The sequence below is a fragment of the Anaerosalibacter bizertensis genome (assembly GCF_009696605.1).
Lineage (GTDB): Bacteria > Bacillota > Clostridia > Tissierellales > Sporanaerobacteraceae > Anaerosalibacter > Anaerosalibacter bizertensis.
On record NZ_VULR01000004.1, the window covers coordinates 1 to 57,671 of the forward strand.

The 57,671-nt window shown below is 28.0% G+C and carries 71 protein-coding genes (1 of these 71 running past the window's edge); 70 read left to right on the forward strand and 1 reads right to left on the reverse strand.

Annotated elements, in window-relative coordinates; genetic code table 11:
• Positions 1-216: 216 nt before the first annotated feature.
• The 24 genes from FYJ27_RS03690 (at position 217) to sigK (ending at position 21,698) form a co-directional block, all read left to right on the forward strand.
• On the forward strand, positions 217-660 hold the full coding sequence (locus tag FYJ27_RS03690) for an RrF2 family transcriptional regulator (protein ID WP_154483320.1): 444 nt from the start codon (positions 217-219) through the stop codon (positions 658-660).
• Between the two features lie 12 nt (positions 661-672).
• Positions 673-1,851, forward strand: coding sequence for a cysteine desulfurase NifS (nifS, locus tag FYJ27_RS03695; protein ID WP_154483322.1), 1,179 nt, complete (start codon positions 673-675; stop codon positions 1,849-1,851).
• Entirely contained in the window at positions 1,851-2,276 is a 426-nt protein-coding gene (nifU, locus tag FYJ27_RS03700) for a Fe-S cluster assembly scaffold protein NifU (protein WP_154483325.1), read from the forward strand. The genes nifS and nifU overlap by 1 nt, the downstream gene beginning before the upstream one ends.
• 122 nt (positions 2,277-2,398) lie before the next feature.
• Positions 2,399-2,938 (forward strand): PRC-barrel domain-containing protein, encoded by a 540-nt coding sequence (locus tag FYJ27_RS03705; protein WP_195839068.1) that lies wholly within the window; start codon positions 2,399-2,401, stop codon positions 2,936-2,938.
• A gap of 44 nt (positions 2,939-2,982) precedes the next feature.
• A complete protein-coding gene (locus FYJ27_RS03710; RefSeq protein WP_154483331.1) occupies positions 2,983-3,150 on the forward strand; it encodes a hypothetical protein in 168 nt (55 codons plus the stop codon).
• 40 nt (positions 3,151-3,190) lie between these two features.
• A complete protein-coding gene (locus FYJ27_RS03715; RefSeq protein ID WP_195839069.1) occupies positions 3,191-4,357 on the forward strand; it encodes an AI-2E family transporter in 1,167 nt (388 codons plus the stop codon).
• Between the two features lie 161 nt (positions 4,358-4,518).
• Positions 4,519-7,158 carry an alanine--tRNA ligase gene (gene alaS, locus FYJ27_RS03720; RefSeq protein ID WP_154483337.1) on the forward strand — a complete coding sequence of 880 codons (2,640 nt, stop codon included), beginning with the start codon at positions 4,519-4,521 and terminating at the stop codon, positions 7,156-7,158.
• A gap of 115 nt (positions 7,159-7,273) precedes the next feature.
• Positions 7,274-7,519, forward strand: coding sequence for an IreB family regulatory phosphoprotein (locus FYJ27_RS03725; RefSeq protein ID WP_154483676.1), 246 nt, complete (start codon positions 7,274-7,276; stop codon positions 7,517-7,519).
• A gap of 27 nt (positions 7,520-7,546) precedes the next feature.
• The gene (locus FYJ27_RS03730) at positions 7,547-9,703 is read left to right on the forward strand and encodes a hypothetical protein (protein ID WP_154483340.1); all 2,157 of its coding nucleotides are present in this window, start codon (positions 7,547-7,549) and stop codon (positions 9,701-9,703) included.
• Positions 9,704-9,718: 15 nt separating this feature from the next.
• Positions 9,719-10,666 carry an aldo/keto reductase gene (locus tag FYJ27_RS03735; protein WP_154483343.1) on the forward strand — a complete coding sequence of 316 codons (948 nt, stop codon included), beginning with the start codon at positions 9,719-9,721 and terminating at the stop codon, positions 10,664-10,666.
• Between the two features lie 14 nt (positions 10,667-10,680).
• A complete protein-coding gene (ruvX, locus tag FYJ27_RS03740) occupies positions 10,681-11,094 on the forward strand; it encodes a Holliday junction resolvase RuvX (protein WP_154483346.1) in 414 nt (137 codons plus the stop codon).
• A 14-nt stretch (positions 11,095-11,108) separates the two neighbouring features.
• Positions 11,109-11,363, forward strand: a complete 255-nt coding sequence (locus FYJ27_RS03745; protein WP_154483349.1) for a DUF1292 domain-containing protein — start codon at positions 11,109-11,111, stop codon at positions 11,361-11,363.
• Positions 11,364-11,431: 68 nt separating this feature from the next.
• Entirely contained in the window at positions 11,432-11,872 is a 441-nt protein-coding gene (locus FYJ27_RS03750; RefSeq protein WP_154483352.1) for a Fur family transcriptional regulator, read from the forward strand.
• A 119-nt stretch (positions 11,873-11,991) separates the two neighbouring features.
• A complete protein-coding gene (locus tag FYJ27_RS03755; protein ID WP_154483355.1) occupies positions 11,992-13,656 on the forward strand; it encodes a ribonuclease J in 1,665 nt (554 codons plus the stop codon).
• Positions 13,657-13,776: 120 nt separating this feature from the next.
• On the forward strand, positions 13,777-14,079 hold the full coding sequence (locus tag FYJ27_RS03760; protein ID WP_154483358.1) for a LysO family transporter: 303 nt from the start codon (positions 13,777-13,779) through the stop codon (positions 14,077-14,079).
• On the forward strand, positions 14,069-14,662 hold the full coding sequence (locus FYJ27_RS03765; RefSeq protein ID WP_154483361.1) for a LysO family transporter: 594 nt from the start codon (positions 14,069-14,071) through the stop codon (positions 14,660-14,662). The genes FYJ27_RS03760 and FYJ27_RS03765 overlap by 11 nt, the downstream gene beginning before the upstream one ends.
• Before the next feature lie 15 nt (positions 14,663-14,677).
• A complete protein-coding gene (locus FYJ27_RS03770) occupies positions 14,678-15,019 on the forward strand; it encodes a YlbF/YmcA family competence regulator (protein WP_154483364.1) in 342 nt (113 codons plus the stop codon).
• Between the two features lie 16 nt (positions 15,020-15,035).
• Positions 15,036-15,518 (forward strand): QueT transporter family protein, encoded by a 483-nt coding sequence (locus FYJ27_RS03775; RefSeq protein WP_154483367.1) that lies wholly within the window; start codon positions 15,036-15,038, stop codon positions 15,516-15,518.
• Positions 15,519-15,596: 78 nt separating this feature from the next.
• Complete coding sequence (mltG, locus tag FYJ27_RS03780) at positions 15,597-16,649, forward strand: endolytic transglycosylase MltG (RefSeq protein WP_195839070.1); 1,053 nt, start codon at positions 15,597-15,599, stop codon at positions 16,647-16,649.
• Positions 16,650-16,728: 79 nt separating this feature from the next.
• Positions 16,729-17,385: an O-methyltransferase gene (locus FYJ27_RS03785; RefSeq protein WP_154483373.1), complete on the forward strand. Its 657-nt coding sequence runs from the start codon at positions 16,729-16,731 to the stop codon at positions 17,383-17,385.
• A complete protein-coding gene (locus FYJ27_RS03790) occupies positions 17,382-18,611 on the forward strand; it encodes a peptidase U32 family protein (RefSeq protein WP_226807348.1) in 1,230 nt (409 codons plus the stop codon). The genes FYJ27_RS03785 and FYJ27_RS03790 overlap by 4 nt, the downstream gene beginning before the upstream one ends.
• Positions 18,612-18,616: 5 nt before the next feature.
• Complete coding sequence (udk, locus tag FYJ27_RS03795; protein WP_154483376.1) at positions 18,617-19,240, forward strand: uridine kinase; 624 nt, start codon at positions 18,617-18,619, stop codon at positions 19,238-19,240.
• A gap of 59 nt (positions 19,241-19,299) precedes the next feature.
• On the forward strand, positions 19,300-20,943 hold the full coding sequence (locus FYJ27_RS03800) for a peptidoglycan D,D-transpeptidase FtsI family protein (RefSeq protein WP_154483379.1): 1,644 nt from the start codon (positions 19,300-19,302) through the stop codon (positions 20,941-20,943).
• Positions 20,944-21,005: 62 nt separating this feature from the next.
• A complete protein-coding gene (gene sigK, locus FYJ27_RS03805; RefSeq protein WP_154483382.1) occupies positions 21,006-21,698 on the forward strand; it encodes an RNA polymerase sporulation sigma factor SigK in 693 nt (230 codons plus the stop codon).
• A 70-nt stretch (positions 21,699-21,768) separates the two neighbouring features.
• Here the strand turns inward: sigK and FYJ27_RS03810 are convergent, their stop codons facing one another.
• Positions 21,769-22,371 carry a YhcN/YlaJ family sporulation lipoprotein gene (locus FYJ27_RS03810; protein WP_154483385.1) on the reverse strand — a complete coding sequence of 201 codons (603 nt, stop codon included), beginning with the start codon at positions 22,369-22,371 and terminating at the stop codon, positions 21,769-21,771.
• Positions 22,372-22,553: 182 nt separating this feature from the next.
• On the opposite strand from FYJ27_RS03810, the gene aroE reads away from it, so the two are divergent.
• The 46 genes from aroE to spoIIM all read left to right on the forward strand — a co-directional run.
• The gene (gene aroE, locus FYJ27_RS03815; protein WP_154483388.1) at positions 22,554-23,405 is read left to right on the forward strand and encodes a shikimate dehydrogenase; all 852 of its coding nucleotides are present in this window, start codon (positions 22,554-22,556) and stop codon (positions 23,403-23,405) included.
• 31 nt (positions 23,406-23,436) lie between these two features.
• Entirely contained in the window at positions 23,437-24,558 is a 1,122-nt protein-coding gene (locus FYJ27_RS03820) for a type IV pilus twitching motility protein PilT (protein ID WP_154483391.1), read from the forward strand.
• A 15-nt stretch (positions 24,559-24,573) separates the two neighbouring features.
• Positions 24,574-25,782: a type II secretion system F family protein gene (locus tag FYJ27_RS03825; RefSeq protein ID WP_154483394.1), complete on the forward strand. Its 1,209-nt coding sequence runs from the start codon at positions 24,574-24,576 to the stop codon at positions 25,780-25,782.
• A 27-nt stretch (positions 25,783-25,809) separates the two neighbouring features.
• Entirely contained in the window at positions 25,810-26,202 is a 393-nt protein-coding gene (locus FYJ27_RS03830) for a type II secretion system protein (protein WP_154483397.1), read from the forward strand.
• Between the two features lie 12 nt (positions 26,203-26,214).
• Entirely contained in the window at positions 26,215-26,973 is a 759-nt protein-coding gene (locus FYJ27_RS03835) for a prepilin peptidase (protein ID WP_154483400.1), read from the forward strand.
• 29 nt (positions 26,974-27,002) lie between these two features.
• Positions 27,003-27,965, forward strand: coding sequence for a type IV pilus biogenesis protein PilM (gene pilM / locus FYJ27_RS03840; protein ID WP_154483403.1), 963 nt, complete (start codon positions 27,003-27,005; stop codon positions 27,963-27,965).
• A 4-nt stretch (positions 27,966-27,969) separates the two neighbouring features.
• Positions 27,970-28,545 carry a PilN domain-containing protein gene (locus FYJ27_RS03845; RefSeq protein WP_154483406.1) on the forward strand — a complete coding sequence of 192 codons (576 nt, stop codon included), beginning with the start codon at positions 27,970-27,972 and terminating at the stop codon, positions 28,543-28,545.
• Positions 28,520-29,743 carry a hypothetical protein gene (locus tag FYJ27_RS03850; RefSeq protein WP_154483409.1) on the forward strand — a complete coding sequence of 408 codons (1,224 nt, stop codon included), beginning with the start codon at positions 28,520-28,522 and terminating at the stop codon, positions 29,741-29,743. Before FYJ27_RS03845 ends, FYJ27_RS03850 begins: the two co-directional genes overlap by 26 nt.
• 33 nt (positions 29,744-29,776) lie before the next feature.
• On the forward strand, positions 29,777-30,265 hold the full coding sequence (locus FYJ27_RS03855) for a prepilin-type N-terminal cleavage/methylation domain-containing protein (protein ID WP_154483412.1): 489 nt from the start codon (positions 29,777-29,779) through the stop codon (positions 30,263-30,265).
• A 4-nt stretch (positions 30,266-30,269) separates the two neighbouring features.
• Entirely contained in the window at positions 30,270-30,704 is a 435-nt protein-coding gene (locus tag FYJ27_RS03860) for a type II secretion system protein (protein WP_195839071.1), read from the forward strand.
• Positions 30,673-31,260, forward strand: a complete 588-nt coding sequence (locus tag FYJ27_RS03865) for a prepilin-type N-terminal cleavage/methylation domain-containing protein (protein WP_154483418.1) — start codon at positions 30,673-30,675, stop codon at positions 31,258-31,260. The genes FYJ27_RS03860 and FYJ27_RS03865 overlap by 32 nt, the downstream gene beginning before the upstream one ends.
• Before the next feature lie 14 nt (positions 31,261-31,274).
• On the forward strand, positions 31,275-32,333 hold the full coding sequence (locus FYJ27_RS03870) for a hypothetical protein (protein ID WP_154483421.1): 1,059 nt from the start codon (positions 31,275-31,277) through the stop codon (positions 32,331-32,333).
• Positions 32,330-32,605, forward strand: coding sequence for a late competence development ComFB family protein (locus FYJ27_RS03875; protein ID WP_154483424.1), 276 nt, complete (start codon positions 32,330-32,332; stop codon positions 32,603-32,605). The genes FYJ27_RS03870 and FYJ27_RS03875 overlap by 4 nt, the downstream gene beginning before the upstream one ends.
• Before the next feature lie 9 nt (positions 32,606-32,614).
• Positions 32,615-33,136, forward strand: a complete 522-nt coding sequence (locus FYJ27_RS03880) for a shikimate kinase (protein WP_154483427.1) — start codon at positions 32,615-32,617, stop codon at positions 33,134-33,136.
• A 64-nt stretch (positions 33,137-33,200) separates the two neighbouring features.
• The gene (aroQ, locus tag FYJ27_RS03885; protein ID WP_154483430.1) at positions 33,201-33,632 is read left to right on the forward strand and encodes a type II 3-dehydroquinate dehydratase; all 432 of its coding nucleotides are present in this window, start codon (positions 33,201-33,203) and stop codon (positions 33,630-33,632) included.
• Positions 33,633-33,657: 25 nt separating this feature from the next.
• Positions 33,658-34,215: an elongation factor P gene (gene efp, locus FYJ27_RS03890; protein ID WP_154483433.1), complete on the forward strand. Its 558-nt coding sequence runs from the start codon at positions 33,658-33,660 to the stop codon at positions 34,213-34,215.
• Between the two features lie 40 nt (positions 34,216-34,255).
• A complete protein-coding gene (locus FYJ27_RS03895; RefSeq protein ID WP_226807356.1) occupies positions 34,256-34,570 on the forward strand; it encodes a CD1247 N-terminal domain-containing protein in 315 nt (104 codons plus the stop codon).
• A 131-nt stretch (positions 34,571-34,701) separates the two neighbouring features.
• Complete coding sequence (spoIIIAA, locus tag FYJ27_RS03900; protein ID WP_154483436.1) at positions 34,702-35,679, forward strand: stage III sporulation protein AA; 978 nt, start codon at positions 34,702-34,704, stop codon at positions 35,677-35,679.
• A 12-nt stretch (positions 35,680-35,691) separates the two neighbouring features.
• A complete protein-coding gene (gene spoIIIAB, locus FYJ27_RS03905) occupies positions 35,692-36,216 on the forward strand; it encodes a stage III sporulation protein SpoIIIAB (protein WP_154483439.1) in 525 nt (174 codons plus the stop codon).
• 13 nt (positions 36,217-36,229) lie between these two features.
• On the forward strand, positions 36,230-36,427 hold the full coding sequence (gene spoIIIAC / locus FYJ27_RS03910; protein ID WP_154483442.1) for a stage III sporulation protein AC: 198 nt from the start codon (positions 36,230-36,232) through the stop codon (positions 36,425-36,427).
• A gap of 15 nt (positions 36,428-36,442) precedes the next feature.
• Positions 36,443-36,829 carry a stage III sporulation protein AD gene (spoIIIAD, locus tag FYJ27_RS03915; protein WP_216383708.1) on the forward strand — a complete coding sequence of 129 codons (387 nt, stop codon included), beginning with the start codon at positions 36,443-36,445 and terminating at the stop codon, positions 36,827-36,829.
• A 13-nt stretch (positions 36,830-36,842) separates the two neighbouring features.
• A complete protein-coding gene (gene spoIIIAE, locus FYJ27_RS03920) occupies positions 36,843-38,021 on the forward strand; it encodes a stage III sporulation protein AE (RefSeq protein ID WP_154483445.1) in 1,179 nt (392 codons plus the stop codon).
• Between the two features lie 17 nt (positions 38,022-38,038).
• Positions 38,039-38,668: a stage III sporulation protein AF gene (gene spoIIIAF / locus FYJ27_RS03925; protein WP_226807377.1), complete on the forward strand. Its 630-nt coding sequence runs from the start codon at positions 38,039-38,041 to the stop codon at positions 38,666-38,668.
• Positions 38,669-38,679: 11 nt separating this feature from the next.
• Entirely contained in the window at positions 38,680-39,258 is a 579-nt protein-coding gene (gene spoIIIAG, locus FYJ27_RS03930; protein ID WP_154483451.1) for a stage III sporulation protein AG, read from the forward strand.
• Positions 39,259-39,275: 17 nt separating this feature from the next.
• Positions 39,276-39,932 (forward strand): SpoIIIAH-like family protein, encoded by a 657-nt coding sequence (locus FYJ27_RS03935; RefSeq protein ID WP_154483454.1) that lies wholly within the window; start codon positions 39,276-39,278, stop codon positions 39,930-39,932.
• A gap of 72 nt (positions 39,933-40,004) precedes the next feature.
• Positions 40,005-40,400 carry an Asp23/Gls24 family envelope stress response protein gene (locus FYJ27_RS03940; RefSeq protein WP_154483457.1) on the forward strand — a complete coding sequence of 132 codons (396 nt, stop codon included), beginning with the start codon at positions 40,005-40,007 and terminating at the stop codon, positions 40,398-40,400.
• A 62-nt stretch (positions 40,401-40,462) separates the two neighbouring features.
• On the forward strand, positions 40,463-41,011 hold the full coding sequence (gene amaP, locus FYJ27_RS03945; protein WP_154483460.1) for an alkaline shock response membrane anchor protein AmaP: 549 nt from the start codon (positions 40,463-40,465) through the stop codon (positions 41,009-41,011).
• A gap of 18 nt (positions 41,012-41,029) precedes the next feature.
• Positions 41,030-41,266, forward strand: coding sequence for a DUF2273 domain-containing protein (locus FYJ27_RS03950; RefSeq protein WP_226807358.1), 237 nt, complete (start codon positions 41,030-41,032; stop codon positions 41,264-41,266).
• A gap of 46 nt (positions 41,267-41,312) precedes the next feature.
• A complete protein-coding gene (gene nusB / locus FYJ27_RS03955; protein ID WP_154483466.1) occupies positions 41,313-41,717 on the forward strand; it encodes a transcription antitermination factor NusB in 405 nt (134 codons plus the stop codon).
• Between the two features lie 3 nt (positions 41,718-41,720).
• A complete protein-coding gene (locus tag FYJ27_RS03960) occupies positions 41,721-42,677 on the forward strand; it encodes an O-sialoglycoprotein endopeptidase (protein ID WP_154483469.1) in 957 nt (318 codons plus the stop codon).
• 11 nt (positions 42,678-42,688) lie between these two features.
• Entirely contained in the window at positions 42,689-43,915 is a 1,227-nt protein-coding gene (xseA, locus tag FYJ27_RS03965) for an exodeoxyribonuclease VII large subunit (RefSeq protein ID WP_154483472.1), read from the forward strand.
• Complete coding sequence (xseB, locus tag FYJ27_RS03970) at positions 43,902-44,126, forward strand: exodeoxyribonuclease VII small subunit (protein WP_154483475.1); 225 nt, start codon at positions 43,902-43,904, stop codon at positions 44,124-44,126. The genes xseA and xseB overlap by 14 nt, the downstream gene beginning before the upstream one ends.
• A gap of 4 nt (positions 44,127-44,130) precedes the next feature.
• A complete protein-coding gene (locus FYJ27_RS03975; RefSeq protein ID WP_154483478.1) occupies positions 44,131-45,000 on the forward strand; it encodes a polyprenyl synthetase family protein in 870 nt (289 codons plus the stop codon).
• Between the two features lie 705 nt (positions 45,001-45,705).
• Positions 45,706-46,293 carry a CNNM domain-containing protein gene (locus FYJ27_RS03980; protein WP_154483480.1) on the forward strand — a complete coding sequence of 196 codons (588 nt, stop codon included), beginning with the start codon at positions 45,706-45,708 and terminating at the stop codon, positions 46,291-46,293.
• A gap of 16 nt (positions 46,294-46,309) precedes the next feature.
• Positions 46,310-47,113: a TlyA family RNA methyltransferase gene (locus FYJ27_RS03985; protein WP_154483483.1), complete on the forward strand. Its 804-nt coding sequence runs from the start codon at positions 46,310-46,312 to the stop codon at positions 47,111-47,113.
• A gap of 119 nt (positions 47,114-47,232) precedes the next feature.
• Positions 47,233-47,685, forward strand: a complete 453-nt coding sequence (locus tag FYJ27_RS03990; protein ID WP_154483486.1) for an arginine repressor — start codon at positions 47,233-47,235, stop codon at positions 47,683-47,685.
• 14 nt (positions 47,686-47,699) lie between these two features.
• Positions 47,700-49,400 (forward strand): DNA repair protein RecN, encoded by a 1,701-nt coding sequence (gene recN, locus FYJ27_RS03995; protein ID WP_154483489.1) that lies wholly within the window; start codon positions 47,700-47,702, stop codon positions 49,398-49,400.
• 182 nt (positions 49,401-49,582) lie between these two features.
• On the forward strand, positions 49,583-50,902 hold the full coding sequence (spoIVB, locus tag FYJ27_RS04000; protein ID WP_154483492.1) for a SpoIVB peptidase: 1,320 nt from the start codon (positions 49,583-49,585) through the stop codon (positions 50,900-50,902).
• A 135-nt stretch (positions 50,903-51,037) separates the two neighbouring features.
• Entirely contained in the window at positions 51,038-51,850 is an 813-nt protein-coding gene (spo0A, locus tag FYJ27_RS04005; RefSeq protein ID WP_154483495.1) for a sporulation transcription factor Spo0A, read from the forward strand.
• Positions 51,851-52,125: 275 nt separating this feature from the next.
• Positions 52,126-53,247 (forward strand): putative cytokinetic ring protein SteA, encoded by a 1,122-nt coding sequence (gene steA / locus FYJ27_RS04010; RefSeq protein ID WP_154483498.1) that lies wholly within the window; start codon positions 52,126-52,128, stop codon positions 53,245-53,247.
• 11 nt (positions 53,248-53,258) lie between these two features.
• The gene (locus tag FYJ27_RS04015; RefSeq protein ID WP_154483501.1) at positions 53,259-54,146 is read left to right on the forward strand and encodes a copper transporter; all 888 of its coding nucleotides are present in this window, start codon (positions 53,259-53,261) and stop codon (positions 54,144-54,146) included.
• A gap of 9 nt (positions 54,147-54,155) precedes the next feature.
• Complete coding sequence (locus FYJ27_RS04020; protein WP_154483504.1) at positions 54,156-54,833, forward strand: glycosyltransferase family 2 protein; 678 nt, start codon at positions 54,156-54,158, stop codon at positions 54,831-54,833.
• Positions 54,834-54,837: 4 nt separating this feature from the next.
• Positions 54,838-55,659 (forward strand): MraY family glycosyltransferase, encoded by an 822-nt coding sequence (locus FYJ27_RS04025; protein WP_154483506.1) that lies wholly within the window; start codon positions 54,838-54,840, stop codon positions 55,657-55,659.
• Between the two features lie 8 nt (positions 55,660-55,667).
• Positions 55,668-56,762 carry a DUF3866 family protein gene (locus tag FYJ27_RS04030; protein ID WP_229775465.1) on the forward strand — a complete coding sequence of 365 codons (1,095 nt, stop codon included), beginning with the start codon at positions 55,668-55,670 and terminating at the stop codon, positions 56,760-56,762.
• A 1-nt stretch (position 56,763) separates the two neighbouring features.
• On the forward strand, positions 56,764-57,312 hold the full coding sequence (locus tag FYJ27_RS04035) for an NUDIX hydrolase (protein WP_154483509.1): 549 nt from the start codon (positions 56,764-56,766) through the stop codon (positions 57,310-57,312).
• 74 nt (positions 57,313-57,386) lie between these two features.
• A protein-coding gene (gene spoIIM / locus FYJ27_RS04040; protein WP_154483512.1) for a stage II sporulation protein M crosses the window boundary here: on the forward strand, positions 57,387-57,671 show its 5' portion. The gene runs 351 nt beyond the window's last position; 285 of the gene's 636 nt are visible here — the first part of the coding sequence; it begins with the start codon at positions 57,387-57,389; its stop codon lies beyond the right edge, outside the window.

The window sequence follows — 57,671 nt, forward strand, 5'->3', positions numbered from 1 at the left end:
AAACTGGTATTAAAAATTTCATAAAACCTATATTTAGAAATAAGGGATCACAACAGCTATTAATAGCTAATGCGTTTCTATAATTAGCCTACGGCTATTTTATAATTAAATTTTGGGGAAACTCTAATTTAAATGAATGTTGACAAGAATACTAGGTTATAATATACTTATAAATAAATACCAAGTGAACTAGTTGGGATTAAAAGAGGTGGAAAAATGAGATTGTCTACAAAAGGACGATATGGCCTTAAAGCTATGTTTGAGTTATCTCTTCACTATGGAGAAGGTCCTATTCCGCTTAAAAGTGTAGCAGATGAACAAAAAATATCTGAAAATTATTTAGAACAATTGGTATCTGTGCTAAGGAAAGATGGATTTCTTGAAAGTGTAAGAGGGGCACAAGGTGGGTATCTATTAGCTAAACCTCCATCAGAAATTACTGTAGGGAGTATTTTAAGATCATTAGAAGGCAATATGGCACCAGCTGACTGTGTAGTGGATAATGATATAAATAAATGTGATAGAGAAGAGCATTGTGTTACAAAGTTAGTTTGGATGAAGATAAGAGATAGTATTGACGAAGTAATAGATTCTATTACTCTTCAAGATATGATTGATGAGCATATGGATATATTATCCAATGAAAATCCAGAAGTTTAGGAGGAAGAAACTATGAAAAACTATATTTATATGGACAATTCAGCAACTACTCCTGTAAAAAAGGAAGTATTAGACGAAATGTTACCATATTTCTCTGAAAAATATGGTAATCCATCAAGTATCTATTCGTTAGGTGGTAAGTCTAAGAATGCTGTTGAAAATGCTAGAGATAAAGTTGCAAAAGTTCTCGGAGCTAAACCAAATGAAATATTTTTTACTGCAGGTGGCTCTGAATCAGATAATTGGGCTATCAAGGGAATAGCTTATGCAAATAAAGACAAAGGGAATCATATTATTACTACAAAAATTGAGCATCATGGAATTCTTCATACATGCCAATATTTAGAAAGACAAGGATTTAAGGTTACTTATTTAGATGTAGATAAATATGGTATGGTAGATCTCGATGAACTTAGAGAATCAATTACAGATGAAACTATACTTATTACTATAATGTTTGCAAATAATGAAATTGGAACTATTCAACCCATAAAAGAAATTGGCCAAATAGCAAAGGAAAAAAATATATATTTTCACACAGATGCAGTTCAAGCTATAGGGCATGTAAAAATTGATGTAGATGACTTAAATATAGATTTACTTTCATTATCTGCCCATAAATTCTATGGACCTAAAGGTATAGGTGCGTTGTATATTAGACAAGGAGTAAAAATTCATTCTTTAATAGAGGGTGGAGCTCAAGAGAGAAATAGAAGAGCAGGTACTGAAAATGTTCCAGGTATAGTAGGATTGGGAAAAGCAATAGAACTTGCCTATGAAAATATAGATGAGCATAATGAAAAACTTATAAAACTTAGAGAAAGACTTATAAAAAAGGTTTTTGAAAATATTTCTCATGTAAGACTAAATGGGCATCCTGAAAAGAGACTTCCAGGAAATGTTAGTTTCTGTTTTGAATTCATAGAAGGAGAATCATTATTACTTAGCTTAGATATGGAAGGAATAGCAGGTTCTAGTGGTTCTGCTTGTACTTCTGGGTCCTTAGATCCTTCCCATGTCCTTTTAGCTATAGGGCTTCCACATGAAATAGCTCATGGCTCACTAAGACTTTCATTAGGCGATTTTAATACGGAAGAGGAAGTAGACTATGTAGTTGAGAAGTTAGTAGAAATAGTGCAAAGACTTAGAGAAATGTCACCACTATATGAAAAAGTAAAGGGGGAAAAATAATGTACTCAGAAAAAGTAATGGAACATTTTAGGAATCCTAGGAATGTTGGTGAAATACCAGATGCTGATGGTGTTGGTCAAGTTGGAAATCCAAAATGTGGAGATATTATGAAAATGTATTTAAAAATAGAAGATGGAATAATTGTAGATGTTAAATTTAAAACTTTTGGATGTGGTTCTGCTATAGCTTCTTCTAGTATGGCAACAGAAATGGTTAAGGGAAAAAGTATAGATGAAGCTATGAAAGTTACTAACAAGGCTGTAGCTGAATCTCTTGATGGATTGCCACCAGTGAAAATGCATTGTTCTGTATTAGCTGAACAAGCAATAAAAGCTGCACTTTTAGATTATTCACAAAAAAATAATATTCATATTGATGGACTTGAAGACTTTAATCCAGATGAAGATCCACATGATCACCATTAAAAAACCAGCTGCTGAAATATTTCAGCAGCTGGTTTTATTTTTAGTTTTAAACAATTAAATATTTTTTTAAAATATGTGAAATACTAATTATGTCAAACTAAAAGTTGAAAAGAGGAATTCAATTGATTAGATATAGAGATTTAATTGGAGCTAAGGTTGTGGAAAAAAAGAATGGAGAAAGAATAGGGGAAATATCTGATGTGATTTTCAAAGAAGATTTTCAATCTTTTGTAGGTTTTTTAATAAAGGGTGGAAAAATTTTAAAGCAAAAGAAAACAATAGAATTAGAAAGGGTAACATCTTTTGGAAAAGATGCTATAATGATTGATTTAGGAAAAAACTTATCTATTAAAAACTCAAATATAGAAGAAGGTATTACAGAAGAAGAAATTAAGTTTATAGACAAAGAGATACTTACACAAGATGGGGAATGTCTAGGTTATGTCAAAGATTTATTATTTAGCAAAGATGATGGTAAGTTAATTGGATATATCATAACTGAAGGGCTAATAGAGGATATAACTAAGGGCAGAAGCTTTATACCAAATTTTTCTAATGTAAAAACAAATAAGGAACATTTAATAGTAGATAATGAAGTTAAGGACTTAATTAGCAAAAACAAAGAGAAATACAAAAAATTACTAGAATTAGTAGAGAGATAAAGAGGCAAAATAAATGGAGAACAAAAATAAAGGAGATGATATACATGAATGGAAGTTTTAGAAGAGGAGCTTTTGTAGGTAGTCTTTTAGGAGTATCAGCTTTAGGATTTGCAGCTTCTAGGATAAATCCAATACAAAAAAGAAAAATAAAAAGAAGTGCTAGAAAGGCTATTTCAAATATGAAAAGTGGTATGAATTTATTATGGAGATAGGCAGCTTTTGCTGCCTATGAATTATAATAGGGAGATAAAAATGAACTTTAAAAATATATCATTAAATCTACAAATATTAATTGGACTGTTTATATTGATTTCTATTTATTATATAATTAATATAGGAAATAAATATATTGAAGAAAATAAGAAAATTAAAATAGATACTAGAAGATTATCTAAATTATTCATATTTTTATTATTCATATTTTTAGTTTATATACTAACAAAAAAATATAAGTTTTTATCAGAAATAATAAATATTTTAGTATTATCATCAATTTTAGCCTATTTATTGAACCCCATAGTAGATTTCTTTAAAAAGAAGAATATACCTGATTTGTGGAGCGTTATTTTTGTATATATTATTATTTTTCTCATTATATTTATCTTTTCTTTTGTTTTAATTCCTAAAATCATAAGAGAGTTTAGAAACATAGGATCTATATTGCCAGATTATTTAAATAAGATTTACGAATACATAGATAGGGTACAAAATAAGTATTATTCAAATTTTAAAAATTTACCACCACAATTTGATGGTATAAGAGATATCTTTGAAGAAAATATAAACAACCTAGAGAGTATTATCATAAAATGGATTAAAAAATTTGTAGATATAACTACAAATGCGTTTTCAAAAATTTTTACTCTAATATTAGTTCCTATTATTTCATTTTATTTTTTAAAAGACAAAGAATTTTTTAAGAAAAAAATTTATTTAACTATACCTAAAGCTTATAGGGGTGAAATAGTAAAACTTTTTAAAGAAATGGATAAATCTATAAGCCAATTTATTAGAGGAAGAATAATAGTAGGCATATTTGTAGGTATTACTACTACTATAGCATTATTTATTTTAAATATAGATTTTGCTTTCAGTATAGGTATGTTGGCAGGTATAGCAGACATAATTCCCTACTTTGGTCCAGTTATTGGTATAATACCTGCCGTCTTTTTTGCATTATTAGAAGGACCTTTAAAAGCTCTATGGGTCATAATAACCTTTACTACTATTCAACAAATAGAAAACAATATAATTACTCCAAAGGTTGTAGGAGAAAGTGTAGGAATTCATCCTGTAACTGTTATAATATCACTAATACTAGGTGGAGGATTTTTTGGAATATTAGGAATGATATTGGCTATACCTGTAGTAGCGGTAGTTAAGATTCTATATTCTTATATTGTAGAAAAAGTTAACTAGGGTTAATTATTGACAATTTGTAGCTTTTTAATTATAATCCTAGTTATAGAGTAGGGTTTGACTGTCGTCCCTTTTCTGCTTTGGGACGTTTTTTTTATAGAATGAGAAAATTAAAATCCAGTATTATTATACTCTTAAGATAAAAGTGAGGTGTGCACTTAATGAAAAAGATGGGATTAAATGAAATTAGAAAAGAGTTTTTAGAATTTTTTCAAGAAAAAGATCATATGATTTTACCAAGTTTTTCTTTAGTTCCTAAAAATGATAAAAGTTTATTGCTTATAAATGCAGGAATGGCACCTTTGAAGCCGTATTTTACTGGTGATTCTATTCCACCAAGTAAGAGGGTAGCTACTTGTCAAAAATGCGTTAGAACGGGAGATATTGAAAATGTAGGAAAGACAGACAGGCATGCAACCTTTTTTGAAATGTTAGGAAATTTTTCTTTTGGAGAATACTTTAAAGAAGAGGCTATAGAATGGGCTTGGGAATTTATGACCGAAAGATTAGAAGTACCTAAAGAAGATATTTGGGTAACTGTTTATCTTAATGATGATGAAGCTTTTAGAATTTGGAATGAAAATATTAAGATACCAAAAGAGAAAATAGTTAGACTAGGAAAAGAAGATAACTTTTGGGAGCTAGAAGTAGGACCTGGAGGACCATGTTCAGAAATCTATATAGATAGAGGAGAAGAATATGGTTGTGGAGATCCTGATTGCAAGCCAGGTTGTGAATGTGATAGGTATGTGGAGGTTTGGAATTTAGTATTTTCACAGTATGATAAAGATGAAGAAGGAAATTACAATCCACTTCCAAATCCTAATATAGATACAGGTATGGGACTTGAAAGAATAGCAGCTGTTATGGAAGGTGCAGATAATATTTTTGAAATAGAAGTCATTCATGACCTGTTAGAAGAAGTAGAAAAGGTTAGTGGAAGTAAATATGGTGAAGATGAAAAAGTAGATGAATCTATCAGGGTAATAACAGATCATATAAGGGCGATAACATTCTTAGTTTCTGATGGAGTTTTGCCAAGTAATGAAGGAAGAGGGTATGTTTTAAGAAGACTTATAAGAAGAGCAGCAAGACATGGTAAGTTATTAGGAATTCATGAGATCTTTTTATATGATCTTTCTAAAAAAGTTATTGATATTTGGAAAGAAGAATATATAGACTTAGTTGATAATGAAGAGAAAATTAGAAAAGTAATAAAAGTTGAAGAAGAAAAGTTTGAAGAAACTATTGATCAGGGAATAAATATACTAGATAAGTATATTGAAAACATGAGGAATAAAAATGAAAAAGTATTAGATGGAGAGAAAGCTTTTAAGCTTTATGATACTTATGGATTTCCACTAGATTTAACAAGAGAGATACTTGAAGAAAAGGGACTAAAAGTAGATGTGGAAGAATTTAATAAAGAAATGGAAAAGCAAAGGGAAAGAGCAAGAAATGCAAGACATGGTTTAGGAAAAGAAGCTTGGGGTAAAGACGAGATAGCTCATAAATTAAAAGATTTCAAAACTAATTTCAAAGGATACGACACATTGGAATGTAATTCTAGAGTAATAGGATTGTTTAAAGATGAAGAAGAAGTTTCTATTTTAAAAGAAGGAGAAAAGGGTATAGTTATTTTAGATGAAACTTCTTTTTATGGAGAAAGTGGTGGCCAAGTAGGAGATACTGGTATTATAGAAGGAAATAATTTTAAAGCTCAGGTTATAGATACTCAAAAGACTAAAAATGATATTATATATCATTTTGTAGAAGTTGAAAGAGGAGAAATCTACACTAATGAAAGTGTACTTGCTAAAGTTGATGAGGATAGAAGGAATGATATAGCAAGGAACCACTCTGCAACACATCTTCTCCATAAAGCATTAAAAGATGTTTTAGGAGAACATGTAAATCAAGCAGGTTCTTTGGTTTTACCTGATAGATTGAGATTTGATTTTACCCATTATGAAGGAGTAGATGAAAAAGATTTAGATAAAATAGAGGAGCTTGTAAATGAGAATATACTATTAGGACTAGATGTATCAGTGATTGAAACTACTATGGAAGAAGCTAAAAAAAGAGGAGCGGTAGCCCTATTTGATGAAAAATATAAAGACGATGTAAGGGTTATAGAAATGGGTTCTTTTAGTAAGGAACTTTGTGGAGGAACCCATGTCAATAATACTAGCAATATAGGGTTGTTTAAAATCATAGGTGAATCTAGTATTGCTTCTGGAGTCAGAAGAATTGAGGCTATAACTGGTAGAAAAGTTTATAGATATTTGAAAGATGTAGAAAATCAAATGGATAGTATATCTAGTATTTTAAAATCAAATAAAGACAATGTAATAGAAAAAGCAAAGACTATTACTGAAGAAATAAAGGAAAAAGAAAAAGAAATACAATCTTTAAAATCAAAGATGGCTTCTTCTTTAGCTGATGATATATTAAATCAGAAACGTGATATAGAAGGAGTTAACCTTATAACTTATAAGGTTAATAATATGGACATGAATAGTTTAAGAAGCTTAGGAGATGAAATTAAAAACCAAATCCATTCTGGAGTTATAGTTTTAGCTTCTGTTTTGGATAATAAAGTGTCTTTTGTATCTATGGTTACGAAGGATTTGATGGATAAAGGTATTCATGCAGGTAATATTATTAGAGAAGTTGCTAAAGTAGCTGGTGGCGGTGGTGGCGGTCGCCCAGATATGGCACAAGCAGGTGGAAAAGATCCTAGTAAAGTAGATAATGGATTAGAACTAGTTGAAATTTTAATCAAAAAAAGTTTAAAATAAATATTAGCCAAATATTTGGCTAATATTTATTTTAAAAGGTGTATATAATATGATCTTTATGGTATAAATATTATAAGGGGGTGTTTTTGTGAATAATAATAATTTTAATGAAACTATGAAATTTGAACCACCAAAGGAAAATATAAATGAAGCTAAGGAGATTCTTGTAACTGTCTATGAATCATTAAAAGAAAAAGGCTATAATCCTATTAATCAAATGATTGGATATATTTTGTCTGGAGATCCCACATATATAACTAGTCATAATAATGCTAGAAGTTTAATAAGAAAATTAGAAAGAGACGAACTTATTGAAGAGTTATTAAAGTATTATCTAGAAAATGAAGACAAGGAAAAGTAAAAACAATAGGAAGTAGGAGAGGTTTAATTGAATAGATTTAGGTTATTAAGCAGTTTAATTGTTATAATACTTATATTTTCTTTTTTTAGTGAGTGTAGTATAGCTTCATCTTCTCAATCTAATAATAAAACAGTATATTTAATCGTAATTAATAGATATACCTTACAAGATATTGATAATATGCCTAATTTACGAAAGATTATAGATGAAGGTAGTATTGGGCTTATGAATACAAGAGGACTATATAACTATAAAGGCTCAGAAAGCTTCTTAACAATAAATTCTTCGAAGAAAGCTTATTCTACCTATGAAAGTGCTGAAACCTATAATTTAAATAAAGAAAACAGGGAGATATATGAAAGAAGAATCAGTCCAATAACTGGGGATTCTCAAATTGCAAATGTAAACCTTAATAGAATTATTGAGCTAAACAAAGAAAATAGTTATATGCCACATATAGGAGCCTTAGGAGATAGTTTACATAACTCAGGGCTTAAAACTGCTATGTATGGAAATGGGGATACTCTAGAAGATACAATAAGAGCAAGTAGTCTTATTGCTATAGATTCTAAAGGGTTAATTGATTATGGTAATGTGGACAATATATTAATTGAAGATAAAAATTTTCCTTATGGATTTAGAACAGATTATGATAAATTACTTGGTGAAGTAAATAATATTAAAAACAAAGCATCTTTAGTAGTTATAGACACTGGAGATTTAGATAGACTTAATTTTTATAGTGAAGAATTAACAGATGAAATGTTTGAGAAACATAGGATAAATATTTTAAATAAGATAGATGGTTTTATAGGTAATTTAAAAAATAGCATTGATAAAGATAAATCTTTATTTATTATAACTAGTCCTAATAGTGGAGAAGACAGAGTAGATAATAGTAAATTGTCACCTATAATACTTTGGGGAAATAATATTTCTAAAAGTATCTTGTATTCTCCTACTACTAAGAGAGAGGGTCTGGTAACAAATATCGATATAGCACCTTCAGTTGCAAAATTTCTAGGAACGTCTACAGAATATATGTCAGGCAATACAATGATATATAAAGAAAATAATGATAATTTTAATTTAATTTCAACTAATAATTCTAGAATAAATATAATTTCTAAAAGTAGATTTTATATTTTATCTACTTATAGTATATTATCTATAATTGTAATATTATTTGCCATGTTAGTTCTAGCTACTAATATGAAATTAAAAGGAATCTTATATAATATTTTAAGTATTTCACTTATAATTATTGGAGTAATTCCATTATCATTAATTTTAACATCAGTGATAAAATGGACAAATTATACTAGTTATATTATTTCATTGATTACTATATTGTTTCTACTAGTATTAATAATATATAAGATAAAGGGTATAGATAAGGTTTTACTTATATCGAGTTTACTCTATGGAGTTCTAGTTTTAGATGTATTTTTAGGAGGTAAGTTAACTAGATATTCTGTACTAGGTCATGATCCTGCAATTGGTGCTAGATATTTTGGTTTAGGAAATGAAATGATAGGAGTATTTTTAGGAGCTACTTCAGTATTTTTAGGGATTTGTATTAATAAAAATAGAAATAAAGTATTTTCATTTGTTTTGTTGATTTTTTCTGCTATAATAGTAGGACATCCTAAATTAGGAGCTAATGTAGGTGGAAGTATAGCAGTTTTGTTTTTCGTACTTTATTTTCTAGCAGAAACTTTTAATAAAAAGATAAGTTTCAAAAGAATCTTAACTATTGGTTTGGCTACTGTAGTTTTCATATTAGCAATGGCTTTTGTTGATATTAAATTTAATTCTAATCCTACTCATTTAGGAAGAACTATAATGATGACAAATAATGAGGGTAATTTGATGATTATGAGCATTGCTATTAGAAAGCTTTTAATGAATATTAAATTAGTAGGATCTTCCATGTGGACTAAGGTTTTGAATGTTAACCTAATTTCACAAATTGTAATTATTTTTATTTTGAAAGATAAATTAAGAGATCTATTTAATGAAAACAAATATATCTATGTAGGATTTATAAGTGGTATAGTAGGTAGTATAATAGGATTTTTAGCTAATGATTCTGGAATAATTCTTGCTTCAATAGCTGTAACATTGATTAATATATCTTTTATTTCTAAGCTAGTAGAATATATAATTGAAGAACAAAATTAGGAAGTGTATATTATTATGGAAAGAGTTTTTTTAGGAGATACAGGAATTAAAGTATCAAGACTTTGTTTTGGCTCTCTTACTATAACGCCTTTTCAAGCTAATCTACCTATAAAAGAAGGTGCAGAGCTTATTAAATATGCTTATTCAAAGGGAGTCAATTTTTTAGATACGGCAGAACTTTATGATAATTATGATTATATTAGGGAAGCTTTAAAGGATATAAATAGAAATGATTTTGTAATTACAACTAAATGCTATGCATATGATAAAAAAACAGCAGAAGAAAGTTTAAATAAAGCTTTAAAAGAATTGGATACTGACTATATAGATATGTTTTTATTGCATGAACAGGAAAGTATTCATACCTTAAGAGGACATTATGAGGCAATTGAGTATTTTACTCAGGCAAAGAAAGAAGGTAAAATCAGAGCTTTTGGAATGTCTACTCATAGGGTGGAAGGAGTCCTTGGAGCAATTGAGTTTGACGAAATAGATGTGATACATCCTATAATCAACAAACTTGGCATAGGTATTCAAGATGGAAATGTAGAAGATATGTTGAAAGCTATAGAGAAGGCTCATAATGCAGGAAAAGGAATATATGGTATGAAGCCTTTAGGAGGAGGACATCTGATAAAAGATGCAGAGGAGGCTTTTAATTTTGTAAGAAATATTCCTTATATTGATGCTGTGGCTATAGGAATGCAATCAAAAGATGAAGTAGATGCTAATATAAATTTAATGAATGAAGGCTATATTCCAGATGAAGTAAAGCGAAAAATTGATAAAAAGAAAAGAAAGCTAATTATTTCTTATTACTGTATTGGTTGTGGAAATTGTGTTAGGACTTGTAAAAATAATGGTATAAGTATAGTAGATGGTAAAGCTGTTCCTAATGATAATTGTATATTTTGCGGATATTGTGCTCAAAGTTGCCCAGAGTTTTGTATAAAAGTAATTTAAGATGAGGAGATATTATGGAAAGAATTCTAGGATTAGATGTAGGAGATAAAACTATTGGTGTAGCTGTTAGTGATCTTTTAGGCTTAACAGCTCAAGGTATTACTACAATACAAAGAGATGGTATTGAAAATGATTTTAAAGCATTAAAAGATATTATTGATGAATATGAAATAAAAAAGATAGTTATTGGATTTCCTAAAAATATGAATAATACTGTAGGACCTCAAGGTGAGAAAGTTTTAAAGTTTGTGGAAGAAATTAAAGAAAAATTTGGTTTAGAAATAATATTAGAGGATGAACGTTTAACAACAGTGGCTGCTGAGAGGCTATTGATTAATGGGGATGTAAGTAGAAAAAAGAGAAAAAAAGTTATTGATAAAGTAGCTGCAACTTATATCTTGCAGACTTATTTAGATAAAAACTATTAAAGAAGGTGAAGTATATGGATGATAGAATAGTTTTGCTGGATGAAAATGGTAAGGAGGAAGAATTCGAAGTTGCTGCAACTTTTGGTTTAGATGATTTTAATTATGCTGTGCTTTTTCCTATTAACGATGAGAATGAGGCCTATATTCTTAGAATGGAATATGATGACAATAATGAATTAGTTTTAGTGGGAATAGAAGATGATGAAGAATTAAATGATGCTATATTAGCTTATGAAAGTATATTAAAGGAAAATATAGAACAAAAATAATTATAAATATTTGACTTTTATTATATATATCTATATTCTATATATAGAATAAATAAGCAGGTGAAAAAATGGATATTAATGTAGATTCTATAAAAGAGAGATTGAAGGAAGAAGGATATAAACTAACTACTCAAAGAAGGGCAATTTTAGATGCTATTATTGAAAATAGTGGAAGTCATTTAAGTCCTGAAGAGATTTATGAAGTAGTTAAGTTAAAATATCCAGAAATAGGTTTAGCAACAGTTTATAGAACATTACAGCTTTTTGAACAACTGGATATAGTATGTAAATTAAATTTTGATGATGGTTGCAATAGATACGAATTAAATTCAGATTCTAATGATCATCATCACCATCATCTAATATGTTTAAATTGCGGAAAAGTCATAGAAGTTAAACTAGACTTACTAGAGAATTTAGAATATGAGATTGAGAGAGAAGGGAAATTTAAGATAGTGGACCACAATGTAAAATTTTTTGGATATTGTATTGAGTGTCGAGATAAATAAATCCCCTGAAGGGGGTTATTTTTTTGTAATAGACGGTGTGCTAATAAATTTTTATTTTTTAGAATACTAATTATTATAAGATTTGGAGAAATTAATAGAATAGAAGGAGTTGATACAGTTTGTCTAGAAAACCTTATAAATTAAAAATCATACCTTTGGGTGGTTTAGGTGAAGTAGGGAAAAACATTACTGTTATAGAATACAGAAATGACATAATCGTTATAGATTGCGGGCTTATTTTTCCCGAAGATGAAATGTTGGGTATAGATGTAGTTATACCAGATATAAGTTATTTATTGAAAAACAAAGAAAAAGTTAGGGCTATAGTTTTAACTCATGGCCATGAAGATCATATTGGAGCGTTGCCTTATGTTCTCAAGAAAATAAACGCACCTGTCTATGGAACTAAACTAACGTTAGGATTAATTGAAAATAAATTAAGAGAACATAATATGAAGAATGTTAAGTTAAATAAAGTAGAAGCAGGAGATCTTATAGAAATTGGCTGTTTTAAAATAGAATTCATTAAAACTAATCACAGTATTCCAGATTCTGTTGCATTAGCAATACACACACCTGTTGGAATAATAGTTCACACTGGAGACTTTAAAATTGACTACACTCCTATAAACGATGAGGCAATAGATCTTCGTAAATTTGCAGAAATAGGGAAGAAAGGAGTTCTTGCACTTTTAGCCGATAGCACTAATGTAGAAAGACCAGGCTATACAATGTCAGAAAGGACTGTTGGAGATACCTTTAATGATATTTTTTCAAAGGCTGAACACAGAATTATAGTTGCAACTTTTGCATCTAATGTATATAGGATACAGCAAATAATAGATTCCGCAGTTCTTTTCAATAGGAAAGTTGTAGTATCTGGAAGAAGTATGATAAATGTAATAGGGGTAGCTACAGAATTAGGATATTTAAATATACCTGATGGAACTTTAATAGATATAAATGATATGAACAAATATCCATATGATAAAGTTGTAGTTATTACTACAGGTAGTCAAGGTGAACCTATGTCTGCATTAGCTAGAATGGCTTATTCGGAACATAGAAAAATAGAGTTGGTACCAGGAGATTTAGTAGTTATATCTGCTACACCTATACCAGGAAATGAGAAAACTGTTTCAAGGGTTATAAATCAATTGATGGAAAAAGGTGTAAATGTAATATATGAATCTTTGGCAGATGTTCATGTATCAGGTCACGCGTGTCAGGAAGAATTAAAACTTATTCATGCTCTTGTAAAGCCTAAGTATTTTATACCTGTTCATGGAGAATATAGACATTTAAGAAGGCATGCTCAGTTAGCAGAAGATTTGGGAATGCCAAAAGAAAATATTTTTGTAGGTCAAAATGGTTCTATAATAGAATTTACTAGAAACTCATGCTCTTTTGGACCTAAAGTTTCTGCAGGTAATATTTTAGTAGATGGCTTAGGAATAGGGGATGTAGGAAATATTGTTTTAAGAGATAGAAAACATTTATCAGAAGATGGTTTGATTGTAGTGGTTGTTACTATAAGTAAAGAAGATGGAAAAATAATGGCTGGTCCTGATATTATTTCAAGGGGATTTGTATATGTAAGAGAGTCTGAAGATTTAATGGGAGAAGCTAGAGATGTAGTTAGAGAAGTATTGAGAGAATGTGAGAAAAATCATATAACTGATTGGGCTACATTAAAATCTAGTATACGTGATGCTCTAAGAGGATTCTTATATGAAAAAATCAAGAGAAATCCGATGATATTACCTATTATTATGGAAGTTTAAAGCCGTAGATTTCTACGGCTTTTTTCATATTATGTAGCCTATTTTATTATTATGTAGTATAATGTCTATAGTAAAAATATATTTTTAAACAGAAGAATCAATATACGAAGGAGGGGTCATATGAGCTATACAGTACTTATTTATTTCTCATTACTTGTTGTAGGAGCAATTATTTCACAAAAAGGTTTAATAAGTGATAAATTTGCTGATAAGCTTGGAAGCATTCAGAATTTTTTCTTATTATTTTTACTTTTTACAATGGGAGTGAGAATTGGATTAGATAAAAAAGTACTTTCATCATTTTTCCAAATAGGTGCTAAAGCAACGGTTTTAGCTGTGTTTTCTATAATTTTTAGTATAATTTTTGTTAGATTGGTAAGAAATATAGTTATTAGAGATAAGGAGGAGTCCCATGAGTCTTAGTATTATTTTAGCAGTTGTATTAGGAATTGGAGCAGGATATTTTATACTTCCTGATTGGGTTTTTTCTTATACAGGTACAATTGCAGACATAGGACTTTGTTTGCTTTTGTTTTTTGTAGGAATGGATATTGGGAAGCAAAAGGGTGTATTTAAAGATCTTAAAAAAATGGGATTTAAAATACTTCTTGTACCTATAATGATTATTATTGGAAGTATATTAGGAAGTATATTAGGTGGTTTTTTATTAAAAATGCCTACAAATGAATCAGGTGCTGTAGGTGCTGGTTTAGGATGGTATACATTATCTTCAGTAATGCTTACTAGTTATTCAACAGAATTAAGTGCTATAGCATTTTTAACTAATGTGGTTAGGGAGATTATTGCTCTTATAATTGTTCCAATAATAGCTAAGCATATTGGATATTTAGAATGTATTGCTCCTTGTGGCGCAACAGCTATGGATACAGCATTGCCTGTTATTTCAAAGTCAACTGATTCAAAAACTACAATAGTTTCATTTATTTCTGGAGTGATACTTAGCTTAGTTGTACCTATTTTGGTTTCAATAATGATAAAAATATAGTTAGGAGGGAAAACTATGAATGTATATGATGAAGCTCATAAATTAGCTAGAGCTATTAAAGAATCAGATGAGTATAATGAATATTTTGAAAAACAAAAAAACGTTTTTTCAGATGTTAAAAATAGAGAAATGATTGATGATTTTAGAGAGAAAGCTCTTGAAGTTCAAATGGAACAATTATCAGGTAAAGAAGTAGATAAAGAAAAAATTGAAAAATTACAAAAACTAGAACAAATTTTAATGTTAAATCCAGATATAAAAGAATTTTTTATAGCTGAAATGAAATTTACTCAATTAATATCTGATGTTTATAAGATACTTGATGATGTAATTAAATTAGATACATTGGAGGATTAAATTTTTGGAGGTTATTATGGATACTAAATATCTAACTAAAGCTGGATTGATTTCTGCAATATACGTAGTATTGGTAGCCATTCAAATACCTATTGGTCAATTAGCATTTGGTCCTATTCAACTAAGGATTGCAGAAGGATTAACTTTATTACCATTGGTAGAATCTGCTGCTATACCAGGAGTATTTATAGGATGTCTAATTTCAAATATAATACTTGTTTCCTTTTCTGGGTTTGGACTAATAGATATAATAGGAGGGAGTTTAATTACCCTTATGGCAGCATATTTGACAAGTAAAATGCCTAATAAAATATTAGGAACACTTCCACCTGTTATATTAAATGGATTATTGGTTTCTATTTGGGTTTCCTATTTTACTAGCATACCTTATTGGTATACAGTACTTGGGATTTCTTTAGGAGAATTAATATCGGTATTAGTTTTTGGAAATATTATACTAATAATATATAAAAATATATTCAGAAAAGGATATAAATGATTTCCACTATATATTCTTGTAAAAAAAAGATAATCCTAGTATAATAAAATGAGTAAATATATAAAAGGTGGAGATTTTGTGGCTGAATCTTTAAAAAATAAAAATAGGAAGAAAAATACAAATAAAAGACTTATTATCTATTCTATCATAATTATTTTATGTTTAGTTACAATGAAAATTTTTTATGATAAAGCTTCAGGTCCAGTATCTCTTTATAATCCAAAAGATATAGATATAGAGATTCCTTCTGGAAGTTCCACAACTAAGATTGCAAATATTCTAAAAGAAAATGGTTTGATTAACAATAAGTTAGTTTTTAAATGTAAAGTTAAAATAGAAAAATTAGATGGAAAATTAAAGGCAGGTAATTATATATTTAGTACAGGAATGAATCTTGATGAGATTTTGTCTAAGCTATCTTCAGGAGGAAAAGATGGAAATGTTGTAAAAGTTACTATACCAGAAGGTTTTGAATTAAAACAGATTGCATATAGATTAGATGAACTTGGATTGGTTGATGAAAAAAAGTTCTTAGAGGTATCCAAAGATATAAGTAAGTTTTCGGACAAGTATACTTTTTTAAATACAATACCTAAAGATTACAATTTAGAAGGATATCTATTTCCAGATACTTATGAAATAGATATAAATGCAAGTGAAGAAGAAATTATTGAGATAATGCTCTCAAGATTTGAGCAGTTTTATGAATCTGATTTAAAAAATAAAGCTGAAAAATCTGGTTTAGACTTAAATAAAATAATAACATTAGCTTCAATTGTAGAAAGAGAAGCTAGGGTCGATAAAGAACGTTCAATTATTGCGGGAGTGATTTATAATAGATTAAAGATTGATATGCCTCTTCAAGTAGATGCGACAGTTCAATATGCTTTAGGAGAAAGAAAGGAACGATTGCTATATAAAGATTTGAAAATAGAATCACCTTATAATACCTATCTTCACAAAGGGTTACCTCCAGCTCCTATAGCATCTCCAGGCGCCAAGTCTTTAATAGCTGCCGTAAATCCTTCAGATGTAGACTATTTATATTATGTATTAAAAAATGATGGTAGTGGTGAGCATATTTTCACTAAGACCTATGAAGAACACCTGGAAGCTCAGTCAAAAAAATAAAAAACGTATAAAATATTTATGTAATACGTGGATGGTCAATTGCCACGTATTACTTTTGTAAAAAGGGAAGTGTTATATATTGGTAAATATAAACTATGATTATATTGAAAAATACATTAGGAGTATTTTGCCAGAGGGTTCTGGGAATTTAAATAGAATAAAAGATTATGCAAATAAAAATAATGTTCCTATTATATTTCCTGAGGTAGAACAATTTATTAGGGTTTTATTAAAAATAAGCAATGCTAAAAATATTTTAGAAATTGGCTCTGCTATTGGATACTCATCGCTGGTAATGGCAGAGTCAACTCCTTCTAATGTTAGAATAACTACTATAGAAAAGAGAAAAGACATGTATAAAATAGCCAAAGAAAATATAAATCAAAGTAAATATAAAGATAAGGTTAAAATTATAGAGGGAGATGCAAGGGATGTTATACCAGAATTAGAGGAGAAATATGATTTTATCTTTTTAGATGCGGCAAAAGGACATTATTTAGAGTTTTTTAATGATTGTACAAAAAAGCTAAATGACGAGGGAATTATAGTATCTGATAATGTTCTATATAAAGGTATGATAGCTAGTGATGAATTGGTAATTAGAAGAAAAAAGACAATTGTAAAAAGAATGAGGAATTATTTAGAATATATATCTGATTTAGATGGGTATATAACTAGTGTTCTACCTTTAGGAGATGGTGTGTCTATAACATATAAAGAGGAGGGAGATAAGTGAACAAACCAGAATTGTTAGCTCCAGCCGGAGATTTAGAAAAGTTGAAGATGGCTATAATATATGGGGCAGATGCTGTTTATATAGGTGGAGAAGAATTTGGACTTAGAAAGGCTTCCAAAAATTTTACCTTAGAAGATATAGAAAAAGGAATAGAATTTGCTCATGATAGAGATAGAAAAGTTTATGTTACTTTAAATATTATTCCACATAATGAAGATTTAGTAGGTCTTGATGAATATGTATTAGAGCTTGAGAAAATAGGTGTAGATGGTGTAATAGTAGCAGATCCTGGAGTTTTTTCTGTAATAAGAAGAGTAGCTCCCAATATGCCTATTCATTTAAGTACCCAAGCTAGTGCTACTAATTATGAAACCATTAAGTTTTGGTATGATTTAGGTATTAGAAGAATAGTTGTAGCAAGGGAATTATCTTTGGAGGAAATAAAAGAGATAAAAGAAAGCTTACCTGAAGATTTAGAAATAGAGGCTTTTGTTCATGGAGCAATGTGTATTTCTTATTCGGGAAGATGCTTACTTAGCAATTATATGGTTGGTAGAGATGCAAATAGAGGAGAATGTGCTCATCCTTGTAGGTGGAAATATTCTTTGATGGAAGAAAAGAGACCAGGGGAGTATTTTCCAATATATGAAAATGAAAAGGGAACATTTATATTTAATTCTAAGGATTTATGTATGATAGAAAATATACCTGAGTTAATTGAAGCTGGGGTATGTAGTTTTAAAATAGAAGGAAGGGTTAAAAGTCAATACTATGTAGCTACAGTAATAAGATCCTATAGAAAAGCTATAGATGAGTATTTTAGATTAAAAGAAGATTATGTATACAAAGAAGAATGGCTTGAAGAGATTAAAAAAGCTAGTTATAGAGATTTTACTACAGGATTTTATTTTAAAAAACCTACAGGAGAAGATCAGGTTTATGGAAGTAGTTCCTATATTAGAGAATATGATTTTGTTGGACTAGTTTTAGATTATGATGAGAAAACAGAAATAGCAACAATAGAACAGAGGAATAGAATGTTTGTAGGGGATGAAATAGAGGTTTTTGGTCCTAATAAAGAATTTTTTGTTCAAAAAATTGAAGACATGTGGAATGAAAATGGTGAAGAAATAGATGTAGCACCTCATCCACAACAAATCATAAAGATGAAGATGAAAAAGCCTGTTGAAAACTGGGATATTATTAGGAGAGCTAGAAAGGATTGATTTAATTGAAGAAGCCTATACTTATAGGAATTACTGGTGGTACTGGATCTGGAAAAAGTACAGTGGCAAAAGAGATTTATAGTTCTATTAAAGAAACAAATGTAACAATAATTCAACAAGATTCTTACTATAGAGATCAAAGTAATTTAACTTTTGAAGAAAGAAAAAAGACTAATTATGATCACCCTTTTGCTTTTGATAATGAGTTACTAATTGAACATTTAAATAAATTATTAGAAGGTTTGCCTGTAGAAAAGCCAATTTATGATTTTGAAAAACATAATAGAAAAAAAGAAACTATAACAGTTTGGCCAAGAGAAATTATTATTTTAGAGGGTTTATTAATATTAAATGATGAAAGAATTAGAGAACTATTAGATATTAAAATATTTGTAGATACTGATTCAGATGTTAGAGTTATTAGACGTATAAATAGGGATATTAAAGAAAGAGGCAGAAGCTTAGATTCAGTTATAGAACAATATATGAGTACGGTGAGACCAGCTCATATACAGTTTGTAGAACCAAGTAAGAAACATGCTGACATTATTATTCCAGAAGGTGGATATAATAAAGTAGCTATTGATATAATGGTTACAAAAATTAAATCAATTATAGATGATAAATAATAAATACCTCCATTACAAATTGGTAATACTATTACTAATGAAAGTAATGGAGGTTTTTTATGGGAAAGTATAGTAAAAATATTACTCATAATAGAATTTTTAAATCGGCATTTTTTATTTTTTTAATATTTATGCTTTTGCTATCTAGATTATATTGGATTCAGATAATTAAAAGTAAAGAGTATAAATTAGCAGCTCTAAAACAGAGGGGAAAAGAAATGGGGATATATCCCTCTCGTGGAACTATTTATGATAGGAATTTAATTCCTTTAACTAATAGAGACAAAGTTCCAACCCTATTTTTTGTAAAGGATTATGTTTTGGAGAATGAAGAAGCTATGGATTTTATGAAGGATGTAAGTAAGAAAAGTAATAATGTAAAAAAAGATAATAGTAAGATAGGTGAAATAGAATTAAATAGATCATTAGAAAATGAAATATTACCAAAAGGCATTTTTTTTGCAGAAAAGACTTTAAGATATAATCAAAAAAATCTTTTATCTCATGTTATTGGTTATACTAAAAAAACTGAGAATAAGGGAGAAAGTGGAATAGAAAAGACATTTGATGATGTGTTGAAAAAAGAAAATATAGGTTCTATTTACTTTGAAATTGATAATAAAAACAATCCTATATTAGGTGGAGGTTATGCTTTAGTAGACAATGAAAAAGCAAAGCGTCCTAGCAATGTACAGCTAACAATAGATTACCATATTCAAAAAATTGTAGAAAAAGCTATGGACGAAGAAGGAAGAAAAGGCTCAGTTATAGTTTCAGATGTAGAAAGTGGAGATATAGTGGCAATGGCTAGCCGTCCTAATTTTAATCAAGAAGAGGTTGATGATTTTTTAAATAGAGGAGATATGGAATTATATAATAAGGGAGTTCAAGTTTCTTATCCTCCAGGCTCATTGTTTAAAATAGTAGTTCTTCTTGCTGCATTAGAAGAAGATCCTAGTATAATTAATGAGAACTTTTATTGTAATGGTTTTGAAGAAATAAATGATGTAATAATTAAATGTAATAAAGATGAAGGCCATGGCAAACTTTCAATGAAAGAAGCTTTTGCTAAATCGTGTAATTCTACCTTTATTCAATTAGGAGAAAGAGTTGGTAGTGAAAAAATAATAGATATGGCTAGGAGGTTAGGCTATGGCGAAAAGATAAATATTGGGCTTATGGAAGAAGTGAAGGGAAATTTACCTGAAGGTGAAGAGATTAAAGGACCTTCAATTGGTAATATATCCATTGGTCAAGGAAGTGTAGAAGTAACCCCTCTTCAGGTGACTAATATGATGATGATACTTGCTAATGAAGGAATACAGAAGGATTTATCTATAATTAAAGGAATAGTAACAGATAATGGAAATATGATGAAAAAGTTTAATAGAGAAAAAGATGAAAAAATATTACCTAAAAAACATTGTGAAATTGTAAATGAATATATGAATGAAGTTACAATAAGCGGAACAGCTAGAACAATTAATCTAGAAGATATAGGAGGAGCAGTTGGAAAAACAGGCTCTGCTCAGGCAGTATTAAATGGTAGGAATGCTGTACATGGCTGGTTTGCAGGATATTTTCCTAGGAAAAATCCTAAGTATGTTATAACAGTTTTTGTAGAGGACAATTATTCTGGCTCAAAAGATGCATTGCCAATATTTGAGAAGGTTTCAAGAGAAATATATGAGAAAAACAGATAGGACTTGCACCTTAATCATACTTTCTTCATATACTTTAATATGGGGAGAGTGGAGGTGCATTTATGACTCTATTGTTTTCTTTTAGAGGGTTTTTTAAACCCTTTTTAATGTTTATGGGATATATTTCAAATACTAATTCCTTTCCAAAGCCGTTAACTAGAGAAGAAGAACAGAAATATTTAAAACTATGTGAACAAGGTGATGAGGAAGCAAGGAATATATTAATAGAGAGAAACTTAAGGCTTGTTGCCCATATAGTCAAAAAATATTCTAACACTGGAAAAGATACAGATGATCTCATATCGATTGGAACTATAGGACTTATAAAAGCTATATCTACCTATGATAGAAAGAAAGGTACTAGATTGGCAACCTATGCAGCTAGGTGTATAGATAATGAGATATTGATGACCATTAGATCTGATAAAAAAGTTAAATCTGAAGTTTCACTTCAAGAACCAATAGGCATAGATAAAGAAGGTAATGAAATATCCCTAATAGATATATTGGGGACTGATATTGATGAAGTAATAAATGAAGTAGATTTAAAATTGCAAATCAATAAATTATATAGAAAAATCAATAAAGTACTGAAAGAAAGAGAAAAAACTATTATTGAATTAAGATATGGCTTAGCTGATGGGGTATGTAAAACTCAGCGAGAAATAGCTGGTATGTTGGGTATTTCTCGTTCATATGTGTCTAGAATTGAAAAAAGGGCTATTAAAAAATTGAATAAGGCTTTAGATAGTTAATAATTAAACTTTATGAAGCTATTTAAAACATAAATAAAAAATCGGGATTATAAATCCCGATCTTATGTTATTACATATTAGGAGTAATCCTTCTTAATATTTCTTGAATTTCTTTTGAAAAACCAGAAATAGGTTTTCCGTTACGTATATCTCTAGCCATATTACTTAATCTTTGATATAAATCTGGATCCGCCGTAACACTTACGTTATCAATTTTATCATCTGTATCTTTTACTATTTTTCTTACCTTTCCTTTTAAATCATCAGTTATGTTACCTTCTAGATTATTTTTCATATCAATGCCAACTATAGCAGTATCTCCAGATATTACAACAGTAGCACTATTTACATCATTTAAATTAGCAACTTTTCTAGCTATATTTTCTGCTCGATCAGATAGATTTCTGTCAACATTATTAGTCATATCCCTAGTATCATTTGTTCTCGTATTATCTGTTGCATTTCTTCTAACATCTTCTCCTACATTATTATTGTCATTAGGATTGCTGTTCAAATCAGTATCCGTTCTGTCTATATTATCCCTTGTATCTGTGCCTACTCTATTTTCCACCCTGTTATTTTTAACATTGGGTTTTTGAGGCTGACAACCAGTTGCTAATAAAACAAATCCTAATGACAAAATTAAGAACATAAAAAATTTGTTATTTTTCAAAATTTTCACCTCCCATAATTATTGTGTCATATTATTTTTTTTTTATTAAGGGATTTTATTTATTAATTGCATTAAATAGGAAACCGGTTATCATAACAAATATTATCATAATAGATATATTTAAAATATAAGAACAAAATGGTATAATATACATATGTAACTAATTTAAGGAGATGAAAAAATTGACAAAAGATTGGAATACAAATATATATTGTTTAATAGGAGATCCTGTTAAGAAAAGCTTATCTCCCAAAATTCATAATTATATTTTTGAGGCAAACAATATTAACTCAGTATATGTCTGTTTCAATATAAATGCAAAAGATTTAAAAAGTACTTTAGATAGTTTTAAAATTTTAGGAATTGAAGGATTTAATGTAACTGTTCCACATAAAATTAAGATAATGAACTATCTAGATGAAATTGATGATGAAGCTAGATATTTAGGGGCTGTAAATACTGTTAAGAATGTTGAAGGACGTTTTATAGGCTATAATACGGATGGATTAGGATTTATAAAATCTCTAGAAGATAGAAATATAGATATAATAAATAAAGATATTTTGATATTAGGCGCTGGTGGAGCAAGTCACGCTATTTCAACTAAATTAGCTTTAGAAGGTGTAAATAAAATAATAATACTTAATAGAACTTTGAGTAAAGGAAAAAAACTTGCATCTGAAATTCATGAGAAATTTGATAATGTAAAATTAGAATGTGATACTTTAGACAATTTTTATAAATATTTGGATATAGATATGATTGTAAATTGTACAACTATAGGAATGTATCCAGATATAGATTCATCTCCTGTAGATTTGTCAATGTTTAATAATGATATAATAGTTTATGATATAGTATACAAGCCTATAAAAACTAAGTTATTACATATGGCAGAAAGAATGGGAATGGAGACAATAGAAGGTATAGATATGTTAATAAACCAAGGCTTATTAAGCCAAAAGATTTGGTTTAATTATGAAATAGATAATCTTTTTAAAGACGTTGATGAGCTAAAAAAACTTTTAATCTGATATTAATATTTTAAAATGAAGGGTGAATTTTATGTTACTTAATCAAAAGGAATTCAGGAATGTTTCGATCATAAGGTTAGTTGATTTAGTAATAAATGAAGCCATAAAAATGAAAGCTAGTGATATACATATAGAACCATTTTCTAATGAAATTAGGATTAGATTCAGAATTGATGGAGATTTAATGGATATTCAGAACCTTCCTATAGAATACTTGTCATCTATAACCACAAGAATAAAAATAATGGGCAAAATGGATATAGCTGAAAAAAGAGTTCCTCAAGATGGAAGTATGGAATTTTATTTTGAAGATAGACAGATAGATTTACGTATATCTAGCTTACCAACAGTGCATGGAGAAAAAATAGTCATAAGAATATTAGATAGGGATAGTTTTATACTTTCAAAGGAAGAACTTGGACTCTATTCGAAGAATTTAGAATCTTTTGAAAAGATTCTAAAACAGCCTTATGGAATAATACTAGTAACGGGACCTACTGGAAGTGGCAAGACTACAACTTTAGCTTCTATGATAAATGAAATAAATGAAGAAAGGAATTGCCATATTATTACTTTAGAAGATCCTATAGAATATGTACATATCCATAATCAAAGTATTATTAATCAAAGGGAAATTAAAAATGACACTTTAAGTTTTAGCAAGGGTTTAAGAGCAGCCTTAAGACAGGATCCAGATGTGATTCTGGTTGGAGAGATGAGAGACTTAGAAACTATTAGCACTGTATTAACAGCTGCTGAAACAGGACATTTAGTTATTTCAACTCTTCATACTTTAGGTGCAGCTAAAACTATGGATAGGATAATAGATGTATTTCCACCAGAGCAACAAAGACAGATAAAAGTTCAGCTAGCCTCTGTTATACAAGGGATTATATCTCAACAACTATTAAAAAGTATAGATGGGAATAGTAGATTTGCAGCTTTTGAAATCATGATAGCAACCCCAGCTATAAGAAATCTAATAAGGGAAGGTAAAAATTATCAAATAGATACAGTTATTCAAACAGGGAAAAAACATGGAATGCAAACTATGGATAATGCAATTTTAAATTTATATAATAAAAGACTTATCTCTAAAGAAATAGCTTTGAGTGGATCTATAAATAAAGATATGTTGAGCAAATATCTTTAGTAAGGCGGTGATAGTTTGATTTATAATTATAAAGCCGTTTCAAATAAAGGGGAAATAATTGAGGGAAGCTGCGAAGGGGAAAATTTAGATGAAGTTCTAGAAAAAATAAGAACTAATAAGTATCTTCCTATATCTGTTGAAAAATCTAAGAATAATAGGCTAAGAACTAATATAGCTTTTAAAACAAAAGTTAGTAAAAAAGATATGGCAATATTTTGTAGACAATTTTATACAATGGTTGATTCAGGAATAAGTATTATAAATTGTTTAGAAGTTCTTAAAAAACAGACTGAAAATAAAATACTTAAAGAAGCTATTGGACAAGTTTATAATGAAGTACAAAGAGGAATGACCCTCTCAGAAGCTATGAAAAAAGATAAAGATATTTTCCCGGATTTTTTTATAAATATGGTAGAAATAGGAGAAGTTAGTGGTACTTTAGATATAATTTTACATAGAATGTCCATTTATTATGAAAAAGAAGATAAAATTGAAAGTAAAGTGAAATCAGCAATAATATATCCAATTATTTTAATTATAGTATCTGTATTTGTAATTATATTTTTACTTACTATGGTACTACCTACCTTTATAAGTATATTTGAAAGCAATAATGTATTGTTGCCAGTACCTACAAGGATACTGCTAAATATTAGTAATAGTTTAAAAAACCATTGGTATTTATATTTAATTTTATTTTTAATTCTTATATTAACAATAAACTCTTATAAACAAACTCAAGATGGTAGAATATTTTTTGATAGATTAAAAATCAAATTGCCAGGTATAAAGAAAATCAATTCTAAAATTATAACTTCCAAATTTACTAGAACACTTTCTACATTATTATTCAGTGGAATTCCTCTTATTCAGGCTTTAAAAGTAGTAAATAAAATCATAGAAAATGAAGTTGTAGTAAAAGAACTTGAAGAAGCTATTGAAAGTATAGAAAAAGGTTTACCTCTTTGGAGAAGTATTGAGGGAATAAGTGTATTTTCCCCAATAGTTAAATCTATGATAAATGTTGGGGAAGAATCAGGCTCTCTTGATAAGCTTCTTGATAAAACTGCAGATTTTTATGAAGATGAGGTAGATATGTTATTTCAAAGAATGAACACTATAATAGAACCTGTACTTATAATAATCATGGCTTTCATTATTGGATTTATAGTAATTGCTATGGCAATACCAATGTTTGATATGGTAAACATTATTCAAATGTAATCAAATTTTATATGGGGGGGTAAAAAAATGATTAAAAATTTGAAAATGGAAATTAAGAATAATAGTGGTTTTACTTTAATTGAACTGATATTAGTTATTGCTATACTGGCAATACTTTCAGCAATTGCAATACCAAAAATAGGAAAGACTAAAGAAGCTGCAGAGATTGCTGCTCATAATACTAATGTAAGAACATTAGAAAGTGTGGCTAATACATATATTTTAGACAAAGGTTTACCATCTGCTCAAAAAACAATAATTGTAGATGATACTGATAACAATGAATTAAAAGAGTATATTCAAGAGTCACCAAAAATTCCTGATATTATAAAAAAGGAGAACTCAAATAGTAAATATTATACAGTTACAATTGATAAGGATGGGAAAATAGAAGTAAATCCAGGTAGAAAACAAAATTAGAGGATATTGGATATGAAGATAATTATATTAACTTTAGGTTTAATTATAGGATACTTTCTAAATTTATATATATACAGACTATTATGGGAAGAGGGCTTGGTTGCCCCTTCTTCCCATTGTTTAAAATATTTTACATCTTTTAAATACTATGGGTCTATACTAGGTCCAAGTTTTAACTGTAAAGGTGATAAGTGTAGATACTGTAAAGAAAGGGTTGTATTACAGTATCTACTTGTTGAAGCATTGAATGGGTTTACATATTTGACCTTATATAATTACTTTGGTGTTGGTTTACAATTTGTATTTTATGCTGTAGTAGTAGATATTTTAATAATTGTTAGTGTTGTAGACTATTATTTTCAAATTATTCCTGATAAATGCCATATATTTCTACTTATTTCAACTTTTATATACAAATTGCTTCAATTCCTATTGTATGATATTTCACCATATTTTCTCAATAGTATTATTGGACTAATTGTATCTAGTGGTATATTCCTACTTATAGCTATTCTATCTAAAGGAGGAATAGGTGGAGGGGATATAAAACTTATAGGTATATTAGGATTTATATTGGGTTTTAAATTATCTCTTTTAAATATATTGATATCTTTTTTTGTTGGGGCTTTTGTATCTGTTTTTTTAATATTTTTTAAAATAAAAGATAAAAAAGATTCAATAGCCTTTGGTCCTTTTATTTCAATAGCTTTTCTTATTACTATTTTAGAAGGTAAAAATATTATCTTTTGGTATTTTAATAGTTTATTTTAACTAGTAGTAAATATAAGGAGGAAGAACCGTTGAATATTAAAAGACTTTTCTTACCTAAAAAAGTATTATCTATTGATATTGGTACTTATGAAACCAAGGTAGTAGAGGGGAAAAAGACTAATGAAGGATTAGATATAAATAAAAGTTTTTCTTTTTTAACCCCTGAAGGTGCCTATGAGGATGGGTACATATTAGAAAATGAACTTTTGCATTATGTTTTTAAAAAGGAATTTAATAAAAATAAACTGTCTTCAAATACAGCTTATATTACAATAAAAAGTAATTCTCTTATTAAAAAAGAAATTGAATTACCATCAGTAAGTCATAATGAAATTAAAGGAATATTAAAATACGAGACAAAAGAATATCTACCTGTAGAAATAAAAGATTTTATAATACAATACAAAATTATTAATAAAGTAAAAAATAGAGATATAGAAAAACTTAATGTATTATTAGTTGCTGTTCCTAAAAAAATCGTAGAAAGTCATTTTATATTTTTAAAAGATCTGGGATTGAAGCCTACTGTATTAGATTTGCAGTTAAATAGTTCCAGTAAGTTATTTAAATACAATAGTGTTGTTAATGGAGAATATAATATTGAAAATAATACTTTTGCAATTATAGATTTAAGTTATTTAAGTACTGATGTAACTATAATTAAAAATGGAGATATTTTGTTAAATGAAAATATCCCAGATTCTGTTCAATTATCTGAAGAAGGACTAAATAGAGGAACAAGGAATATTAATAATTTAATAGAAAAAATAAGTTTGATTTTTCAAAAATATAAAACAAAACATATAAAGGATCAAATTGAAATGATTTTTTTATATGGAGGTTTTTCTAATATAGAAGATATAGATTTGATATTTGAGAATAGTTTGAATATACCTTCAGTTATAGTAAAAAGTATGGATAAAATTTATTTAAGTGAAGATTTAAATAAGTATGTAAACTGTATAGGATCTATTATTAGAGTTGAGGGGTAGCTGTATGAAAGATTTAAATTTTTTTAATCATTATACGGAAAGTAAGAAATTTAAAATTGAAAATATATACTACTTGTTTATATTATTTCTTTTAATATCAATATTTTTTTATAGTTTTATAAACCAAATAAAGATAAATAATCTTTCTAAAAAGGTAAGTAATTTAAAAACACAAGTAGAGAATGAAGAAATCAAGACTAAAGTTAATAAGCTAAGAAAAGAAAAAGATGAGATTAATAAAGTTGAAAATAATATTAAACAGTTAAAATTATTAGATGAATTTATTAAAAAAGAAGATAAAATTAATGAAGAATTAATAAAGGATATAAATTTAAGAATACCAGAAAATGTTTTTCTAATCTCAATAGAATTTAACCTATCTTCTATTGAGATTAAAGGAATTAGCGGAGATAAACTATCTATTGCTCAATTGGAACGTAACTTGAATGAAATAAAAAGCTTTAAGAATGTCTTCATTTCAAATATATATTTTGAAGAAAACCATTATAGTTTTTCTTTAAGTATAAGTTTAAAAGATGAGGATGTGAAGGATGATGAAGAAAAAGATGAGATTAAATAAAAGGGAAAAAGATCTTTTAATATTATTAGGAATTATAATAACCTTTTGTTTTTTTCAAAGAAAGATTTTTCCACACCAAAAGCAAGAGATATTAAAATTAGAAGAGCAGAAGCTTAAGTATGAGAAAGAAATTATAAATATGCTTAATATACTAGATGAAAAAGAAAAAATCAAAGCGAACTCTATTAGAATGAATAGGGAAAAAGATAGGGCCGGTCTTCAATACTTTTCTAAATTAGAACAATCTCAAATTATATATTTATTAGACAGTATTTTAAATGAATGCAAACTTAAAATACTAGATATAAATTTTTCTCAACCAGAGATTGAAGAGTTAACAAATAATATATTTTATAAAACCATGAATTTATCTATATCTTATAAGGGGAGTTATGAAGAGCTTTTAGAGTGTTTAAATAAAATAAGAAATAGTCCAAAAAAATTTTTAATAACTAATCTTACTATAAATAGAGAAGATAAGGAGATTTTAATAGGGGAGATTGGCTTAAAAGTATATAGCATGGAAAATATTTTTGATGAAAAAGATAATATAAGTGTTATGAATGCAGACTTAAATCCAGATAGAAAGAGCCCTTTTGATTCTTTACAAGAATTTGATGATAATAAAGATGAAAATATAGAAGATGGCCTAGATAATATTATAAATAAAGAAGCTTATACAGATGAAGATACTATAAATTTTGACAATTATAAAACTAATAATACTGATAGAAATGAAATTATTCAAAGGAATGATTTACCAGAAAGAAGAAATGAAGTTTCAGATGATAAAAGTAAGAAAGATAATGGGAAAAATAAAGAAAAACCAAAAAAGGAAGAAAAGCCTTCTAAAACGAAGGAAGAATCTAAGGAAAAAAACAATTTGTATTTAGATTTTAGTAATAAAGATATAAAAGTTGATTCTCCAAAGTCTGACGTAGGATTTTGGTTGTATTCTCATAATATTTCAACTATAAAATTGAAATTAAGTTTTATAGATCAAGAAAAAAAGAAAGCTTATATTGAAAAATCCTGTGTAGTTAGTGAAAATGGATGGAGTTATTTAGAAGTTGAAGTTTTAGAAAGTATATTTTCTTATCCTTTAAAATTGGACAAGATGTATTTTGAATGTGAAAGTAATGATAAAAATTTTAGTTTCATATTCATTGATGATATAAATATTCAAATGAAAGATTAGATGTATTGATTGTTTTAAAAGGAGAGAATAAGATTGAACAAGCTTATACTACTATTAAAAAATAAAAAAGGAATGACTTTAATTGAAATAGTTTTAAGTATTACAATTTTATCTATTTTATTGCTAATAGTAGTGCCAGAAAGTAATATTATATTAAAATTTAAAGAAAGAAAAGAATTATTGGAATTTAAAACTGATTTAAACTGTGCAAGAAATAAAGCTATATGCGATGGAATGAGATACAGCATAAAACTTTTTCCTAGAAATAATTTTTATTATATCTATAAATATGAGAGGTTTCCAGAGGTTGTTGCTAAAAAGGAATTTAAGAATGGAATAAGAATTGAAAATACGAATTTCAATGGTAGTTTGAATAGTAAGCCAGCTGAAATTATGTTTACATCAACAGGAGCACCAAGTAAAGGTGGAAGAATAATTATTAGAAATAAGAAGAATGAAAAAATTTTAATAACTGTAGAACCTGCTACAGGAAAAGTTAATCTATATATTGATGGGGAGTAAAAATATGAATAGAAAAGGTTTTCTTTTAATAGAAGTTTTAATTGGAATTTTTCTTCTGGGACTAATTACAACTACTTTTTTTCCTATATTTACTTTAATGAATAATCAATTTAAGAATGTAGAAATTAAAAATGATATGAAATATTATGGAGAAACTGTTATAGAAAAAATAAAAGCCTTTGATTTTAATAAAAGTAGTGGAGAATGTATACTTGATATGGAATTAGAAAAACTCATTAATATCTTTTGTGAAAATGATGAAGTTGAGGTAGATTTACCTTTAAGTTCTGACAAAGACTTTAGATATAGAGTTAATATATGTAAAAACAACAAGGGAAATAACTTATGGAAAATTTATGTAAAGGTGCTGCCTAAAAATAATAAAGAAAATATGGAAGGTGTATCCTTTGAAACTATTTTACAGAAACCAGAGAAATAATAAAAAAGACATTATTTTACTTGAAAATAGAGGCTTTACTTTGATAGAATTGCCTATGGGCATATGTATAATTGGAATAATAATATTATCTTTATATTTTATGTTTAATTATTCCGTTAAAGTTACTCAAATAGGGGAAGAAAAAGAAGAGATTCTTTTAAATGGAAGATATGCTATTGAATATATTAAAAAAGAGATTAGGCAATCAGAAGAAATAATATCTACAAGTAAATTTGGTGGATTTAATGAAAAGTTTAAAGAAAACTTTGGATTTGTACTCAAGATCAATAAAGATAATGAGAGTAAATATGTATCCTATTACTTTAAAAACGGAAGTATATATAGAATAGTATCTACTAATACAAATACAAAATATCCCTATGCAGGAAGTTTTCAAGGCCATAATAAAATTGTTGAAAATATAATTTCTATAGAAGGATCAAAGGCAAATTTTCAAAATGATAAAATAGTTTTAAACTTATTAATGGGTGGTGAATGGAATAAAAATATAGAATTAAAAACGGAAGTCTTTATGAGATGTCCTACAGATTATTAACTGGGGGGATAACATTGGACAGTAATAGAGGTTCTATAGTTATTCTATCTATTATAGTTGGGGCCATTATGTTTTTGTTATCTAGTTTCTTATTATACTCTATTTATTTAGATCATCAAATCGCTAATTCTAGTATAGATCATCTTCAATCTTATTATTTAGCAGAAGATAAAATATATCTTTGTTTTGACGAAGGAAGTAGTTATTATGATGAATTGATCTTAGGTTTAAAACATTATTTGAAATACAAACAATTTGGAAATTCTTCAAATAAAAATCTAATAATAATAGATGAAGAAGATTTAAATCCTAAAGATACTAAGAATGAGATTAAATTAGACATGTTTATGAAGAATAATATTTTAAATGGAGGTATTTTGGCACAATCTGATTATAAAAATATAAACAAGAGGGTTTATGGAGCATTTACCTTCATTAATCCATTTTATAGTACAGATAAACCCATACTTTCTAAAAATACATTGGAAGATTTGGAAGAGGGAAGCATAGATGAATTTATGGAGCAGCTTTTTAATGATTTTAAATTGGAAACATTTGAAAATGATATTGAGATAATTGAAGTAAATGATTTTCAAAAAATAGATATATATTTTTATGATGAGAAAACTAGAAAGATAAGATTAGATTTTTTTAGGTATAAAGATGAAGAAACAGCTGTAGGTAAAAAATATTTATCTACAGATGAAATTTATTTAATTTCAAAGGATAAAATGAAAAACTCTGAGATAAATATATATGCAAATGATGTAAGGATCACAGATATTCTAAAAGGAATTATATATGTAGATGGAGATTTGAATTTATATGGCAAGTTAAATTTTAATGGTATTGTAGCTATAAATTCTGGAAAAGTGAATGTTTATTCTAAAGATAGACCCAAAATAAGAGGAATGTTTATATTAAATAACTATAAAGATGACGAGGAAACAATAGAAGAAAAAATAGATTTGCAATATCGCCAAATAGTGGTTGATAGATTTGGATTGTATATACCTGATTATATAAAACCAAATCTATATTTAGTAAAAGAGGGGGGAACAATAGAAAAATGAAATTACATAATTTAATGGAAGATGAAGTTATACGTATAGTAAATAAATTGTTAAAAAATGAGAAAGATATTTGTACTTGCGAAAAGTGTAAATTAGATATAGCTGCAATAGCATTAAACAATTTATTACCTCAATATGTAGTTACAAAAAAAGGAGAGTTATATAAAAGAGCTAATAATATGGGCATTCAGTTTGAGGCGGATATAACTAAAGAAGTGACCAAGGCCATATATATAGTAAGAAAAAGGCCCAAACATGAAATAAAGTTGTAGGTGACAATAATGAAAAATATAGTCTTAATAGGTCCTAGTGGTGTAGGGAAAACTACTATAGGAAAGTATATATCTAGTAAATTGAAGATTGAACAGGTTGATACAGATTTTATAATAGAAAAAAAGTTTTCAATGAGTATTGAAAATATATTTAAAAAATATGGTGAAAATTGGTTTAGAATAGAAGAATCAAATATAGTAAAAGAAGTATCAAATAAGAATAATATAGTTATATCTACCGGTGGTGGAGTAGTAATAAATGAAAAAAATATAGAAAATCTTAAATCTACTGGTATATTATTCATGTTAGTAGGAAGTATAGATACTTTAACTAGAAATTTAATGAATTCTAATAAAAAAAGACCTTTGATTGGTAATTATGGATATGATGAAATATATAAAAATGTAAAAAATATGTTTTTTGAAAGAGAAAAATTATATATAAAATCTGCAGATTATTTAATAAGTGTAGATAATAGAACTATTGAGGAAATTGGGGAAGAAATTATTTCTTTTTATAAAAAACATTAACTTGTAGTAATAGGAAAGGATTGCTATAATTAAAGAGGTAAAAGAGAATAGAGAGGATAAAAAAATGAAGATATTAGTTATTCATGGTCCAAATTTAAATATTTTAGGAAATAGAAAAAAAGAATATTATGGTGAAAAAAACATAGAAGAAGTAAATAGAATGATTCAATCTAAAGCTAAGAGTTTAGGATTTAAGGTAGATATTTTTCAATATAATTGTGAAGGAGATATTGTATCTAAGCTAAATTCTACATTGGATGATGAGTATAGTGGAATTGTTATAAATGCAGGGGCTTATACTCATTACAGTATTGCCATAAGGGATGCTATTGAAAGCGTAAGAGTTCCTACAATAGAGGTTCATTTATCCAATATATATGGAAGAGAAGAGTTTAGAAGAATTTCTATGATTGCACCGGTATGTACTGGTCAGATAACAGGATTTGGGCCATATAGTTATCTTTTAGCTTTAGAAGCAATTAAATATTTAATATAATAATTTTAGTGGGAGGTATTTATAAATGATTTCGGCAAATGATATAAGAAAAGGAATAACTTTTAAAATGGATGGAGAGGTGTACCAAGTACTAGATTTCCAGCATGTTAAACCAGGAAAAGGAGCTGCATTTGTTAGAACTAAAATTAAAAATGTCATGACTGGGACGATAAAAGAAGTTACTTTGAATCCAAATGAAAAATTTCCTAGGGTTCATATTGAAAGCAAGGAAATGCAATACTTATATAATGATGGCGAACTATATTATTTTATGGATAATGAGACATTTGAACAATTGCCTTTAACTGAAGAAAATGTAGAAGACGCAATTATATATATTAAAGAGAATGACACAGCTATAGTAAGATTTTATGAAGGTAATCCTTTTGAGTTAATAGCACCAAATTTTGTTGAACTTGAAGTTACAAAGACAGAACCTGGTATAAAAGGAGATACAGCTACTGGGGCAACTAAACCAGCAACTGTTGAAACAGGAGCTACTGTTCAAGTGCCTCTTTTTGTTAATATTGGGGACAAGATTAAAATAGATACTAGAACAGGTGATTATTTATCAAGAGTTTAGGGAATAATTAAAATATATATAAAGTATGAGGAGGGATAATATGGATTATTTATACCAAAAAGTTTCTTATTTAAGAGGTTTAGCTGAAGGTTTAGGAATTGAAGAATCTACTAAAGAGGGGAAATTACTTCTACATATAGTAGACACTCTTGAAGATTTTGCTGACGCTATTGAGGATTTAGATGAGTATGTAAGTTATATGGATGAGGACTTAGCCGATGTAGAAGAAGAAGTATATGACTTATTTGATGAAGATTATGAATATGAAGATTTTGATGATGAATGTGGTTGTATAGAAATTGAATGTCCAGATTGTGATGAGGATTCTATAGAATCTTTAGATAGAATAGATTAAGTCTTGTAAAAGCAACAAAAAGAACTGATTTTAAATCATTAATGATTTAAAATCAGTTCTTTATTTTTTTGAAAAAATTTTAGCATATTATTTATTTTTGGACATACTTATGTATAAAGGAGGGACAGGTTATGAAGAAGGATGAAGCATTAATATTTGATTATTTACTCCAATACATAGCTCCTGAAATTAGTAATATTTTATTTAAGGTTTCTAAGGAGAAAAAAAGAAATATAGAAGAGATACGACTTAGAAATAGTTTTCCTTTAATGGTCTATTGTGAAGGAGGAGATTACTATGTTTCGAAAAATGGAGAATTAACACAAAATGAAAAAGATATTTTTATTGTAAATAAAAAGCTTTTATTTAAAACTTTTCAACTGGTAAGTAATTATTCAGTATATGCCTTTGAAGAGGAAATAAGAAGCGGATTTATCACTTTAAAAGGAGGGCATAGGGTAGGGATAGCAGGAAAGACTATTTATGGCTCTAATGGTGTAGAAACAATAAAAGATATTTCCTCACTGAATATAAGGGTTGCCAGAGAAAAGATTGGTGTTTCAGATAAGATTATGAAGTATTTAATTAAAGAATCAGATTCTATATATCATACCCTTATTGTCTCTCCACCTCAATGTGGGAAAACAACACTCTTAAGAGATATAGCGAGAAATATAAGTGATGGAATGCCAAATATGAACTTTAAAGGGAAAAAGGTAGGAATAGTAGATGAAAGATCAGAGATTGCTGGAGTATATAGTGGAATTCCACAAAAAACTATAGGCAAAAGAACAGATATATTAGATGGCTGTCTTAAAAAAGATGGGATTATAATGCTAATTCGAGCTATGTCTCCTGAAATAATTGTAACAGATGAATTAGGAGGCGAGGAAGATATAAAGGCGATATATGAAGCATTAAAAGCAGGAGTAATATTGATATCAACAGTTCATGGAAAAGATTTAAAAGATATAATGACTAAAAATAATTTAGGTGAATTAATAGAAAGAAAAGTGTTTGAGAGAATAATTATACTTGATAATTCAAAAGGTGTGGGAACAATTCGAGATATATTGGACGGGCATACTTTTACTTCTGTCATATATTAAGGAAGGTGTAATATGATAATTTTAAAGATAATAGGTTGTACTTTAATTGTTCTATCTTCTAGCTTAATAGGATATATATATGGAAAAAGCTATAAAGAAAGATTGGAAAATCTTATTTATCTAGAAAATTGTATAAAAATACTAGAGACAGAGATTATGTATGGTGCCAATCCATTACCTGAAGCATTAGAAAACGTATATAAAAAGGGCAATAAAAAAGTTTCATTTATTTTCAATAGAATTTCCCAAGCATTAAAAGAACATAAAAGTGGTGAAGTTTTAGAATGTTTTTTAATGGTATCAGATACCATGAAAAAGAATTTGAATTTTAAAAAAGAAGATGTAGAAGTTTTTACAAATTTAGGCCGAACCATCGGTTCCTCAAATAGGAAGGATCAAGAAAAAAGCTTTAAATTAATTCTAGCTCAAATAAAAGCACTGCAAAAAGAAGCTAGACTAGAGAAAGAGAAAAATGAAAAAATGTTTAAAAATTTAGGCTTTTTATCAGGTCTAGCTATAGTAATTATTTTATTGTAAGGGAGAGAATAAAATGGATGTAGATCTAATATTTAAAATTGCTAGTATAGGTATATTGTCGGCAGTTTTACATACTGTCCTTGCTAGATCTGGAAAAGAAGAATACGCTTATTTAGCCTCATTGGCAGGAGTGGTAATAGTACTTGGAGTAGTTATAAATTTAATAAGTAAACTGTTTGACAATGTAAAATCATTGTTCCAGCTTTATTAAATAGGAAGTGATAAAGTGGAGATATTTCAGATAGTAGGAATAGGATTGGTTGCCACTATGATGATTGTATTTTTAAAAGATCAAAAACCAGAATTTGCATTACTAATTAGTGTAGCAACAAGTATAATAATATTTTATTTTGTAATAGATAAATTTCAAGTTGTTGTACAGGTTCTAACTAATTTAGCTAAAAATGCAAATGTAGATTTTATATACTTTACAACTATTCTAAAGATTATTGGAATAGCTTATGTTGTTGAGTTTGGTGCTCAAATTTCTAGAGATGCAGGAGAAGAGTCTATTGCTTCTAAGATTGAGTTAGGAGGAAAGGTAATAATAATGGTGTTGGGATTACCTATTTTAATGGCACTTATGGATTTGATAATAAAAATATTACCATAAAGGTGAATCGAAAATGATAAAAATGAAAAAAACGGTTATAATAATTTTTTTTATACTTATGTTGCCTACTTGTATATATGGTAATGAATATGAGGATGAAGACAATATAGATCTTATTATGGAACAACTTGAAATTTTAAATTTAGATGAAATTGAAGAGGCGATTAAGAGTATAGATGATATAACATATGAGTATTTCCCTAAATTAAATTTTAAGGATTTTATTTCATCAATTATTAAAGGTGATAGGATAATTGAAGCTAAAGATATATTAAAAGGTATGGGGGAATTTTTCTTAAAAGAAGTTCTTGAAAACATAAATCTTTTAATAGAAATTTTAGCTATAACTATAATATGTGCTGTTTTAACTAATTTACAATCTAGTTTTGAAAATGATACTGTTGGAGAATTAGCTTATTATATATGTTATATATTATTAACCACTATTGTAATAAAAAGTTTTACTATTATAATGCTCTTAGGAAAAAACACAGTAGACAGCATGGTAAACTTCATGCAAATAATACTTCCGATTTTATTAACACTTTTAGTAGCTGTAGGTGGAGTTACAGCAAATGCTCTTTTTCATCCAATAGTATTAGGTTCTATAAACATAGTTGGAATACTTGTAAAAGATATGATTTTTCCATTTATATATTTTTCTTTTATTATTGGATTAATAAGTAGAATTTCAAAAAAGGTCCAGTTTACTAAGTTATCTGAACTTTTAAGACAAGTAGTTATTACAGTAATAGGTGCTTCTTTAACTGTATTTATAGGGATTATGTCAATGTATGGAATAGCTTCAAAAGTTGATGGGGTTACAGTAAGAACTGCAAAATTTGCAGTTGATAAGTTTGTACCTATAGTTGGAAAATTTCTATCAGATGCGATGGATACAGTAGTAGGATGTTCTGCAGTCCTAAAAAATGCAGTAGGAGTAATAGGATTATTTACATTATTTCTCATATGTATTATACCAATTATAAAAATAGTTGCACTAATCTTTATTTATAAAGTAGTAATAGCAGTTATTGAACCAGTTTCTACTATAGAAATTGGAGAGTGTCTTAATGAAGTAAGTAAATCTTTATTGTTGGTACTAGCTAGCTTATTATCTATATCAATTATGTTTTTCATAACTATTACAATAATTGTTGAAGCAGGAAATGTAACTATGATGTTAAGGTAGGTGATAGAATTGGGATTATAAGTTTTTTAAAAAGTTGGGTCATTGATATAGTTACTATGGTCATATTTATATCGTTTTTAGAAATAGTTTTACCTAATAGTAATATGAAAAGGTTTATAGATATGATCGTAGGTTTTTTAATTATAGTTGTTATTATAACTCCATTCATAAAAATTATTTCTAAAGATATAGATATAGAAAAGAATTTTTTATTAAATAGCAATAAATTAAATACTGAAATTAAAAACAATTACTCTGAAGAAAAAGAAGAAGTTTTGGCATTACAAGAAAAACAAATAATTGAATCCTATAAGAAGGGTATTGAAAGGAAAATAGGAAACTTAATAAAAGAAAAAACAAATTATGAAGTAAAGAATATAGATATGGAAATAAATAAGGATTTAGAAGATAAAAATTATGGAGAAATTAAAGAATTAAATATAGTTTTAAGAGAAAAGATTGATAAAAATTCAGAAAATGAAAAATCAATAAAAATAGAGAATATAGAAGAAGTATGGATAAAAAAGAATAAAGAAAACAAATCCAATGAAAAATTTGAAGAAAGTGATAAGATAAAAAAAATAATTTCAAAAGAATATGGATTATCTGAAGAAAAAATTTCTGCTTCTTTAAGCAGAGAACGGTAGGTGATCATAAGATGAATTTTAAATTTAATTTCAAGGAATTTTTAAATAAAATAACTAATAAAAAATATATAAATAAACTATTAATAATATTAATAGTAGGTATAATGCTTTTAATCACAGCTAGTCTATTTAAAGACAATAAAAAAGAAGAAACAACTAAAAAAGATAATATAGAAAAGGAAATAAAAGAAAGTGATATGGAGGACTATGCCTATGTTTTAGAAAGAAAGTTAGAAAAAATTTTAAGTCAGATTAAAGGAGCTGGAAATGTAGATGTAATGATAACATTGGATGAAACTACAGAAAAAATCCCTGCAGTGAATAAAACAGAAAATCAGGAAAAAACCAGTGAAGAAGATTCTCAAGGAGGTGTTCGAGAAATAAATAGAGAGGACTCTACACTTCAAGTTGTAACTAAAGGGAATGAAGGCTCTATTTTAGTACTGAAAGAAATAAAACCAAAGATAAAAGGTGTGATAATTGTTGCAGAGGGAGCTTATGATATTGAAGTAAAGGAACAGTTATATGAGGCTGTAAAAACGGTTTTAGATGTATCGGGAAATAAAGTGGAAGTATATTCTAGTAATTAAATAAAGGGGGGCTTTATATGTTTACTATAAAAAAACCAGCCATTATAACAATATTAGTCGCATTATTAGTTTTAACAGGATATATTAATCATCAAATGACACAAAATTCAGTTTCTAAAATTTCTAATGATTATCAAAATCATGAAGAAAAGGAGCTAGCTAAGACTCAGCAAGAAAATAACAAGGATTCAATAGAGACTATATCTAAAGAGAAAGATAGTAAAAAAGAGAATGTCGGAAAAGAAGGAGAAAATCTTTCTAACTTGACTGAAGAGATAAATACCAATATAGAAAAAAACATATCAAAAGAAGAAAATTTAAAGAGTAGAAATTATTTTGTAGAACACAGGCTTTCTAGGGATAAGATGAGAGCAAATTTAGTTGATGATCTAAAGGACATAGTAGATGATGAAAAAACTAATAATGAAGTAAGAGCAAAAGCCCAGAGTGAGATTATTAAAATGGGTGAAATATCCGAACAAGAATTGCATATAGAAGGCCTTATTAAAGCCAAAGGATTTGATGAAGCCCTTGTATTTTTAAAGGGAGATGGGGCAAAAATAGTAGTGTCTTCAGATGAGCTTACAGAACAAGATGTAATAAAAATATTAGATATAGTAAAGAGCGAAACTGAGTTAGATTCTTCAAATATTAAGATAATGAAAAAACAATAGATTTGTTTGTAAAACACCATCTATTCTGGTATAATATGCTTATAAGATTTTAGATAGGTGGAGGTGGCTAACTTGGCAGATACTATAAACAATGAAGGGGTAGACTATGGTACTGTAAAGATTGCTAATGAAGTAGTAGCAATAATTGCAGGTTTAGCAGCTACTGAGGTTGAAGGCGTTGCAGGAATGAGTGGTGGTATTACTGGTGGCATAAGTGATATGTTAGGTATGAAAAACTTATCAAAGGGAGTTAAAGTAGAGGTTGGAGAAAAAGAATGTGCCATCGATATCTTTGTAATAGTTGAATATGGTTCTAGAATTTCTGAAGTTGCTTTAAGAGTTCAAGAAAATGTTAAAGAAGCTGTAGAAACAATGACTGGTTTAAATGTTATAGAAGTAAATGTTAATGTTCAAGGTGTAAATATACCTAAAGAGCCTGAAGTAGAAGAGGAACCTAGAGTAAAATAAAATATTTACCCTCTGATTTATCAGAGGGTAAATTTAGTACTATTAGGAGGTAGAGATATTCTATGAATATTATTGATAGGATTATATTAACTATATATACTTTTTGCCTTGCAATACTTTCCATAGCACTTATATTATTCCCTTTTGAACAGCTTGATTTTTTATCTATAAATAATATTGAAGATTATTTAATAAAAATAAAAGGCAATTATGTATATTCTATAATAGGGGTAGCTTTTTTATTAGTTAGTATTAGGTTTTTAATATCTGGTTTAACTGGAAATAAGGATAAAAACAAAGGAACTTTTCTTATTAAACATACTGATTATGGAGAATTAAAAATTTCTACTCAAACAATCGAAGGACTTGCACAGAGCATAGCAAACAAATTTACAGGCATTAGAGATATTAGAACAAAAGTGCATATTTTTGAAGGTACAATAACTTTACACATGAGAGGAGAAGTTTCTCCAGAGATAAATATTCCTGAAACTACAATACAGTTACAAAATAAAGTAAAAGAACATGTAGAAAAATGTACGGGAGTTGAAGTGAGCGAAGTGAAAGTTGAGATAAGCAATGTGACTGCGCCAACTAGAACAGTAAAATAAATTATAGAGGTGTTTATGGTGGCTAAGGAAATTTTTTCGAGATTTATTCAATTGTTAGATAATAACAAGGGAAGAACTATAGGTGCAATAATAGGTTTTATAGTATCAATACTTATACTTACTATTGGCTTTTTTAAAACTTTATTTATTGTTATTTGCACAGGATTAGGATATTTTTTTGGAAAAAAATCTGATAATCAGGAAGATTTAAAGGAATTTTTGAATAAAATACTTCCTCCAGGGAAAACAAATTAAGTAGGATATTATATGGAATTTATATATAGTTACAAGGAGGACAAAGATGGGTAGAAAGTTAGCAAGAGAAGAGACAATGAAATTATTATTTCAGATGGAAATGAATAATGATTATTCGGATGATATAGTAGAATTATATATTGATGAAAATGAATTTACTCATGATGAAGAAGAGTATATTAGAGATGCTGTAGAAACGATAAAAATAAATTTAAACGATATTGATGAGTCTATTCAGAAATATATAAAGGGTTGGAAAATCCATAGACTTGCAAAAGTAGATTTATCTGTTTTGAGAATAGCTGTTTACGAGCTTACTTATAGAAAAGATATACCTATGGAAGTTACTATTAATGAGGCTATAGAAATATGCAAGAAGTATAGCACAGATGAATCATCGAAATTTATTAATGGCGTATTGGGAAGCTTTGTACGCAAAAAGGATGAATAGAAAATGAATAAGTATTATTTAGGAATAGATACAAGCGCTTATACTACATCGGTTGGAATTGTTAATGAAGAAGGACAAGTGATTTTAGATCTAAGAAAGAGGTTAAAGGTTGCAAGGAATAAAAGGGGATTAAGGCAACAAGAAGCAGTTTTTCAGCATATTAAAAATTTGCCTGAAATGTTTGCTAAAGTGTCTGAAACTATAGATATAAATGATTTATTAGTTATAAGTGCTAGTACTAAGCCAAGAAATATAGAAAAGTCGTACATGCCTGTTTTTGTTGTAGGAAAAGAACAGGCTTTTATTATATCTAAGTTGCTTAATATACCTTATAAAGAATTTAGTCATCAGGAAGGACATATATCAGCTGGAATTATAGGTACTGCTCTTGAAAGGGAAGAAAATTTTTTAGCTTTTCATATATCAGGAGGTACTACAGAATTACTCTTTGTAGACAATAGGAGAGAAAACTTTAACATTGAAAGAATAGGTGGGACATTGGACATAAGCGTTGGGCAATTAGTAGATAGAATTGGAGTAAAATTAGGATTAGATTTCCCATGTGGAGAAGAAATGGACTGTTTATCTCAGAATGGAAGTATAATAAATAAAAAAATACCACTTAGCATAAAAGATACCTGGTCTAATTTTTCTGGATATGAGAATTTTTTTTATGATATAATAGATAGTAAAAAATATTTAACTGAAGATATAATTAAAACTTTATTTTATACAATATATCTATGTTTAGAGAAGATAATAGTTAATTCATGTATGAGTTTTAATATAAGGAAAGTACTACTAATAGGTGGAGTAGCTTCTAATATTTTTATTAGAAAAAATCTTAGTGAAAGTTTAAGCAAAAGGGGTATAGATTTATATATACCTCCTATAGAATATTGTTCAGACAATGGAATAGGAACTGCTTATTTAGGAAATGTAAAGAATGACAATAGGTGAGGGATTAAAATATGTCAATTAAACCTTTAAGAGTAAGTGAAGTTAATCAATATATAAAGAGAACTTTTGCAGGTGATCCAATTTTATCTAATATATCAGTGGAAGGAGAAATATCCAATTTTAAACATCATTATAGTGGGCACATGTATTTTTCATTAAAGGATGATAAAGGAAAAATCAAATGTGTTATGTTTAGAAATGATAATAGTTCCATATCAATGGAACTAAAAGATGGTATGAAGGTAGTGGTTAAAGGATACATTTCAGTTTTTGAAAGAAATGGAAATTATCAACTATATGTTAAGAGCATAAAAGAAGAGGGCTTAGGAGAATTATATATAGCTTTTGAAAAACTAAAAACTAAGTTAGAAGAGGAAGGACTTTTTGCTGAAGAATATAAAAAAACTATACCTTATTTTCCTAAAAAAATCGGTATAGTTACTTCATCTACTGGAGCAGCTATTAGGGATATAATTACGGTTATAAAAAGGAGATTTCCAATAGTTGAACTTATAATATATCCTGTCTTAGTTCAAGGAAAATCTGCGCCTTTAGAAATATCTAGAGGGCTGAAATATTTTGATAGTAGAGACGATATAGATTTAATAATCACTGGTAGAGGTGGGGGGTCGATAGAAGAGTTATTTGCCTTTAATGATGAAGGGTTAGCGAGAACTATTCATACAATGGACAAGCCAGTTATTTCGGCTGTAGGTCATGAAACAGACTATACAATATCGGATTTTGTTGCGGATTTAAGAGCACCAACACCATCAGCTGCTGCAGAACTAGCGGTACCAGAATTAAATTTGATGAAAAAAGAATTAAAAGATAATTTTTTAAATTTAGTAGACAGTTTTAACTATATAAAGGAGAGTAAATTAAAAGAAATAGATTATCAAAAAAATAAACTGACCTATAACAACCCTATTTCTAAACTTAATGACGATAAACAATATCTAGATACTTTGTTTAAAAAGCTTGTTACAGTATATAATTTTAAAGTAAGTGAATTACATAGTAAAGTTGATAAACTTGGAGATAAGCTAAATATTTTAAGTCCCATATCTTCAATAAATAGAGGATACGGACTGATATTAGATAATAAGGGACATGTAATTAAAACTGTTAATGATATAAAAGAAGAAGAAAAATTAAGCATTTTACTAAAAGATGGTATAGTTGAGAGTAAGGTGGTAAAAGTTAATAAAGGAGAGTTTAAAAATGGATTTAACTAATTTATCATATGAAGAGGGTTTAAAAGAATTAGAATCTATAATAGACAGCCTAGAAACCGGAGAATTAACTTTAGAAGAGTCTTTTAACAAATTTAAAAAAGGAGTAGATCTATATAAATATCTGTATGAAATACTTAATAAAGTAGAGGGAGAAATAAAAATTATTATGGAAGATGAAGAAAGAGAAGAAGATTTCCAGCTGGAGGGTTAATTATATGAGCTTAATAGATGAAATTGATCATTTGAAGGAAGTTATAGATGATGAATTAAATAGAATTTTTGTTAATAAAACAGGATATCAAGAAAAAATATTTCAAGCTATGAAATATAGTCTTTTTACTGGAGGAAAACGAATTAGACCTATACTTTTACTAAAGAGCTGTGAAATGATTAGTGGAAGTTATGATGAAGCAATTCCTTTTGCATTGGCTTTAGAAATGATTCATACTTATTCCCTTATTCATGATGATCTACCATCTATGGATGATGATGATTTTAGAAGAGGAAAACCGACAAACCATAAAATCTTTGGGGAAGCTATTGCAATACTTTCGGGAGATGGACTTCTTAATTTGGCATATGAAATAATGATAGAAAATACAATTTTATTTTCAAAAAACAGAGAAGATTACTATAAGTTTTTATTAGCTTCCAAAGAAATTAGCAAAGCTAGTGGTATAGATGGTATGATTGGCGGACAAGTGGTTGATATATTGTCAGATAGCGAGTCTATAGATAGTTTAGAATTAGAATTTATGTATAGATGTAAGACAGCAGCATTAATTGAGGCAGCAGTAGTTTCAGGAGGAATTATTGGAGGGGCTAATGAAATAGAAATAGATAATTTACGAAAATATGGACGTTGTATTGGCTTAGGTTATCAAATAAGGGATGATATATTGGATATAGATGAAGATAGGGCAATAAATAAAACAACCTATTTATCTTTTAATTCTCTTGAAACAGCAAAGGAAAAAGTAGAATATTTAAGCAAGGAAGCAAAACTATCTTTAGAAATTTTTAAGGATAATAATATTACTTTTTTAGAAGAGATTGCATATTATTTAATTAATAGGAATAAATAGTTTTTTTGTATCATTGAAATAAAAAATATTCTATGCTATAATTATGCTTAGCTTAGAGTGGTGCAGTATTCTAGTCAGCACAGCTATTCTCGAAGGCGGGGCTAAAAATCCGTCGAAGGGCATATCGATGAAGTTCCTAATCTCGGCTTTCGACGCCCAGTTGGGGGCCGTTATTGGGAGTAAGAGAGATGGGGCGATCTGCAATGGCATGCAGGCGTTGACCCTACTCTCGTGGAGACTTATCCTATAATACGGAAGGATAAGATAAACCTGCAAAGTAAATTCTATTACTCGCAGTGTAGCCTGCCTTGAGTGAAGTGGGCAGAAGATAATGGAAAACTAAACTTTCCAAAGGGCCCAGGAAAGTTAGGTTTTGTTATCGAAACCCATTTTGCAAAAGAGGCTAAGGAATAGACTGGCTGTTTGAGGAAAACTCCTAGACTGTTCTATTTAGGAGATATACTAGGGATTACAGTGCGGTCTAAGTGGTAATCTAGTTTCACTATTTGGCGACAAAGTGAAGATAAGATTGAAGGGAAACCGCTAATATGGCGACATGGAGTTCTTATCTGGGAAATCCTGCTAGACCTTAAGCCGTAAGATTTACTTAGTATATCACCACTCAAAAAGCTGATAGCATTTGCTATCAGCTTTTTATTCTTATAGGACTTTTCAAACCAATAATAATTTGGAGGTTATCATTAAATGAGAAGAAAAAGTGATGATGCTATATCACATAAGCAAACTAAAAAATGGGTTATTGTTATTTCTGTGTGGACATTTGTAATGGCCATTTTTTTTAGCTTAATAACTGAAAAACTTATGAAGAATTTAGATGTGTTTTTTGCATTCATAATATTAATTATTATTATACTATTAGGTATTCTATTTGATATAATAGGAATTGCGGTAACAGCCTCAGATGAAAAACCTTTTCATTCTATGGCTGCAAATAAAGTAGAAGAAGCAAAACATGCTATAAAACTTATTAAAAACGCAGGACAAGTATCAAATTTTTGTAATGATGTTATTGGAGATATAAGTGGTATTGTAAGTGGTTCTGCTGGAACAATTATTATTTATAATCTTATAAATAAATATAATATTAAAAATGGTACTATATTAAGTATAATAATAACAGCCTTGATTGCCTCTTTTACTGTAGGTGGAAAAGCCGTAGGGAAAGAAATAGCTATAAATAATTCTGAAAAGATTATATTTAAAATGGCAAAAGTACTAAATTTTCTAGAAAATAATTTTAAAATAAAATTATTTAAAAATCAAACGAAATAAATATAGGAGAGATTATATGAAGAAAGAAAGGATAGATATTTTATTAGTTGAAAAAAATCTTGTCAAATCCCGAGAAAGAGCAAAGAGAATTGTTATGGAAGGAATAGTATTTGTAGATGGACAAAGGATTGATAAACCTGGAGAAAAAGTAGCTATAGATAAAGAAATATTAATAAAAGGAAATCCAATTCCTTATGTAAGTAGGGGAGGACTAAAATTAGAAAAAGCTATAGATAGTTTTGATATAGATTTAAAAAATAAAATAGCTATAGATGTCGGAGCTTCTACAGGAGGATTTACAGATTGTATGCTTAAAAATGGTGTAAAAAAAGTATATGCGATAGATGTAGGTTATGGACAAATAGATTGGAATCTAAGACAAGACGATAGGGTAGTTGTAAAGGAAAGGACTAATATAAGATATGTCACAAAAGATGATATAGGTGAGTTAGCAGATTTTGTTTCTATAGATGTTTCTTTTATTTCTTTAAAGTTAGTATTACCTGTAGTTAAGGAGCTTATAAATAATGATGGAGAAATTATTTGTTTGGTTAAGCCACAATTCGAGGCTGGCAAAGAAAAAGTGGGAAAGAAAGGCATAATAAGGGATAGTAAAATTCATGAAGAAGTATTAAATAGTATTTATGAGTTTTGCGAAGAAATAGATCTTCAAGTTAAAGATGCCACATATTCTCCAGTAAAAGGAACTACCGGAAACATAGAATATTTATTTTATTTAACAAAGGGGCTAGATAAAACGCATGATAAAACTAAAGAAAAACTCAAAGAAATTGTTGAAAAATCTCATATAATGTTATAATCATTATAAAATAATGTTATTAATTCTTTTGTAATTTTAAAGTTATTGCATAAAATAATTAAGGTTTTAGTTGAGTTAAGAACTCTTCCTAAATAGTCTTACTTTAAAGGAGGCAAAATATGAAGAAATATGGAAGGCAGAGAAAAATTTTAGAACTAATAGAGACTTATGAAATAGAGACTCAAGAAGAATTAGCAGATCATCTAAAAAGGACTGGCATTGATATTACTCAAGCTACTATTTCTAGAGATATAAAGGAATTAAGATTGGTTAAAGTCTTATCTAAGAGTGGTAAGTATAAATATGCTGTTATGGATGATAGTACTGAAGGAGCCACAGATAGACTTATAAAAATATTCAAAAGCTCCATCACAAGCTATGATGTAGCTGGCCATATTTTAGTTATTAAGACTTTACCTGGTGCAGCACAAGTTTGTGCTTCAGCTATAGATACATTAAAAATTGAATCTGTTGTAGGAAGTATTGCTGGAGATGATACTATATTTGTTGCTATTAGTGATATAGAGCATATTGATTCCGTAGTAAAAACTTTCCAAGGTTTACTCAATTAGTTGGAGGGAATTTTATGATTGTAGAACTAAATATTGAGAATTTTGCTATCGTAGAAAGATTGAATATAAATTTTACTAAAGGACTCAATGTATTGACAGGAGAAACAGGTGCGGGAAAGTCAATAATTGTAGAAGCAATTAGTTTGATTTTAGGAGGAAGAGCTAATAAAGATTTAATAAGGACAGGCTATGATAAAGCTATTTTAGAGGGACTTTTTTTTCTCGAAAAACCTAAAAAAATAGAAAGAATTTTAAATCAATATGGCATTGAACAAGATCGTGGTAATTACATACTTATAACTAGAGAACTGCATGCAACAGGTAGAAGTGTTTCAAGAATTAATGGAAGAACAGTAACAGTTAATATGTTAAATAATATTACAAAGCATCTAGTTGATATTCACGGACAACATGAACATCAATCTCTTTTAAATGTAGAAAGGCATATTGATATTATTGATTCTTTTGGAGATGATTCTTTTAATGAGTTAAAAGAAAAAATAAAATCTGATTATATTAGAATTTTAAATTTAAAGAAGAAATTAAAGAGTTTGTCTTTAGAAGAAATGGAAAGAGATAGGGAGATTGATATTTTAAAGTATCAAATAGAAGAAATAGATAGTTCAAATTTATCTGTGGAAGAGGATGAAAATATTTTAATAGAGTATAATAAATTAAATAATGCACAAAACATTGAATCCAATCTAGGTAAATCTGTAAATATTCTTCAATCAAAAGAATATGATAGTTTTTCTACAATAGATAGTTTGAACGAGGTTATTAATTTAATCGAAGAGATAAAAGATAATGATATACAATTAGAAAAAATCTATAATGAACTTATTAATATTAGTTTTGAATTACAGGATATTACAAGGAACTTAAATAATTATATGGAAAATATAGTTATAGATAAAGAGCAATTAGATTTTTTAGAAGATAGGATTAATACTATAAATAAATTGAAAAAGAAATATGGAAATAGTGTACAGGAAATTTTTATATATAGAGATAAAATATATTCAAAACTTCAGCTTCTTTTAAATATAGAAGAGGAAATTCAAGATATTAATAAAAAAATCAAAAAAGTTGAAGAGGCTTTAAAAATTAATTGTGAACTATTATCTGAGAAAAGGAAACTAATTGGTTCAAACCTTGAAAAAGAGATTTTCAGAGAATTACAAGAGCTTAATATGAAAGATGTAGTTTTTAAGATAAATTTTGAGGAATATGATTATTTTACAATTAGTGGTCTTGATAAGGTTGAATTTTTAATATCTACAAACCCAGGTGAAAAATTGAAACCTCTCTCTAAAATTGTTTCAGGAGGAGAAATGTCTAGAATAATGTTGGCTTTTAAGTCAATTTTAGCTGAATATGATTATATACCCTCCCTTATTTTTGATGAGATAGATACAGGAATTAGCGGAAGAACTGCTCAGATTGTAGGAGAGAAGATTAATAATATTTCAAAAAAACATCAAGTAATTTGCATTTCTCATTTGCCTCAAATTGCTGCACTTGCAGATACTCATTTTTCAATATCAAAAAAAATAATGGAAGACAAAACTATCGTTAAAGTAAAAAAATTAAATTACGAAGAAAGGATTAATGAGTTAGCAAGATTATTAGGTGGAGTAGATTTAACAAATACAACAAAGTTACATGCAAAAGAAATGTTAGAATTGACCAAAAAAATAAAAAAAGGTTTCTGAAAACACTTTATATTAAATTATAAAGTGTTTTTTTCATTTTAAAACCATAGTTGAATGTACTTTACATATGTATAAATAATTACAGAGAATAAATAAGAGCAAAAAAGGCTACATTATAGTTGCAAATAATATTTTCTTGGAGGTGAATATGAAAAGGGGAATTTTGGGGAGAGTGATTATACTTGCCAAAGCATCTCAAATATAGAAAACAAATATCTATTTTATTCTTAATCTTTATATTTTTTTACTTCATCCAAGCATGGAGTGTTTTTTATTATCCTCAAGAAATAAATATTATTAAAGGGGAAAAAAAAGATTTTCAAGTATTTTTCCCTTATACTTTAAAAATATCACAAGATAGTAATGATATTGTAAATATAAAAGATTATCAAAAAATGGGATTATCTTTAAAAAAATCCTACAGTTTTGATACTTTAGAATCTGGTATAGCTAAATTACAATTTAAATTATTTGGGATAATACCAGTTAGAACCGTAGAAGTAAATGTAGTGGAAAGGGCACATTTAGTACCTGGAGGTAATTCTATTGGGGTTAGATTAAATACAAAAGGAGTTCTTGTAGTATCTATAACAGATATTGTAGGAATAGATGGAAAAAAATACAATCCAGCAAAAGAATCGGGAATAAGGCCAGGAGACAATATTATTGAAATAGATGGTAAGCAAGTAAAAGATGCTGAACATGTAGTTGAATTGCTAAATAATATACAGAGTAATAAAGTGTCCATTACAATTGAGAGAAACAATATTAAGTTTACTACAGATGTAGTGCCTGTTAAAAGCATTCAGGATAATTGCTATAGGCTAGGAATATGGGTAAGGGATAAAACTGCAGGAATAGGCACGCTTACTTTTTATAATAAAGATACTAATAAGTTTGGAGCTTTAGGTCATGGAATAACAGATATGGATACAGGAAAGCTATTAAATGTTAAAAACGGTAAGATAATGGGTGCAAAAATTTCAGAAATAGAACAAGGCAAAAAGGGAAATCCTGGTGAAATACGGGGAATATTTTATGAAACTGAAAATGTTTTAGGAGACATAACTAGAAACACTCCTTTTGGAATATATGGTAATATTGATAGTACTTCTATAGAAACAAATAAAACAAAATCACTACCTGTAGGATTCAAAGAAGAAGTTAGAGAAGGGAAAGCTTATATATTGACCACTCTAAATGATAATAAAATTGAAAAATTTGAAGTGGAAATAATTAAAACTCAAAATCAATCAAGTCCTGAACAAAAAAGTATGGTTTTGAAAGTTACAGATAAAAAGTTACTACAAAAAACTGGTGGAATAGTTCAAGGCATGAGTGGAAGTCCTATAATACAGGATGGAAAAATAATTGGAGCTGTTACCCATGTTTTTGTAAATGATCCTACTAAAGGTTATGGATTATATATAGAATGGATGTTAGAACAAACAGATATAAGTATTAAAAATAAGAAAAATTTTGCAGAAAATAGGGAAAGATAGGTTATATTCTATCTTTCCCTATTTTTATTTTAAAATATTTTTAAAAGAATTAGAAGGATATGACATTTGTTTGTCGAATAAATATATGTGCTCAATAGACAATATTTAACTTATATATACAGGGGGGTAATTATTTTGGAAAAAATAAAAATACTTGTTGCTGACGATAATAAGGAGTTTTGCGACATATTAGAAGAATATTTAGTACAGCAGGAGGATTTTGAAGTTATAGGTTTTGCTAAGGATGGATTAGAAGCATTAAATATGATTAGTGAAAAAAAACCAGATGTTTTAATTCTAGACATAATAATGCCACATTTAGATGGTTTAGGGGTTTTAGAACGGTTAAATATGATGAATTTAGAGAAAAAACCTAAAGTAATAGTTCTATCTGCTGTCGGACAAGATAAAATAACTCAGAGAACAATTGAATTAGGAGCGGATTATTATGTAGTAAAGCCTTTTGATTTTGAAATATTTATGAATAGGTTAAGGGAAATCTCTGGCATGTCCAATGATGATGGAAATGTTAAAAGATACATTCATATACCTAAACAGATGCCTGCAAACGTAGATAATACTAAAAGTATGGAGGCAAGAATAACAAATATCATTCATGAAATAGGAGTACCAGCCCATATAAAAGGTTACTTATATCTAAGAGAGGCCATAGCAATGGTAGTGGAAGATGTAGAACTATTAGGTGCAGTAACCAAAGAGTTATATCCCAATATAGCTAAAAAATACAATACAACACCTAGTAGAGTAGAAAGAGCTATTAGACATGCAATAGAAGTAGCTTGGAGTAGAGGAAAAGTAGATACTATAAATAGTATTTTTGGATATACTGTTCATACAGATAAAGGGAAGCCTACAAATAGCGAATTTATAGCGATGGTTGCCGATAAATTGAGATTAGAGCAAGAAATGATGGAAAATAAAGCATAATTCAAATAAATCCCCTAGTATACTAGGGGATTTATTTTATAATAATTAATCATAATTGACCTTATCATAATTGATAATAAAATATAATAAAATAAAACATAACTAAAGCCTTAAAAGAAAAGGAAATTTATGAGTCTTTAGTTAGAAGTGAATTAAAAAAATTTTATATAATCCAATATTATGCTATAATAAGTTGAAGAGTTATATATTAGTTATAAAATATTTATTTATTAAATAGATAACTATTATATGTATAGTAGATTTGGAGGATTATTATGTACATTAAAGGAAAAATAAAAAAAGATAAAAAAACAAAGAATTTAACTAAAAGATTAAAACCAGGAGACATAGCTATGATTTGTCACAAGGATTTAGATGAAATTGCAGCTACATCTTTAGTTGAGAAAAAAATTAGATGTGTCATTAATACAGAAAAGACCATAAGTGGTCGTTATCCTAATAGAGGACCTACTATATTGTCAGAGGCAGGCATACCTATATTTGAATCAATAGATACAAAGGTATTTGATTTAATTAAAGAAGGAAAAATAGTTGAAATAAAGGATAATAAATTAATATGTGATGATAAGGTTATTGGAGATTGTCAATTATTAGACGACAAAGCAATTGAAAATCAACTTTCAATAGGATATGAAAATTTAGAAAAGGAATTGGATCTATTTATTGAAAATACATTAGATTATGCAAAAAAAGAAAAGGGTCTTGTAACAGGGAAAGTTCCAATTCCAGATATTAAAACAAAAATGAATGGAAGACATGCATTAATAGTTGTAAGGGGTAAAGATTATAAAAGAGATTTACAAGCCATACAAGCATATATAAATGAAGTTCATCCAGTTCTAATCGGTGTAGATGGAGGTGGAGATGCATTATTAGAATTTGGATATACACCAGATATAGTTATAGGAGATATGGATAGTATAAGTGATAGATGTTTAAAGATGAGTAAAGAAATAATAGTTCATGCTTATACTAATGGAAAAGCTCCAGGTCTTGAAAGAGTAGAGGAACTTGGATTAGAGGCAATTATATTCCCATCACCTGGAACAAGTGAAGATATTGCTTTACTTCTTGCTTATGCAAATAATGCAGATTTAATAGTAGCGGTAGGGACTCATAATAATATGATTGACTTTCTAGAGAAAGGTAGAAGTGGAATGGCTAGTACTTTTTTAGTAAGAATGAAGGTCGGTTCTAAATTAGTTGACGCAAAAGGAGTAAATAAATTATATAAAAGCCATTTCAAATTAAAATATGTTATTGGCTTAGGTCTTGCTGCTTTAATACCTATATTAGTGATTACAATGATGTTTCCTCCTATGCAGGAGCTTATGCAACTTATAAAAATTAGACTTAAAATAATGTTTGGAATATAAGGAGTGATATTTTGATACCAAATATGAAATTTTATGTAATATCAATTGTATCAATATTTTTAGCTTTAGCTATCGGTATTTATATAGGTTTTACTTTAGATGCTCAGAATTTCTTAGTAGAACAAAAAGAAGATATAGCATCGAAATTAGAAGAAAAATTTGATTATTTACGTAGTGAAAATGAAAATTTTAAAAAAGAAATAGAGAAGATGGAAGTTAAAAATTCTCAGTATGAAAAATTTAATGAAACTGTATATCCTGAAATAATCAAGAATAGACTATCAGGTACAAAAGTGGCAATAATTGAAACAAATGATGAATATATTTATTCAGGAATAGGTAAAACTTTAGAAATGTCAGGAGCTACTGTTGTCAATGTTACAACTATAAAAGATAAGTTTTTAAATGAGGATACTTTAAAAGAGGCTTATTTAAAAAGTGGTATAGATAAAGATGAACTAAAAGAAAACGTAATTGGAAAAGCTATATCTGATTTATCTACAGCTATTATTTCAGATGGGAATGAAGAAGTCATTAAATATTTTGAAGAATATGGATTGCTAAATATAATAGGAAATATAGATGAGCCAGTTGATTATGTAATTATAGCAGGTGGTAGTGACAGTAAAGATATAGAGAGAATAAATATACTCGATAAAACTATTATAGATTCAGTAAAAAAAATGGAGTTACCTATAATAGGTATCGAGAAAACTACAGTAAAGAATTCTTATATGAAAGAATATAAAGACTATAGAATATCTACTGTAGACAATGTAGATTCTATAATAGGAAAAGTTGCTTTAATTATGTCTATGGAAGGAAGACCAGGCAATTATGGTGTAAAATCTAGTGCTGAATCTTTACTTCCAGATCCTAGTTATGCTATTTCAGAATAGGAGGATTTTATGAAAAAAGGAAAAATAGTTGCAATAATTCCAGCTTATAATGAAGAAGATAGGATAAAAGAAACAATAGAGGATTTAAAAAAAGTTGACTTAATAGATAATATTGTTGTAATAGATGATGGTTCTACAGATTCTACATCAAGTATTGTAGAAAATATGGGAATAGATTTAATTAAATTAAATAAAAATAGAGGTAAAGGGTTTGCAATAAAAGAAGCTGTAAAGAGAGTAGATTATGACTATTTAGTTTTAGCTGATGGAGATTTAGGAAAAACTAGTAATGAAATTGAAAAGCTTATTTATCCAGTTTTAAATAATGAAGCAGATGTTGCTATAGCTAAATTTCCTAGGCCTTTAAAAAAAGGTGGCTTTGGATTTGTTAAGAGATTAGCAAAAAGAGGTGTATATATTCATACAGGTAAGAAAATAGATACTACATTATCAGGACAAAGGGTTTATAAAAGAGAGGTTGTTCAAAAAATTAATTATATACCTGATAGATTTGGAGTAGAAATAGCAATGACAGTAGCTACCTTAAGAGAAGGCTATTCTATTAAAGAAGTAGATGTAAACATGAGACATAGAGAAACAGGAAGGGATTTTAAAGATTTCATCCACAGAGGAAAACAATTTTTTGACATTTTAAAGACTATAATAATACTGTTTTTTAGAAGGTGAATTTATGAATGTATTTAAAATTAATATAATTAGTTTATTAATTAGTACTATAATAGCCTTTATAGGCACTCCTTTTATTTTTAACATGTTGAAAGATGGTGATTGCCTATGTTTAAATTATAAAAAAGAAAGCATTCCTTCTAGTATGGGTTTATTGTTTGTTATTGTGCAAACTATTACAGTTGTTTTAATAGGACTTTATGTAAAAAAGGATCTTATTATAATAATGTTGTATTTAGTAGGCTTTATATTAATTGGACTTGTAGGATTATTAGACGATTTAATAGGCGATGAAAAGGTAAAAGGATTTAAAGGACATATTAAGTCCTTTTTTAAAGGTACTTTGACAACTGGTGGACTTAAGGCAGGCATTGGATTCCTTATAGCATTGATAATATCTATATATATATCGAATGGTGTATTGGAGGTAGTAGTTAATACTTTAGTAATTGCATTATTCACCAACTTAATAAATCTTTTTGATTTGAGACCGGGGAGAGCTTCAAAAGTTTTTGTTATAATGTCTATTATTCTAATGTTAACATCTATAGACAATTATTTTTCTTTTATACTATTTTCTTTTTTCGGTATATTAATTAAATATTTACCTATGGATTTAAAAGCTAAATGTATGATGGGAGACGTAGGTTCTAATACACTAGGTCTTACTTTGGGTGTTTATTGTGCTTATACCCATAGTTTAAATAGTAAAATAATTTATTTGACAATTTTAATAATAGTTCAAATGCTTTCAGAAGCTATTTCTTTTTCTAAGGTTATAGAAGAAAATAAATTTTTAAGATTTATAGATAATTTGGGTAGATAAGGGAGGTCTTGAAACTGATAAGTTATAAAATAGGAACTGTAACTAATATTTTAAAGAGAGATGAAAGTACTACATGGCTTGAAGTAGAAATAAAAAACAATATATCAAGAGCTATAAATTATAATGATATAACTGGAGAAATTCAAATAGGTGATAAAGTTGTTCTTAACACTACGGCTGTAGAACTATCTTTAGGAACAGGAGGATATCATTATGTTATATATAATTATAGCAATCCTTCTAAGGATATAGAGGGAAAAGGACATATAATGAAATTGAGATATACACCTCTTCAGTTTAAATGTTTAGCTATTGAAGAAGAGGATAGTACTTATCACCATGTATTTAATAACTTTAATGATCTAGAAGATAATGTTTTTATAGTTGGAACATTGCATAGTATGTTAGCACCTATTTCAAGTATGTTGAAATGGCTTAATCCTTCTTTGAAAATTAATTATATAATGACAGATGCAGGAGCATTACCTATCCAATTTAGCAATACTGTTAAAAAATTAAAAGAAAAAGAAATTATAGATAATACTATAACTGTAGGTAATGCCTTTGGTGGAGATATTGAATGTGTTAATATATATTCAGGATTGATAGCTGCCAAAGAAGCACTTAAAAGTGATGTAACTATTATAACCATGGGACCAGGTATAGTAGGTACAGGTACTAAATATGGATTTAGCGGAATAGAACAAGGTTATATTGTTGATGGTATAAATAATCTTGGTGGAACAGCTTTTATAGTTCCAAGAATTAGTTTTAAAGATAAAAGGGAAAGACATATGGGAATAAGTCATCACAGTTTAACAGTATTAAGTCAAATTTGTAATACAGGTGGAAAACTGGTTATCCCATATTTAGAAGACAGTAAAAATAAAATAATTGAAGATCAACTGTTAAATAATAAAATATCAAAAAAATATGAAATAAACTATGAATATGGAGAAGATATAGATAAGGCGTTAAGTTACTTTAACTTAAATGTAACAACTATGGGAAGAGGTATCGAAGAAGATAGAGAGTACTTTATGACTCTAGGTGCTGTAGGAAAAGCTGTTTATAAGTACCTTGAAGATAAGGAGGAAATTTAGTATGAGTTTTGAAGAAAAAACTATGAAAACAGAAAAGATTTATGAAGGTAAAATGCTTAATTTAAGAATAGATACAGTAGAATTGCCAGATAAAAAGTATTCAAAACGTGAAATAGTAGAACATCCTGGTGCTGTGGCTATAGTACCTATAACAGAAGAAGGAGAAGTAATACTTGTAAAGCAATATAGAAAAGCTGTAGAAAAAGAACTATTAGAAATACCTGCTGGAAAACTAGAAATAGGAGAAGAGCCTAGAGAGACCGCCATAAGAGAATTAAAGGAAGAAACTGGGTTTTCATCTGCTAAAATAGAATACATAACTGAATTTTATACATCGGCAGGATTTACAAATGAAAAAATGCATTTATTTTTGGCTACTGAATTAACAGAAGGCGCTGCTGAACCAGAAAAGGATGAATATATTGAAGTTATTAAACTAGATTTAGAAACTTTGATAGATAAGGTATTGAAAGGTGAAATATTAGATAGTAAGACAATAATAGGTGCTTTAATAGCAAAAAATCATTTTGAAAACAAAGAAAATAATTAATGTGATAATATCCTCTTTTCTAGCATAATATTTTATATGAGGTTTGTATGTATAGATGAAAGGAGGATATATATTTGCAACATAAATTAAAGAATTGGCTATATAGACATTTTAAAGATAATTTTTTAGTTTATTTTACTATAATAGTCTTTTTAATCATTGGTATAATAATAGGAGCAGTATCTATAAGGATTTTAGATAGTGATCAAAAAGGACAAGTAATAAGTTTTTTTAATTCTTTTTTTAAATTAATTAGCAATGATGAAGTAGATAGTTTTTTATTACTAAAAGAATCTATTTTAAATAATCTTAAAACAATATTTTTAATATGGATAACAGGAATTATTATAATTGGCATT

What these genes read in the sequence shown, in the direction of transcription:
- FYJ27_RS03850 (WP_154483409.1), top strand. Translation starts at nt 28,520, where the DNA reads ATGAAGAAAAAGATGAGATTAAATAAAAGGGAAAAAGATCTTTTAATA.
- FYJ27_RS03775 (WP_154483367.1), top strand. Translation starts at nt 15,036, where the DNA reads ATGGATACTAAATATCTAACTAAAGCTGGATTGATTTCTGCAATATAC.
- FYJ27_RS03960 (WP_154483469.1), top strand. Translation starts at nt 41,721, where the DNA reads ATGAATAAGTATTATTTAGGAATAGATACAAGCGCTTATACTACATCG.
- FYJ27_RS03980 (WP_154483480.1), top strand. Translation starts at nt 45,706, where the DNA reads ATGAGAAGAAAAAGTGATGATGCTATATCACATAAGCAAACTAAAAAA.
- FYJ27_RS03710 (WP_154483331.1), top strand. Translation starts at nt 2,983, where the DNA reads ATGAATGGAAGTTTTAGAAGAGGAGCTTTTGTAGGTAGTCTTTTAGGA.
- FYJ27_RS03715 (WP_195839069.1), top strand. Translation starts at nt 3,191, where the DNA reads ATGAACTTTAAAAATATATCATTAAATCTACAAATATTAATTGGACTG.
- FYJ27_RS03975 (WP_154483478.1), top strand. Translation starts at nt 44,131, where the DNA reads ATGAGCTTAATAGATGAAATTGATCATTTGAAGGAAGTTATAGATGAT.
- FYJ27_RS03875 (WP_154483424.1), top strand. Translation starts at nt 32,330, where the DNA reads ATGAAATTACATAATTTAATGGAAGATGAAGTTATACGTATAGTAAAT.
- FYJ27_RS03690 (WP_154483320.1), top strand. Translation starts at nt 217, where the DNA reads ATGAGATTGTCTACAAAAGGACGATATGGCCTTAAAGCTATGTTTGAG.
- FYJ27_RS03735 (WP_154483343.1), top strand. Translation starts at nt 9,719, where the DNA reads ATGGAAAGAGTTTTTTTAGGAGATACAGGAATTAAAGTATCAAGACTT.
- FYJ27_RS03725 (WP_154483676.1), top strand. Translation starts at nt 7,274, where the DNA reads ATGAAATTTGAACCACCAAAGGAAAATATAAATGAAGCTAAGGAGATT.
- FYJ27_RS04020 (WP_154483504.1), top strand. Translation starts at nt 54,156, where the DNA reads ATGAAAAAAGGAAAAATAGTTGCAATAATTCCAGCTTATAATGAAGAA.
- spoIIIAC (WP_154483442.1), top strand. Translation starts at nt 36,230, where the DNA reads ATGGATGTAGATCTAATATTTAAAATTGCTAGTATAGGTATATTGTCG.
- FYJ27_RS03765 (WP_154483361.1), top strand. Translation starts at nt 14,069, where the DNA reads ATGAGTCTTAGTATTATTTTAGCAGTTGTATTAGGAATTGGAGCAGGA.
- amaP (WP_154483460.1), top strand. Translation starts at nt 40,463, where the DNA reads ATGAATATTATTGATAGGATTATATTAACTATATATACTTTTTGCCTT.
- FYJ27_RS03985 (WP_154483483.1), top strand. Translation starts at nt 46,310, where the DNA reads ATGAAGAAAGAAAGGATAGATATTTTATTAGTTGAAAAAAATCTTGTC.
- sigK (WP_154483382.1), top strand. Translation starts at nt 21,006, where the DNA reads ATGACTCTATTGTTTTCTTTTAGAGGGTTTTTTAAACCCTTTTTAATG.
- FYJ27_RS03800 (WP_154483379.1), top strand. Translation starts at nt 19,300, where the DNA reads ATGGGAAAGTATAGTAAAAATATTACTCATAATAGAATTTTTAAATCG.
- FYJ27_RS03820 (WP_154483391.1), top strand. Translation starts at nt 23,437, where the DNA reads ATGTTACTTAATCAAAAGGAATTCAGGAATGTTTCGATCATAAGGTTA.
- FYJ27_RS03745 (WP_154483349.1), top strand. Translation starts at nt 11,109, where the DNA reads ATGGATGATAGAATAGTTTTGCTGGATGAAAATGGTAAGGAGGAAGAA.
- xseB (WP_154483475.1), top strand. Translation starts at nt 43,902, where the DNA reads ATGGATTTAACTAATTTATCATATGAAGAGGGTTTAAAAGAATTAGAA.
- recN (WP_154483489.1), top strand. Translation starts at nt 47,700, where the DNA reads ATGATTGTAGAACTAAATATTGAGAATTTTGCTATCGTAGAAAGATTG.
- alaS (WP_154483337.1), top strand. Translation starts at nt 4,519, where the DNA reads ATGAAAAAGATGGGATTAAATGAAATTAGAAAAGAGTTTTTAGAATTT.
- FYJ27_RS03895 (WP_226807356.1), top strand. Translation starts at nt 34,256, where the DNA reads ATGGATTATTTATACCAAAAAGTTTCTTATTTAAGAGGTTTAGCTGAA.
- FYJ27_RS03935 (WP_154483454.1), top strand. Translation starts at nt 39,276, where the DNA reads ATGTTTACTATAAAAAAACCAGCCATTATAACAATATTAGTCGCATTA.
- spoIIIAG (WP_154483451.1), top strand. Translation starts at nt 38,680, where the DNA reads ATGAATTTTAAATTTAATTTCAAGGAATTTTTAAATAAAATAACTAAT.
- steA (WP_154483498.1), top strand. Translation starts at nt 52,126, where the DNA reads ATGTACATTAAAGGAAAAATAAAAAAAGATAAAAAAACAAAGAATTTA.
- FYJ27_RS03860 (WP_195839071.1), top strand. Translation starts at nt 30,270, where the DNA reads ATGAATAGAAAAGGTTTTCTTTTAATAGAAGTTTTAATTGGAATTTTT.
- FYJ27_RS03835 (WP_154483400.1), top strand. Translation starts at nt 26,215, where the DNA reads ATGAAGATAATTATATTAACTTTAGGTTTAATTATAGGATACTTTCTA.
- FYJ27_RS03845 (WP_154483406.1), top strand. Translation starts at nt 27,970, where the DNA reads ATGAAAGATTTAAATTTTTTTAATCATTATACGGAAAGTAAGAAATTT.
- FYJ27_RS03750 (WP_154483352.1), top strand. Translation starts at nt 11,432, where the DNA reads ATGGATATTAATGTAGATTCTATAAAAGAGAGATTGAAGGAAGAAGGA.
- spoIIIAB (WP_154483439.1), top strand. Translation starts at nt 35,692, where the DNA reads ATGATAATTTTAAAGATAATAGGTTGTACTTTAATTGTTCTATCTTCT.
- FYJ27_RS03830 (WP_154483397.1), top strand. Translation starts at nt 25,810, where the DNA reads ATGATTAAAAATTTGAAAATGGAAATTAAGAATAATAGTGGTTTTACT.
- spoIIIAA (WP_154483436.1), top strand. Translation starts at nt 34,702, where the DNA reads ATGAAGAAGGATGAAGCATTAATATTTGATTATTTACTCCAATACATA.
- FYJ27_RS04035 (WP_154483509.1), top strand. Translation starts at nt 56,764, where the DNA reads ATGAGTTTTGAAGAAAAAACTATGAAAACAGAAAAGATTTATGAAGGT.
- ruvX (WP_154483346.1), top strand. Translation starts at nt 10,681, where the DNA reads ATGGAAAGAATTCTAGGATTAGATGTAGGAGATAAAACTATTGGTGTA.
- FYJ27_RS04025 (WP_154483506.1), top strand. Translation starts at nt 54,838, where the DNA reads ATGAATGTATTTAAAATTAATATAATTAGTTTATTAATTAGTACTATA.
- nusB (WP_154483466.1), top strand. Translation starts at nt 41,313, where the DNA reads ATGGGTAGAAAGTTAGCAAGAGAAGAGACAATGAAATTATTATTTCAG.
- xseA (WP_154483472.1), top strand. Translation starts at nt 42,689, where the DNA reads ATGTCAATTAAACCTTTAAGAGTAAGTGAAGTTAATCAATATATAAAG.
- aroQ (WP_154483430.1), top strand. Translation starts at nt 33,201, where the DNA reads ATGAAGATATTAGTTATTCATGGTCCAAATTTAAATATTTTAGGAAAT.
- FYJ27_RS03990 (WP_154483486.1), top strand. Translation starts at nt 47,233, where the DNA reads ATGAAGAAATATGGAAGGCAGAGAAAAATTTTAGAACTAATAGAGACT.
- FYJ27_RS03770 (WP_154483364.1), top strand. Translation starts at nt 14,678, where the DNA reads ATGAATGTATATGATGAAGCTCATAAATTAGCTAGAGCTATTAAAGAA.
- nifS (WP_154483322.1), top strand. Translation starts at nt 673, where the DNA reads ATGAAAAACTATATTTATATGGACAATTCAGCAACTACTCCTGTAAAA.
- efp (WP_154483433.1), top strand. Translation starts at nt 33,658, where the DNA reads ATGATTTCGGCAAATGATATAAGAAAAGGAATAACTTTTAAAATGGAT.
- nifU (WP_154483325.1), top strand. Translation starts at nt 1,851, where the DNA reads ATGTACTCAGAAAAAGTAATGGAACATTTTAGGAATCCTAGGAATGTT.
- FYJ27_RS03880 (WP_154483427.1), top strand. Translation starts at nt 32,615, where the DNA reads ATGAAAAATATAGTCTTAATAGGTCCTAGTGGTGTAGGGAAAACTACT.
- FYJ27_RS03760 (WP_154483358.1), top strand. Translation starts at nt 13,777, where the DNA reads ATGAGCTATACAGTACTTATTTATTTCTCATTACTTGTTGTAGGAGCA.
- spoIIIAE (WP_154483445.1), top strand. Translation starts at nt 36,843, where the DNA reads ATGATAAAAATGAAAAAAACGGTTATAATAATTTTTTTTATACTTATG.